Origin of the sequence: Enterobacter sp. 61D5, from assembly GCF_034107965.1 — a bacterium.
GTDB lineage: Bacteria > Pseudomonadota > Gammaproteobacteria > Enterobacterales > Enterobacteriaceae > Enterobacter > Enterobacter cloacae_M.
The window spans coordinates 1-55,221 of the sequence record NZ_JAWNFK010000013.1 but is presented as its reverse complement, the minus strand read 5'-3'; the positions used below and the strand labels follow the sequence as shown (position 1 = coordinate 55,221).

The window sequence follows — 55,221 nt, the reverse complement described above, 5'->3', positions numbered from 1 at the left end:
TCTGCGTCCATCTTTGGCGCTCACCTTCCGACATTCTCCGGTACAGTCCCGGCGCCAGGGCACTCAGCAGGTGCTCGATGTACGCCAGCCGGCTCAGCGTCATGGATGCGTCTTCGGACTCCGGTCGCCTTATCGCCCGTGCCACCTCACGACACTCAAGAATACCTTTCATGAGCCGCGCGCCACCGGCCACGCGCTTTTTCACTCATCGCAGTAACGCGCTGATAAACCATCCAGATAAATAACGGCATTGATATCAACGCACATGTTTTCAGGCTGGCCCCTCCGGCTGAAAGTTATTTATTGCCAGATAAGCAAACAGGTAAATCAGGCAGCAGACAAATGCCAGCCCGGTATATTTATAAATTCGCATAGTTCACCTTTTAAGTTTAGCCTCTGAGTTAACACGTAAAGCCCATATTTAATTCCCGGAAAGCAATAAATACAAAAAAAACGGCATAACATTGTTGCCATTAAACCTGAATTGCTTATCGGAAATCATCATTAACGCAGTCATCCCTCATTAAGGCATGAGTTTTATTCTGCGCCGGGACAGCAGGAGAATGAATTAATGCCGCATTGCGCTAAATAACTTAACCCGCTTTTTGTTGAGTGATGGCATCTGACACTCCGGACTCAGCCTCAAGCGCCGTCAGAAAGTCCCGTATCATCCTCTGCAGCTCCCGGGCATCACGGCTTCGCAGCAGCGGCATGCCCGCCTGGCGCATAACCTCATCCAGCAGGATGTCACGCCGGCAGCGGCTTTTCTTCAGGTGGGACGCATCGTCCAGCTCCACGGCAGCCACAACGCGAAACGTCCTGCGATCAACGATAACCACGTCGCAGTGCCACTGGGCCACCATATGGAAAAGCTTCCACCACGTCCGGCTCCGGCCCCTGACGCGCGGCGTTATCTGCACGATATCAGCCACCCTGACCTGCGGGCACAGATACCACCGCCTCATGTCCACCGACCGGAACAGCCCCTGCATAAAGTGCACCTCACGGTCGGTCATCAGCTGCGCCTGCCGCTCCCAGAACACGCCGCCCGCCATCAGTTGCTCTGTATCGCCCACCCTGACGCCAGCCTCTCTCAGCCGCCTGATAAGCGGTGCCTGCGGCCGTTTCAGCTTCAGCACGCGGGAGAGCAGGAAAATCAGTACCAGCAACGAAATGATAAATAACACCACACTGGCATTCATGAACCCACGCTCCCTTCGCTTCGCACGCCCTCGGATAACTGCCCACCATCACCCGAGAGGAGTCTATCCCGGTCCAGCCCGAACCGTTCAGAGAACAGCCAGCCGCTCAGGATGAGGGTGTTGGCGGGTTCATCAGGTGCGCATATCGTAATACTCTCTTCCGTCACGTCTGTGATATCAAAGTTCGCACCGCAGAGATGCCGGATAATGTCATCCCGCGAATGAATGCGACCGTCCCCAATCAGTTGCTTCACCGTCCCTTTAATTATATCCCTTGCTTCTTCATTCACACCGGAGCATTTAATTTCAACTGACATACTATTTCCTCTACTGGTTTGAATTTTGTTTATTCTAAAAAGATATACCCACCTCTCTGGCGGTAACTTCATAACGAAAAATAAAAAATCAGGCATCACGAACAGGCTTTGTTTTCCGCAGCCGGACATTACCTGCATCATGTCTGATAATATCTATCTCATTTAATACACGGCGTAACTCGTCACGCATGAACTCCATTTCATTCCATGAGCCAGAATACCTAATATATTTAGTCATGTGGTAAAAAATTGTCGGCAGGAAAGAGGGGGCATAGTCAACCCTGTTTCTCCGGTAAAGTTTAATGACGGCAAATAGTAATAATATATTTAATATCACCGAAGCAATGACTACGGTATACATATCTGAGGCTCCGTTATATTGAATACAGAGAAGGACCTTTACCAAACGATGAAGGAACATAACTTCGTAAAATACCGTTCGGATGTGTTAACCAGAAACGCCGGAGACGGGGAAAACCTGCTTTTACCCTTCTCCGGGGTTGGACAACTGAGCACGGCGAAGGCGTCAGTCTCTTTTAGCGGTATCAGGTGGCGAACGCCTGATTATTTTTTGGTATCGCCGGCAGCATGGCTGATGGCCTGCTGCAGGGCCTCCGCGCTGGTGTATCCCGGAATAACCGTCACGTTATCAGCGCTGGCGCCGGCTGACGGGAGGACTACCAGGGCTGGCGTACCGCTGAAGCCCAACTGCTGCGCGAGCGTGTTTATGCCATCCAGGGTTTCCTGAACGTCATGGGCTGTCTTCGCATCGAACTTCACGGCTTTTGCGGCCGCGCTGATATCAGCATCGGTCAGTTTGCCCTCGTTGTGACCGGTGGCGTAAATCGCATTGTGATAGTTAAGGTAGGCGTCGGCCCCCTTCTGCTTCCAGACCTGCAGTCCGGTTTTCGCCGCACTCAGCGATGCCGGCCAGCGCTGGCCAAATATCGGGAATTCCTTGAACACAAAACGCACGTCCGGGCTGGCTTTTATCACCTTCTCCAGCTCCGGCGCGAGGCGGGCACAGTAGATGCACTGGTAATCAAAAAACTCGACGACCGTTACTTTTGCATCGGCCGGCCCATATGACGGCGTGCCTTTATCGTTGAGCAGCGCAGCCTGATTCTGCATCACGGCGGCCGTCATCGCCTGCTGCTGCTTCTCCTGCTGTTGGGCCTGCAGCTTCTGGCTGACCTCAACCAGCACCTCCGGATGGGCCAGCAGGTAGTCTTTCGCGATTTCCCCAATGCGGGCTTCCTGCTCCGGGGTAAAGGACGCGGCAGGTTTCTCTGCCGCCCCCGCCACGCCGGAGACCAGAAGGCCAGCGGCAAGCATGACTGAAAGGGTTTTATTCATGTTCATCCTGTGTTTTTCTCTTCTCTGTTGTTATCAGTTCGTATCGTGTGCGGGCGCGGGTGCTTCCCTGATCGCCCTGCGCTGTTGTTTAGCATGCTCCTGAGCCCTGCGCTCCACGGCATACGCCGCCTCCTCCGCACTCACCGGTGCGACCGGTTCACCGGCAAGGTTTTTACGCCACGCGCCCACCGTCATGGCACCCAGATACGCATCCGAGCGGGTGACGGCAGCAAGGCAGCGCTTCAGCGTCTTCACGGAGACATCCAGCCTGCGCTGGCGAATGTCACTGACCATCGCCTCCCGGATATTGACCGCCAGGAGCTGCGGCTGGCCGTCCGTAACCAGGGCTGGCCAGCAACGTTCCAGGAGCGCGAGCGCGTCCGTAAGCGGCATGACCTTCCGGTAAACCGGCTCCGGGGCAGGTTTACGCCTGGCCGCACGCATGGCCTCCCGCTCCTGCGCCTGTCGTTCGGCCCACAGCCGGGCTTTTTCGGCTTTTCGGGCGGCCTTCTCATCCGCCTGCGCCTTTTTCGCGCTCTCATCCACAGCCTGCTTCCTGACCTTCCAGGCGGGCGGCGTGTTCACCACCACGGTCTTTTTACGCCTCACGGACCCGGCCGGCTCGCCTGGTCCGTCCGTCGACGGCGTATTCTTCTCGTCCACCACCGGCTTTCGCCGCAGCGTCAGCTTAGGGCGTTGTTCCTCTGTCATCTCAGACTCCTGTATTCCCTGTAATTCCCCTGATTACATCGCAATCAGCCCCAGCGCGGCAAGATGCACCGCATAGAACAGGGGAAAGAATTCGCGTGGCCAGAAACGCGGCACGCGGCAACAGGTCCGGCTCAGTACCGTCAGGGTTATGCCGGGTATCACCAGACCCGCGATGGCAAAGGCAGCGCTGTCCGCGGCATTCAGCGCGAGTACGGCCAGCGCCAGACACAGCGCCAGCCCCGTGCGTGTGGTGCGCCGGCCCGTCATACAGACGCCGCAGGCCAGCATCAGCATGACTACCCCCGCCAGACCGTAACTTCCCGCCGAAAACGGCAGCCAGGCCAGAACCAGCATCAGGGAGAGCGGCCACGTGCGCGGCCCGTGCCGCTGCATCAGCGCCAGTGCCTGTCCGCTGACCGCAAAGGCAAACAGAATATTGCCGAGTTCCGGGCGAAGCCCGGCCAGTATCCAGCCGCCCTGCGCCACCCCGGCCCATATCCAGAGCCGGTTCAGGGCGCGCTGCTGAATGCGCGGATGGCGGGCGAGGTTCATGGCCCAGACCAGGCCAAAGAGCGGAAACGCTCCCCGACCGGCAAGACGCAGCCAGTCATTATCCAGTCCGCACAGCATGCTGATGTGGTCGGCAACCATCAGGAGCAGCGCCACGGTTTTGATAAGGTCAGTCTGGCCCGGCGTCCACACAAGCAGACGCTGCAGCCAGCAGTCGGCCACCACCACAAGAGGGAACAGCGGGTGGTTTTCAGCGCGCATATCAGTCGCCTCCCAGGGTCTTTTCACGTTCGAGGTCGCGCACCGTTTCTCGCTCCATCTGCTGCAGGCGGTCCCGCTGCACGTTCTCGCGCACCACCTGAGACACCGCCTCATCACGGCGGCGTTCTTCCGGCGCATCCGGCAGCGTGAGGGGAGATGCCGGCGTTTCTTTTACCCGCTCCATATCCCGCACCACATCCCGGACGGCGACGTCAGCGCCCCCGGACGGTTGGTCGCCGCTGCGGGCCATCTCGCGGACCGCCTCTTCAGCACGCTTATCCAGCTCTTTCTGCTGCTGTGCTTCCTGCGCCTGCTGCGCCAGCACCTCCGGCGGAACCGTTTCTGCGGGCTGCGTACCGGTGCCGTCGGGCAGGCTGTCGGCCCAGACCCGACCGCCGGTAATGGCGCCGGGGTTCCACGGTCGCGCCTCGCCTTCGAGCCGCACCACCACGCCGCTCTGCGGATTCTCCCTCGCCAGCCGCACCCCCTCTTCCATATCCCGCGCCAGCAGCGACTCGCCGTTACGGCTGACCTGCAGGCCCGCAAACGCAGCGTCCCCGCTGCCCATCACGCGACCTTCACCGCCGAGCCCCTTCAGCTGCCCGTCTCCGGAGGTCAGGGCGCTCAGCCAGACGCCCGCCTGCCTGCCGTTGCGGTCAAAAGCCGGGAGCGCCACGTGCGGCTGAGGATATTTACGCCCCGGCGAGATAAATTTCGCCATCGAGCCATCAGGCTGCAGCCCGGCCTGGCGCAGGGCGGCGCGGCCGGCCGGCACCTCACCCAGCGCTTTTGCCGTCGCCGTCAGGCGGGCAGCATTCGCGACGGCACGGTCGCCGCGCGGCTCGAGAATGTCATGCGCCGTACTTTTCGCCTGCGATTTTTCCATCGCGGCCACCCACTTATCCCGGTTGTCGGTATAGACCTGGGCGTGCTGCTTCATGCGGCTCAGCGCCACGTAGGCTGACTCGAAGCTCACCATCCGCTTACGTCCGCCGTCCGTGCCCTGCAGGGAGATGGAGAAGGGTTCGCTCGCCCCCTGTGAGCCTTCAACGGTCACGGCATAGGCCAGGTCGACGTGCTGCTCTGCCTGCTCCGCTGACGGCGTGAGCGTACGGGTCTGCTCTCCATCCGACAGCGTGACGCTGTCACCTTTTATCTCACTGACCGACCAGACGCTGTTGGCCACGAAGCCCCGCTCGTTGTCGCTTTTCGAAAAGCGCATCCGGTCGCCTTCCGACACGGTGATGGTGTCCTGACGGTAGAGCGTGACACCCTCTGTCGCCGCCTGCGCAGGCGACAGGCTGCGGGTGTTGCCCTGCGCATCCTTCAGCGTCACCAGGTGCGCATCCCCGTCCAGCGACTCAATCCTGTAATAGGTGCTGTCCAGCAGGGCCAGGCTGTCGCGGGATGCCTCCCACGTTGCCATGCGCCGCAGCTCCCCGTCGCGGATATTGGCAGGCGTGAGGACCGGCAGCGTGACCTCTTTTTCACCCACCTCGCCGGCACCCTGACGGGCGTCATGAATCATGGCGTTCACCTGGCGGCGGTCGGCGTTCAGGGCGGTGATAACGATGGTCTGCGCCTGCGCCTCCGGTGTGCGCCCCGTGTAGTCCTTCACGATGGCCTCCAGTAGCGTCGCGGGCTGCCCGCCGGGCATCATGTCGCCGGCCGCCACGGCCTTCGCGATGGCCTCCTCCCGCTCGCGGCTGAACTCCATGACGGAGCTGTCCGGCTGCCAGGCATCCGCCCTGCGCGGCACCTGTGCCGGCGCCACGCTCTCAATGGTCGTCAGGGCGCTGCCGATATCGCGGTTAATCAGGCTGTAGACGGCAGGTTTAAGTTCCGGCGTCTGGCGGACAATCTCCTGCATCACCGCCACGTCGATGGCGCTGCGCTTCTGCAGCAGGCGGAAGGGCTGGCCCGGGGCAATGGACTGCAGCTGGTCGGTATCGCCGCTGGAGACCGCGCGACCGCCGCCCCCGGCAATCAGGCTGTACGCCTTCGCCATGTCGGCGTTACCAACCATCGAGCTTTCATCCACGAGAAACAGCACGTTGCTGAAGTCCGGTCGTTCGCCGCCGCGCAGCTGCTGCTGCGTGTCGTGAATAAAGGCGGCCAGCGTCTGCGTTTCCGGCACGCCCGCATCGCGCATCTCGCTCACCGCCCGGTGGGTGGGGGCCACGCCGATAACGCGCGGCTGCTCCCGTTCCGGCAGCGTGCCGATGGCCGACATGACCGCCCGGAACTGGGTGGTTTTACCCACCCCGGCGTAGCCCTGAACCAGGGTAAAGCGGTCGGGGGACTCCAGTATCATGCGGGTGGCGTTCCGCTGCCCGTCGGTCAGGCCCGCCAGCTGCGCGTCCGGAACCTTATCCATCAGCGGGGTGACGGCCTCCTTTCCCTCCAGAACGTGGCGGAGGATACTTTTCTCAGCATTGTACGACTGGCGTGAGACCAGCAGCTGCAGACCGTTTCCCGGCGATACCGGCACCGACAGCAGATCGCCGCTGCGTATCTGCCGGTCCGCCTCCTTTTCGATGGCCTGCAGGCTGAGGCTGTCCTGCTCAAATTCTTTCGCGGCGGCCATCAGCTGCGGCTTCGTGAACGCCAGGCCGTTCCCCTCCAGCACCGGAATGGCCAGATGGATAGCCTGCTGCTCCGGCGAGTGCAGCCCGGCTTTCTGGTGCGCCAGGGCATCATCGAGCCTGTCATGCCCCGCCGCATCCTTAATCTGTTCAGACACCACGCTCCAGGCAGACTGACGCGACAGCTTCTCCGTCGTTTTCTGCGCCGTCTGCGCGGAATAGAGCTGCACCGCCCGGCCGCTGAGCGCCAGTTTGTTCAGCGTGGTGTTATCCAGCTCGCGCTGCGACAGCGAGGCAAAGACCGTGGCGCTGTCGCTCACCGAGCGGCCCGGCGACTCCACCCAGCCCTGACCCACCTTCGCGGCGGTAAACGGACTGTCGCCGGCAGGCAGGACCACGTCAGCCTTACGCCCGGGCAGGCTGACGACGAGCCCAGCCTCCCCGAGGGCCTTAACGGTCACCGTATCGCCCCCCTTCAGCCGAGTCCCCTGCGCCTGACCCAGCACCGCCAGACGGTCGCCTTCGGCCACCTGCAGCGTGCCGGTGCGGTAGAGGGACCAGCTGCTGTTGAGTTCAGACAGGCGGGTCACCCGCGTCTCCCCCTGCGCGTTGCGCAGCGTCAGGCTGTTGTTGCGGCCCGTCACGCGGTCAATGACAAAGCGCTCCCGGCTGCGCTCCTCTGCATTCCAGCGCTCCATGACCATGCCCTCCCGGTAGTGGTCGCGCACCTGCTGATGGCGGCTGTCGAGCCAGACCGGCTCCAGCGTGGTGATGCTGACCTCCCGCTCGCCCAGCACCTTTTCCGCCTTCAGCGCCTCGCGGACAGCACCTGCGAGCACCGCCTGCTCGCGCGGACCGGAGACCTGCGCCACGCTGTGCTCGCCTGCGCGGACGCTTCGGGCAAAGTCAGCGGCCAGGCGGTCATACCGCTGCCGCCGGTCAGGCTCGCTGATAACCGAGACCCGCGTCTTCTCACCGCCCTGCCACGCGAACGTGCTCACCCCCGCCTCCTTCATGACGGTCAGGGCGCTGCCGGTTCCGGTGCGCTGGCCGCTGTCGGCAATCAGCAGCTGGACGTTATGGCGCAGCGCACCGTCGAGCAGCGTGAGCGTTTCTTTCAGGGTCAGCTTCTCCCCCTGATCAACAATCAGCGTGCTGCCGGGCGTAAAGGTCATCCCCTCCGTCAGCCCCCGCCTGTCGGTGATATGCTCGCCGCTGAGTCGTTCATCCTGCATCAGGGCGCTGCGTGAGCGCCTGTCGGCGGCGATAATCTGCACGTCACGCCCCTGTTCGCGCGCCATCATCGTCAGTTCCGCCACCCGCTCACGCTGGCCGGCCGCCCCGCCCTGACCCGAAATGATGGCCACCGGCGGACGGTCCTGAGCCAGAACGCTGACGGCATCGCTGTATGACCGGCTGCGGGGCACGCTTTTATCCGGAAAAATGTCGGCCTGCCCCGTCCGCTGTAAATCGCGGGTCATCGCCGACACCGACAGCTCATCCAGCACGTGGATGTTCGAGGTAAACAGCCCCTTCTCTTTATCCAGCGGGATGAGCTGCTCATTTTTTATCGCCGCATCAATGCCGTCACGCGCCATCTCCACCATGCCCGACCGCGCGGGCAGCTGCCCGAGGGTGGTGGCCAGCAGTTCGGAATACGTGAACCGCGCCCGCCGGTCACTCAGCATCGCAATGGACTGTCCGACGCTGCTGTTAATATCAATGGCTTCAGGCGTCGTGACGGGAATATTACCCTGCATAACCCGCTGGTCCGCCGCCTCGCGGTAGGCCTGGATGTCGAATCCCGTCGCTTTCAGGGTCTGCATCCACTCGGCCATGCGCTGTTCGGGGTCAACCTTCTGCTTCGACTGGCGGGTATCGAGCGCCGCCACGTCGCGGGACTTCAGGGACGCGTCATCCCCGACCGCCTCGCTGATGGTCCTGCTGCGGCTGGAATACGGCTCCGTCGGTACGCCCTTCAGCTCCCACATGCCGTGTTTGCCGACCGTCTCAGTCTCATAGCCCATCGCCGCGACGTCATCCTTCAGCGCGGCACGGTACAGGCGGCCAAAGGCAATCTGGTTCGCGTAGATATTCTCAATAAACCCGGTTTTACCCACTTTGTCGCTGCTGAGCGTGCGCCACTCATCGCCATGCTGAGTGGCATTGGCCACCACGGCGTGGGTGTGCAGCTGCGGCTCCTGGTCGCGGCTGGTATCGTGGTTAAACAGCGCCATCACCAGGTTGCCGGTCAGCTGCGTCTCGCTCCTGCCCTCCGTCATAACCCGCGTGGAGGCCATCGCCTCTATCTGCTTAATGGCGGTCTCCACCGCGCGGTTGTGGGCCTCGATAAGGCGCTTGTCGCCACCGAGCATAGCCATCACGGAGACACTTTTGGGCGCAGAGAAGGTGAAGTCGTAGCCCGGACGGTGTTTGTTCGCCCCGTCCTGGGTCCGGCTGAGGTCGCTGCCGTCCGGCAGGCGCCCCTCGAGAACCTTCGTAAAGACCTTCTGGTCCACCCCGCCGCTCAGTCCCAGCGCTTCAGCCCCTTTTCCGGCCCAGCGCTCGCCCATACTGCCAATAACGTAGTAGTTGTCCTTGTCGGTGTAATAATTGCCCGCGCTGCCGGCGGATTTGACCGATCCGATGCTCATCATCAGATATATCCTCCCGGTTCAAGATCCTTTTCTGGCGCACGGTGAACGTTGATGTTCACCTCTTCACGGCGCTGCCTCTCCTGAGGAGACTGTTCGTCCTGCTCCGCCTGCCACGCCTCCCATGCCGCCATATCCACCACCTCACCGCTTTCACTGATGCCGGGCGGCAGCTGCTCAGCCTCCTCAGCCTTTGTCTTCAGCTCAGGCTCCACGCCGCCTGTGCCTGCGGCACCCGCTGCGGATGCCGAAGCGGATGCGGTGTCTGCAGCGCGGAGCGCTGGCGCCAGCTGCTGTGGCTGCTGTGGCTGCTGTGGCTGCTGTGGCTGCTGTGGCTGCTGTGGCTGCTGTGGCTGCTGTGGCTGCTGTGGCTGTCCAGCATTCTTCGCACTGCCCTCTGGGGCGATAACGTCTGCATCCGGTTCAAAGAGCATGGCGATGCTGCGGGATTCATGTTCACGTGCAGCCAGCGCGGCATTCAGGCGTTCTTCCGCTTTACCGTCGATGGTGCGTGGAATAAATTCCGGCGCCACCTTCGGACGCTGCTGATACTTCAGCGCCATCTTCACGGCAGGATAGGGGCCGGGAAGCGTGACGTAACAGGAGAGATCCGGCAGCGTCTGAACATCGGAGTAGCTCACCAGGGTGACGCGCTCCATGTCCTTCCCGACTGAGGTACCGTCGCGTACCGGGTCCACGCCGTAGGAATACTGCTCGGATGCCTTGAGGATTTCTTTTTCACCGATTTCACCGGCGGCGAACTCGGCGATATTGCGCGACGGCGAGCGGAAAAAGGCACGGGTGTTCAGCACGTCGAACAGCGTTTCCGCCGGTTTCTGCCCGTAAATATCTTCCAGCTGGGCGTAGGACTGGATGCCAATGACGTAGCAGCCACCGAACTTACGCGCCTCCGGCAGGATCTCAACCAGGTCCGGCAGCTTGTGCAGGGTCGGCAGCTCGTCGGCGAAGATCCACACGCGGCGGTTACGGTTTTCCCCCATCGCCAGCAGCCCGCGAATGGCGATGGACAGCCACATGGAGATAACCGGCTTGAGGGAAGCGTGGGTGTCGGCATTGGAAGAGATGAACAGCCAGCCGTTTTTACCATCTTCACGCACGCCGCGCATCCAGTCGCGTATGGTGAACGACTCGCCGTTATTTTCGATGCCCTGCAGGTAGCGGATGGCCTTGACGTAGTTGGTTAGCACGGCGCGGATGGAGATGGCCGTTTTCTCGATTTTCTCTTCCACCAGGTTCGCCGCCGGGGAGTTTTTCAGGTACGAGCGCAGCTTCTCAATCTTGATGGAAAGCAGCGTGTCGACCAGCTTGCTGTAGCTGCGGTCCTTGTCGTTGCGCATCAGATAAGCGGCTTCGGCAAAGATGGTACGTCCCGACCCCTGCCAGAAGGGGTCCTCCTTCGTGCCCATAGGAATCAGCGTGTTGGACACGTTGTCGAAGTCAGGCTGCGTCAGGCACTCCCGCCACAGGTCCCATGCGGCGCAGCGCGCATCCAGCGGGTTAAGGATTTTATCCGTGGCCGGATCATAGTAGCTTTTAACGAACTCACAGGAACGGTCATACACGATGACCATATCGCCACGCTGGCGGGCGTAGTTCATCAGGCGGCGGATAACTTCTGATTTACCGGCCCCGACGGTGCCGTGCAGACAGAAGTTCTGGATCTCCGAGTCCTTAATAAGCGGCAGCTCACCGATTTTTATGTCGGATGCGAGACCGTCGCGCCTGAGCATTTTCGCCACCGCTTTCGGGTCATCAGTCAGCTGGCGCCCTCCCGTTATCTCGTCCTCACTCTGCTGCTTACCCTGATGGCCCAGAATCCAGGTGGTGACAAAGAAGGTAATAACGCACACCAGGGCCGCGATGATGGCGGCAAGAATAAAGGCCGTCCAGACCTGGTCTGCGCACCACTGGATATATTTGTCCTGCAGTATTTGCTGCGCGTTGTACTTCAGCTCATGGCCGTAATAACGGATGGTATAGACAGGCTGGGACCTGAAAATATCGCGCATGGGGGCAAGCGTCTGGCACCAGTACCAGACCATGCCGTTGACGAACGTCTGCCACGAAAGCTTCACGGTCAGCGTCAGGGCGACGATGATCCCAAAGAGAATAACGAGGCAGTACAAAATGATGTTGGCGATCTGGCTGAACATGCGGATGCGCATGCTCGCGATCTGACCGCCCTGGGTCATATCCTTTGCATTAAAACTCATGATGTATGGGTCCGGTATATATGGGGTTTAGACGGTTATGATGAGGCTACATTCAGGAACGGATATTTACTGCCCCGGCAAATAAGAAATCACTTACGAAAAAAGAATATCCACAGCAGTATTAACAGAACTGAAAATGGAACAGCAAATAAAGCATTCGGATAATCACTTTCGATGCTCACTACTAATGCAAATAGCGACATATTAATTCCTTTATTCACCGGGCCTGCCGGCAACCCTTCCCGGCAGCACAAAGGATTTGCGCCACCGCTCAGCGTTTTTCTTATATCAACGTAGAATGAGTAAAACAGATATTATTCGGGCTGAGTGAACCAGAGAATAGGGCGGAAGAAACCGCCCCTCGGTAATAATTAAAGAATGTTCGCGATAGATTTAGCCAGCTGATCTTCAAGAACTGGCTGGGCTTCGGGGAATTTCAGATTAACTTTGTTCGCATTTGATACCACACGGGTCTGATATTTATGCTGGTTCCCCTGCTCGGTGCTGGTCTGAATTTTGGCGCCAGAGGTTCCCTGGCGAAGGGCGGCGATGTTGTCCGTGGTCACGGTCGCTTTGGTACGCTCGGCAATCTGCACATCCGTGATCATGGTGTAGTTGATGTCTTCGACCATCGCATCAGCGGCCATGCCAACAAGGCCGGCAGCAAGTCCTACGCCCAGAGTGGCTCCGGCAGAGCTGGAATTATAGGCGGTAATACCGGCACCCAGCGCGGCCCCTGCCGCTGCACCTTCGTAGCCACGGCTGAGCCAGCTTTGTGACTCACGAAGGTCCATTTTGTCGGCCTTAAGTACGTTCGCCTGAATCCAGTAGTAGGCTTTATCCGGCGAGGTCACGACCTGGTAGCCTTTGGCTTTAACAGCTTCGGTAATTTTAGACTGGAGACCGCTCATGTCTTTATCAGACGTGTTTTTGATCTGCAGGAAAACGGTACGCTCGCTTGATGGTTCAAGCCAGACCGTTTCGCTCATCTGCGTTTTGACCTCGAGGTTACGTTTCTTAATTGCTGTGCTCATCGCACCACACCCTGAAAGGGCCAGCGTGGAACTGACCAGAGCCACCATCATCATCTTTTTCATTAAAGTTATTTCCTTCACTTGTTATTTACTTTCATAAACGGACCATAATTCCTGATGCCCATATTAAAAAAACCACTAACTATCCGTACTATTACGGAGGCTAGATGAATGCCACACCCCATAAACGTTACCCGCAGCCTCGAGAGAACCACACATAGGCAACCCTACTGTAATTTCAGTCTTTGATTCAGACTCGTACGGAAATGGTTCACACTGAAATTGGTGATCAAAAACAAATTTCTCTTTGAAAGGACTATCTCCAACTGTGACGCACCCGATAGTACATACTCTGTAAATCGAGAGACTGCAAAATATCAGCACAGACAGTAGAGGGAAAAAGAGGGCGGGAACTGAAAGAACCATGTACATTACCGGCGTAACATCTTTCCTGCCAAGCTTGTTTTTCTGTTGACGGATAAGATAATTCACCCTTGCAAATATACCCTGCCAAATTATTAGCAACGCAAGAGTAAGGAATGTAACAGATGTTTCCCACCCGGCAAGCCGGCAGGAAATATATTGTATGAGGAAGACCCAAAGTATCCGCGTCAGTTCTTTCATAGACGATAACCTCACTAATTATTTATTTCGATTATTCTCCAGTTTCTTTGCTTTTTCCAGAAGTTCTTCAGAACTGTCAGCTCCCGGAATAGCGTTTTGTGATGCTTTCTCTCTATTGAATACAGTATTTTGACTTTGAGCTTGGGACCTGTGATCGTTTTTCAGTTCTGAATACTGAGTATCTACTGTCTTTGATGCCCCCTCAATTTCGCCTTGTATTCCTGCTATATTACCCCGTGTTTCATTCAACATACCATTAACAGAACCTTTTACATCACCTTTGATACCTGCATCTGTGGTTGCATTCTCAATTGCCCCCTTATGGCTAGCGTAGTCGGACAAAACGTCTTGGCTGCCGCCGCCCGAAGATACAGTAGACATGTTTTGACCAAGCCCATCTTTCGCATCAGAATATGCGTTGTCCAACCCTGGCTGCACCTGACTTTGTACAAATGACCAGGCCAGCTCTCTTCGTTTTGCTGCTATCTCAGGCGAACCTGTATCCGTAAGTAAAGTATCAGCATCATGCGGTGCCTTCTTGCGAACATATTGTGCAAACTGCTGGTTGAGATCTTCGTTAACCTGACCGCTCATCGTTTCGGTGCGGGATGCCATCTCAGCGTATTCATGGCTCCTAGCTTGGCTTGTAGTGTACTGGTCATAGCTTTGTTTGGCTGAATTAAGTGCTACGGATAGTTGGTCAGCGCGAGAGGCCGCATTATTATCAGTGTGGCTGCCTGAATCATTCAGCTTACGGCTGGTAAAGTAATCGCTGGCCTCCTTAAAGTCTTTGGTGGATTTTGCATCAAGATCATGACGAGCATCCTGGCTGGAGCGCGTGCCGCTGCTGGCCTGATGAGAGTCTACATCATCAAAGTCTACGCCGGCTTTAGCGCCTGCCCTGAAACTAACACCACCACCTGTACCGAAAGCCTTAATCCCTATACCACCATGTGCACTGGCATCACCATAAAGACCAGTTGAGGCGCGAATACTGCGTTGACCCAACTCCTGAGTCGCCTGCTCCTTGCTGATGTTATGCCCTTTCGCATAGCTCTCTACAGCGCTACGCATCTTGCTGGCCATCATAGAGTCCTGCGCACTCATCGTGCTGTCTGCCCCCTGGGTCATTGAATCACTACTCCCACGATTAGAACCAAACTGACTCAGTGTATTCCAAGCGCTGGAAATACTGCTATTAAAGCCATGTAGCGCGCTCTGGGACTGCGTCTGGGCCTCGCGCGCCATCTCCTGCTGCGCTGAGGCCAGTTGACGGGCAAAATTAATGCTCACGGGCAGTTTACTCGCTGCCTGAGTAGAGTCAGTCACGGTACTGCCGTCGCGCATCTGTGTGGACGTTGCTCCGTTGGCAAGTTGGTGACTCATCTGGCCAAACATAGTCGAACTGTTGGTATTCCAGCTGTTGCCGCTCACGTTCTCGGTCTGCATGTTGGCGTAGGAGTAGTTCCCGTCGATTGACCCTGCCGCCGCCGTTGCCGCCGGACTGATGGCCGAGGACGCCAGGTGGCTGTAGAGATTCGAGAAGCTGGAGCCCAGACCTTTCAGCATCCCCCACGCCAGTGGCGGGATAAGCATCGACAGATAGCCCGCCGTGGTGGCCAGATCCGAGTATTTAAGTTGCACCTGCGACAGCTCAGAGAGCACCACCGGCGAGCCGTTGGCTTTCGCATAGAAGGTCATGCAGCTGTTGAGGATGGCGTAAAGCAGCGGCCAGCTCTGCACCCACATGATGGCCAGCACGTACCCCTTCAGCACGTTAAGGGTGACGGCGTTAAACATCCCTCCCAGCACCATCAGGGGGAATATCCCGATAATCAGACCGACTATCAGCGTCTGGGACATGGGCAACGAGCGCAGGGCCACCTGCCCGACCGTTGCGTGCGCGAGCCGCTGCTTCTCCATTGAGGACGTGGTGGCGATGTTGAGCAGGCTTGAGGTATCGCCGTTGCGGGCCGCATAGCCCATGATACCGTCGCGCAGGGCATTCATCGTCACGTTCTGGCGGATAATTTGCGAGGCGCTCTGCCCGGAGTTATAAAAATAGTTATAGCTTTCGCCGAGCATCTGGCTCAGGAGCAGGTCGGGATTCGGACGTCCGCCAAACAGCCAGCGTGCGTAGTAGCTCCAGCTTTTTCCTCCGGTCTGGGTATCAAGGCCCAGCTTCTGTTTGAGGATAACTGCGGCTTCTTCGCAGGATAAAAACGCCTTTATCTCCGTTTGTCCGTTATCACCGCTGGTCGTAAACTTCTTATAGTTCTGTACCTGACGCAGCGGACTGGGTTTAGAAAAGATAATGGTGTAGGGATCGGTGCTGTTCATCAGCTCGTCCAGGGTGTACTTCCCGTTGAGGAAGATGTCGCCCATCACGCAGTTCTGCACATAGTCCGCAAAAAGCGTGGTGATTTCAGGATTTTTGGACAAAAAGTCGGTGCTGCGCGCGACCAGATTCGCGCCGAACAGCATCCCGGTCTTGCTGTAGGTCACGCTGTCCGGCTGAGAAAAAACCATCTCATAGCCCTGCACCAGCGCGTGCCCAATAGTGGTCGTCAGCGACGCTGGCAACGCCAGCCCGACGGGCACGTTGTCCACCTGATACACCTTCGTCAGATCGCTGTTGTCGATAATCTGTACCGGCGTGCGCACGCTCACCAGAAGGGACATCAGGACGATGGTACCTATCCAGCCCAGCATATCCATCACGTTGTGACGGCGTATCCAGGTGATGGCCACGACGAGCACAGACAGCGCGGTCACGATCCGGCGGATAATGACCCAGTTGTCCGTGTTCATAAAGGCCACAATGGCGTTCAGCGTCTGGCTCAGCCAGTCGCCGCCCGCGATAACGTAAATCGCCTGCATCAGCGCGCTCCCCCGAAGTGATAGTTGTTCTGATAGCGCTGCAACATCCGCGCCGAAACCTGCTGGCGCATGTAGCTCATCTGGCGGTCAACAACCAGAAGCGCGTCCTGCTGCACCTGCACCTGCGCCTGGAAGGAGGCTATCTGCCGCGTGGCCTCATTGAGGTTGTTATTGATGCTGTCGATAACGGCCTGGTCATAGTTACCCGTTGCCATCAGGGCGCGCGCCTGCTGCACCATCTCCTGGATGTACTGGAGCAGAATGTCGTAGCCGATGTAGTCCGTCAGCTGGTAGACGAGGCTGTCCGACACGCCCAGCATCATCGGGTCCACCAGGTACTTGAACACCGGGATGGTGGTGCCGGAGATAAAGCCCTTCTCCTTCTCGGTCAGCTTTGTGTCGGTTGCAGCCTTGTTCTGGATGCTGGAGAGAATGTCCTTGATCTGATTCTTCAGCGCGTTCTTTTCGGTTATGGTGACGGTCGCGTCGGCCACCACCTTCAGGCACTTCTCGCTGTCGTTGCAGTGGTAAATTTTCGCCGTGCCGCCCTCCATCACGGCCTTAATAATGTCACGATCCGTGGTGCGGGCAGGCAGCGGCGTGATGTTACCCTTCTCGTCAAAAATCAGGGTGCCGGTGAGCGTCATGATGAACTCCCTGAGTTCTTTATTCCCGCTGAACATGCCGTTCTTGCCGAGCGCATTCCAGATGATATTGATGTTTTTAGTGATGCGCTCTTTATCAGCGGTACCGGCCTTGTCGCGCACCTTGTCGAGGCTGCCGCCCACGGTGCAGCCCTGCCGGGATGCCGCCCAGTCTGCAAACATGTTGCTCTCGCCGGCAATGTCCTGGCAGACCTTCTGCTGGGAGACCTGGGTGCGCGGAAACAGACCGCCGACAATCCCCTGCGCCGCCTGGCAGGAACTGAGGTTCATGCTATTAATGTCGCTGGCCATCTTCTGCAGGAAGTCTTTTGCGGTCTTGATTTCCGGTACCGTGGTCTGCAGCGCCAGATCGAAGAAGTATCCGGCCGCATTGGACATAATCTGCTTGGCGAAACGCTGCAGCTGATCGCTGTTAATAAAGCTGAAGGAGCCCAGATAGGCATCGATGCCGCCGCAGCCGGCGTTGATGTCGGGCAGCGTCATGGAGATAAGCTGGACGGTTTTCACCTGCGTACGGGCATATAGTGAGCCGCCCGTGGCGTAGCCCGCAGCCTGCCCCTGCCAGACCTGTGGCTGGCTGGTGTTGGACGCAAAGCCCAGCTTATTAAAGAAGGTGTTCATGTCACTGTTCACGTCGGCACTCACGCTCGCTGAACACGCAAGAAGGAGGCCACACAGTATGGAGAGAGGTTTACGGACGAACATCGGCACCCTCCCGGCTCGCCTGCAGGGCGAGTTTTCCCATTTTTCGTTTTAGTATGAACATTTGCCCTTTCGTATAAAGCGAGTTCAGGATTGCATAAACGCCACCTGCAACGGCAAGCCCGCCGCTCAGCGCGATAAATATCAGTGGAATGGCGTACATCAACACGTTCCACAAATCTTTCAGCTGCAGGTGGCCGTCCCTGAGCCAGTCGCCGACGCAGGCATTGAAAACGTATGTCATAAAGACGCGCGACAGCACGCCGGCAATGAGCAATATGCCCGCCCACTCAGCATAAACGCCGAACCGTGCGTCATCTTTCCGTGCCCTGAGCGCGATTAACTCTGGCGTCGTAGCTCTCTGAAGCATTCCGGAAGTCCTCATGTCGTGTTCCTCTGCATTGTTCTGATCAGCCATTGTTACCCACTCCTCGCATCTGAAGGACCGTATCCATGCGGGCCATAAAGCCCTGTTCGTCGGTCGCGCCCTGCAGCAGGGGCAGGGCTTCAAGGGTGTTTACGTTGACGAGAAAGGTGGTTGGCGTGGCCACGGGCAGGTTGGGGAAAAAGGTTTTCATCACCTCCGGCGGCGCGGGCAGCGCATCGGGAAAGGACGCATCCCCCTGACCGTCGATGGTGTAGGCCATCACCCCAAACCCCACCCGTGCCGACAGCGACTTCAGGACCGGATCAAACTGGTGGCAGTACGGGCAGTGTCCCTGCATAAACAGCACGACCTTCCAGTCGGCCAGATTGACCTGGCGCCCGTTGCTGAGGCGGTACCAGACCGGCGGCTTCGCCGGAAGTGGCTTAGCTTCAGGGTCTTCCGGGGATGTTGGCAGAGATCCCGACGCTCGCGCGCCCTGTGGATGCCATAACGATTTGATCTCGTCCATTGTGGAAGCCTGTGTGGCCAGGCTGAGGGACATGAGCGCCACGGTAAACACGGTATGTCTAAGATTCATGTCGGCATCCTCCGGCATCACGGGCCTTTTCGGCCTCACGGGCAGCATCAATCCAGCGGTTGATAATGCGGTAGCCCCCCCAGAGCGCCATCGACACGCCGATTATCTGCGCCAGAAGAATAGCCATCTCCGGCTCGCGCCGGACCAGGCGGGAAACAATGTGAAACCATATCCCGAGGCTCAGCACCCATAATCCGGGCACGTCGAACTCAGGCAGGCGAAAACGGAATTTGCGCATGCGAACTCTCCCTGTATTAAAAGTTGGGGGCAAAATCTGTGGAAACGTTGAGGAACTGCTTCGCCAGGTCATCCTGGCTGATAAAGCCATACGAGACGGGTTTGACCGTCCCGCTTTTAGGGTCGGCCAGCATCAGCGCCGGGAAGTAACGAATACCCAGCCGGCTGGCCTGACCACCGTCCATTCGGGTATCCGGCAGGAGTGGATTCACGATACCGTCCACGGAGACCGGAATGACGCTGAGGTGATACGTCTCGCGGAAGTTTTTAATGACCTGAACCAGCTGGCCGTCGATCGGGTCCTGTCCGCGGTAGAAGAACATCACGCCATAGCGCTGTGCCAGCGTTTCAATGGCGCGGCGCTGGTCGGCAAAGTCTGCCGCCAGCTGGTTGCGCACGGTACCGTTGTAGTGGCTGTGCTGCAGGTTGTAGTCCAGTTCGGGGTGCTCGAGCATCGCCCTTTTAGCGCTCATCGAGAACAGCCCGGCCTGCTGCGTCCAGTAGTTCTGCAGGCGGAAGTAGCGGGTAAAGTTCTCCACGCCCGGATACAGAATGGCCTCGTACATGGCGCGCTTCGTGGCCTGCTGAAGCGTGGCAAGCTTCTCCATGATGTCCGGCGAGGCCTGCTGAGGCTGTGTTGAAGAGGATTTGTCGTCCTCCGGCGTTCTGTGCGATTCGTTGTACCACTGCCAGCCGGCATCTTTTCCTGTGGCGGAAAAAACGCTGCAAAGAAGCAGCAGCGCTATCGCCGTCTTTCTCATTTTCACTGGAACCTTCCTTATCCCGAAGCAGGTCGGTTATCGTTTGAAAAGCGGGTTTAACAGCCACGCCAGCAGAACTCCCGCCACGAAAAGCGCAACCATCAGCGCCATAAAAAACACATCGATGCGCGATGTTTCATCAACGATATTCCCGCACCAGTAAAGCACCGGTGAGGCGACAATCAGGCTGATGATAAGGCGTCCAGTAAATCCTTTAATTTTCATGATGGAGAGTCCTGAGTGAGTAATGAGTGGCTTACTGTTTGTTCTTCAGCTGCGCGGCGATTTCCTCGCGGACGCGCTTCGTCAGGGTGTCGTTATCCGGGATTTTCTTGTTCTTTTGCAGATCGTCGAAAAAGTTCGAGAAGTCGAGCGCTTCAAAATTAATTTGCTGCAGCTCGGTCTGGGTGATGCCGCGACAGTCCGGGCTGCTGGCCTTGCCAAAGCCGACGTGAAGCTGACCGTTACGTCCCTGCTGCTGCACTATCTGAGCAAGCTTTGAGTCAAACTGGCAGTAGCTGCGCTTTTTCTCGAGACAGACGCCGAGCACTTTTTTTGAACAGAACTCACCGATACTGACCGTGAGCTTATTCTCTTTGGCCTTGCCCAGTGCTTTCTCCTCGCTGCTGCACCTGGCAAGCCCGACGTCCTGGCCCCAGCCGCCGTCCTTACAGCAGTTGCTGAAGCCTGCCGCAAACTTCTTGCAGAACTTCGCGCTGCCGGTAAAGGCGCGCACGTTAACGCTGTTAATGGCGGCCACGTCCTTGCCCGCAGCGGCCAGCGCGGCGAGTGCCGAAACGACAGGTGCAAAATCGTTATTTTTACCGTTCTGCGCCCGCTCACAGTCACCATCAAGACAGAAGGTGTCGCCGCCACATATCATCACCTGACCGGAAGTACGTGTTTCACAGGAGTATGTCGCGTATTCATGCAGGCAGCCGCTGCCGTCTTCTGCCGTGAAGGCGCAGGTGCGTGAGGCAAGCGTACAGGCCGGATTGTTCATGTAGGTTTTGCAGGTGCCATTGTCAGCAGCCTGGGTCATATACGTGTCTTTGTACTTCCAGCAAGCCTGCGTGACCGGGTATGACACGCCGTCAACCACCACCGTTTTCGTGCTCCCCGGCTCAATACATTCGGTCTTTTTGAGCGTACCTTCGCTCTTGCTGAACGGGCAGGATTCGTTCCAGACCACGTCCGGCACCCATTTTTTGTCCGTCACCTGCATGGTCAGGGTGGCGGTCATCCAGGCCTGCGTACCGCCCTGCATCCAGGACAGCGTCTTCTGAGCATATTCCCGACAGCGGGATTGTTTACCGCTCAGGCAGTTTTTGTTGAGCATTGCCCCCTGTGGAGAGTACTGTCCTGCGGTCAGCGCAGCCCCCGCGGCACCGAGCAGCGCCCATCCGTTATCCCTTTTAGCCACAGAATCCGCATTTACGCCCCACCACGAGAAGCCGTAGTACATATTTTTGTCATTAAAATGGACGGCAACCGACGCGCTCAGCACGGTACCGGTTGCAGGCGCACGGAAGCTGAAGTTCACCGTCTTGTTGCCGTCGTATGTATAGGTAAAGTCGCTGTTGGGCACCGTGTAGGTGCGCGTCACCGTGGTGTTTTCGTAGTGGCCGGTAATGCTGGCCGTGCGCGTACAGGCCTGCTCAACCAGCAGGTCGCGCTCACAGGTATAGTTGGTGAACTCGCTGCGGCTGATGTTCTGCGCTTCGCACTGCGTCTGCCCCGTTTTGCCGATGATGGTATCAGCGCGGGACTGGACATCCTGGCTGGCCTTAATAAACGGCGCGTCGGGCGAAATGGGCTCCTTCGGGTTGTTAACAAACGAGTCGGTGACGGCTTTTGTAGCCTCATTAGTAGTCCAGCCCGTGGTACCGTCCGCTTTCAGCGCACCATCACCGGTCGCCGTCACGCCGCCATAGTACTTTTTCTCACCGGGTGAGGCGGTATAGTTGGGGATAGACGCTGAGGGGTTAAAGTTTTTCAGGCTGCTCTCCCCCTGCCCCTGTACCTGACGGGCAAAATCAGCCCCCGCCCTGTACTGCGCGTCAGCATCGGCAAATGCATTCACGCCCGCCATCGTGGTGGCAATGGCCAGCACCGGCATCAGTATTGCTCTTTTCATCGGGCCTCTCCTTTATTAAGCAGCTCTTGCGCCTCATCCCTGCACTCGCCCTTCTCCACCACCTTTTCCAGCGCTTGCTTCAGATGAAGATTGCCGCGAATCACATCGTGGCCCGCCTCGCAGTACACCACCAGGGACGGCACGCTGGTGATCCCGTACTCACGAAAGCGGGTCGGGTCGATGGCGACGCCGCTGGCTGAGCCGTCCTGAACAAGCGCCATCACGGCGGTTGCCGTTGTTTTCATGTCGTTGTTGACCATGCCCCGCAGGGTGGCGGGAATGTCGTAGCGGCGCGCCTCGGTCAGCATGCGCTTAAGCCCCGCCTGCGGGATGGCAAAGGAGACGAAATACAGGGCGCCGTGCGTCGGTTTATCCTGATGGTCCTCGCGCTGGCGCTGTTTCAGCTCCCCGATAAAACGGGCGTCGTCTGCTGAAAGAGGGTTCTGGCGCACCTGCTGCTCCAGCATCTGGCGCAGCGGCGCGTTGTCCTGCCCCCTCAGCTGCTGGCTTAAAGACTCCTGCTGACGAATAAACTCGCGGTTCGCCTCATCAGTTTCTGACGCCAGCGCAGTGCAACAGTATGCTGACAGCAGCAGCGCCGCCGTCAGACCGGACAGAGTTTTCATGGAAGTTTCCTTTTTCTCAGAGGAAGACGCAGTTGCGCTTGCGCCAGAGCAGATAGCCGTAGTTTTTCTTCGTGTTCGGCGGGTTACGCCCCGTTTCCCAGCGCATGACCGTTCGGCCGAAGGGATGGCACTGCGCCGCATCCGGGAACATGTTCACCATCTGATAGCGCCAGCGCTCTTTCGGGATAATGGGAGACGGGTATTCGAAGCAGACCGCGCGGTCCGCCCCCACGCTCTCCAGTATCTGGCCCTGTCGGTGAAGCTTAAACGCCATACGCTCACTGACCAGAACGGAAGACTGCAGGGGGCTGGACTCATTGCTCACCCAGCCGTTGAAAGGGTACATCGAGCCCTGCGAGCCAGCGCACCAGAACAGTGGGTCGAGAGGCTTATTTACCGCACTGGCTATCGCGTCGGCCGCACATGCGCCCTGCGCGATGGGGTTGGCAAAAATGACCGCCTCCGGATTCAGAATGGAGGTCAGGGCGCTGTCCCCCCATGTCGGGTCGATTTCAGACAGGTATCCGATATCCAGGTCCCCACCCTGCAGGCATCCAAGGGACGTAATGATATTAAGCCAGTACGTCAGCGGATATTTGTACCAGTGGACATGGTAGAACGCGCCATTGACCTGTTTGTCATCTTTTTTGGCGGTGCCCATCCCCATTTTCCCGAGATTAACGGTGAATCCGCCGAGGTTCACCATACAGCCCGGTGAACGCGCCACATCGGTCATGGCCATGGGCTCCCAGTACCCTATTGCCAGGCCGAAGCGCTGAAATACCGGGGGTGGCATGGGACAAAACTGTATCGGGCTTCCGGGATTGGACGTGTCCGGTAAATCCCCGCCCGTGACTTTTGTGCTGCCGAGCGACAAGGGGAACATGCAGCGCCAGCAGATATCGGTGATCGGATTGACGAAGCGCCCTTCGCAGGCGGCATCCGCCGCCGCCATGTGGCTGTTACCCCACAGAAGCAGTCCGAGCAGAGAGACGGTCAGCATTTTCACCGGACACCTCCTGCATCATGCTGCGCCATATCGGGCGGAATAATTTCCACCTGCAGGCGCTTTCCGCTGGGTGCCGCCGTTACCCGCGCTGGCACCTGGCTTATGCCGAACCGGGTGGTCAGCACCCCGTTCTGGTCGAAGAAAATACGGCTGTCGAGCTTCTCCGACGTTTGCGGAATATTGCCCTGAACCAGAATGATGCGGGTGATCAGGGTGTCAGGTTTCTGTCGCTGTACCCACGCGAGCTGATCCGCATCGTCACCGTTGATAAACAGCAGCGTTTCGTTAAACGGCACTACATCAAGCGGATTAAAGACCTGCCCCGCCTGAGCAAACACGTTGCCCCTGTCGTCGGCAAGCGCCTTGTCCACCCGCACGCTCGGATCAAACCAGCGCCGCTCGTAGCGCACCGCGCGGGTTATTCCCTCAACGGCAGGCGGGCGCTGGCTGTTGCGCACCACGCGCGCCTTAAACTCCGCCATCTTTTTGTCCATCTCGCCGGACTGCGCCAGCGTCTGCAGCCGGCTTTCTATAACGGTCAGCATATCCGGCTCCGCCACCGGCCAGAGGTCGCCCCACGTCCCGAGGTCAGCGGCCGTCACGCTGCCGGTCAGCAGCGTCAGGCCCAGGGCAAGGGCGCGCATCACGCCCCCTCCTTCATCCGGCGGGCCACGTCAGTCTGGATTTCACGCGTGATATCCGGCGCCCCCTGCACCACGGCAGGCGCGACAAGGATGAGGGCACGATGGCGGACCTGCCAGTCCCGGAGGCTGGCCTCCAGTGACGCGTTAAAGCGGTCTGAGAGCACCTTCGTCTGCGCCTCGTCCAGCGACCGGCGACCGGCGCTGTCAAAGAAGGCATCCACCGTGGATTTCATGTTGAAGGCCACAACCACAGGACGGTTAAGCTGGCAGACCAGCCAGCTGACGCCGGCACTCGCAGCCAGCGTGCCGGCAATCAGCACAGCGTTAATGAGTACGTGTTTTTTCATGAGATGGTCTTCCCTTCGTGCTCGTGAAGCCAGCGCTCCAGCGCGGCCATTTCCGGCCCGGATTTTTTCCACGCCAGCTCCCAGACGGCTTCGTGAATACTCAGCCCCTCCCGGCGCCGCTGCTGCAGAAACTCAAAGTCCGGACCGTCCGAGGAGTACATTGCCCGGCTGAGCGGATCGACGAACAGGCGGTGCCAGGACGTCAGGTGCTCAACCGACAGCATAAAGCTGCTGAACCAGTTGTCCTTCGCGCTGCCAAACCCCTTAATCATGTCGCGCTGCAGCTGCGAATACTGGTCCGGGTACAGCTGGTTGTACTTGGCGAACTCTTTGGCGGACTGCTTGAGGATAATTTTGTAGGACGAGTTACCCCATGCCGCGCGGGCAGCGCTGGAGGCCGTTTCCGAGTCAAAATCGACGATGTTCTGCGTAATGGTGATGTACGAACCGGTATGGCGGCGGGCGGTTCGGTAGCCCTTCTCGATAAACGCCCCGACCTTGTTATTTTTGAAGTCCAGCAGGCGCCAGCCTTCGTCTATCACGTTGAGCTTCTTCAGGCTGCGCGGCGTGCGGTACATGCGGTTCTCAATGTAGAGAATGAGCGAGAACATCACCGCCACCAGAAGGGACGGCCTGTCCTCCAGTCCGCCGAGCTCAAGCACCACCATCCGGGCTTCGTCCTTCAGGGACGGTTCGTCGGAGTTGAAGTAGCTGCCGTACACCCCGTCGCGGGTGTACTGAGTCAGCAGCACCACCATCTCATCGAGGCGGCTGCGGATGGTCGGCGATCCGCTGTATTCTTCGCTGTCGCGGGCCATCATCAGGTAGTCCACCACGTCGTCAATGCGCGCCTGGTTTTTCTTCGTAAGCCAGGTGGCCTTCACCGCCTTGAGCAGCAGACCTTCGTGCACCTCGTCCAGGTTGCCGTTGGGGCTGGCCATCACGGACAGCTGGTCCCGCAGGCGTTCTGCCATCTCATCGATGGTATCGTCGGTGACGTTAGCGAACGGGTTAAACTTCAGCGTCTCGCCGTCGAGGTAGACACCGCCCATGTTCTCGCAAAGTGACTTGTAGCCGTCGCCCATGTCGAACACCACGGCGAAGCCGCCGGAGTCGATGACGCTGCGTATCAGGGGCTGGATAAGCCCGGTTTTCCCCGCGCCGGAGGTGCCACAGACCGCCATATTGAAGTTGGTGTTACCCATGCCGCGGCTGAACAGGTCGATAAACGCCAGCTGGTTGCGGTAGGTCGGTGCCAGCAGGCCGGAAGTGGCCAGCGGGCTGTCCGCCACCACCGGCATCAGATTGGCGACATTAAAGCTTTCGGCGCGCTGCAGCACGCCGGACTCGCGCAACTGCTTAAAGAGGCCGCCGCCCGCCATAAACGGCAGATTCACGAGAAAATTGCGCATATGGTTAAAGCGCGGGGAAATCAGCTCGAAGCCATTTTTACGGAAGCTGTTCAGTACGTCCTGCTCGACCTTTAGCGCAGTTTCCTGGTCATCGCGGCAGAAGAGGGTCACGTTCAGAAAATAGCTCACCAGCGAGGACTGCCCGGACGACAGGCGCTGGCGCAGATCGCCCCACTCTTTTGCCTCCTGCGCCACGCCCGGGAAGAACTTGGCGTAGCTGGTCTTGGACTTCTTCTCAAGATCCATGAACTTCAGGTTGGCCTCGTTCTGCGCCTTTACCTGGTCTTCCACGCTGAGGACCAGCGTCAGGATAAACGGGCACGAAACGGACAGTTCCGGGTTGAGAAGGTTGCTGTAGTTGTCGGCCATATTCCAGAGGAAGGCCAGCTCCGGATTTTTGGTCAGCTGAAAGTTCATGATGCGCGCGGTGCTGTTGCGACCGTTACCGCGCAGCCCCAGCGTCATGTAGTCGGCCTTCACCTTCAGGTCAAAGGTATCGTCCACGCACTGGTAGTTCAGATCCTTGAGCGGGTCCAGTTCCCGTTCGGTGGGATACAACGCATCCGGGTTGTGGTTAATCATTTCGCCCGCAATGCGGATAAAGGCATCCGCGTCCACGCTGCGGGTGGCTATCTGCGCCCCCTGCAGCGAAGCGCGGATGATTTTCACCTGGTTCTCCATCTCCATTACGCTGGCCTTGCTCCCGCGCTTGCGGGGGACGCAGCAGGAGATGTACACCCGGTAGTTACGCAGGGTCAGCGGCAGGTTGAGGTGATCGGGCAGCGGGAACCCTTCTTCTGCGGCCCTGAGATAGTAGGCGCGGGTGATGGCGTTGAACGTATCGGCCTTTTCCCCCGTCCAGGAGAGCTCGCGCAGGCCATACTCGATATCCTGACCCACCAGATGGCTGGACACCAGGTGAACGGCCACCGGCACCTCACGGGGCAGCTTGGTGCGCATCAGGTTTTCCAGCGACGACACGATAGTTTCGTTGGCGCCGTTGATGGGCTGCGCCTCCAGCATAAAGCCCATCGTCTTCTCGTTCATGAAGAGGCCGGTTTCCGCATCGTAGTCGCGGTACGGCAGCACACGGCTGAACTGCGGGAAGCGCATCTGCCCGAGGACATCGTTCGCCTCAGAGGACGCATCGGGCATCTTCAGCGCCGTCAGCAGCGAGTTGACCGTGCGGGTGACGGTATCCAGTGGATTACTCACGGTTATCCTCCTTTTTATTGTCGGCCGTTTTTACCGTTTCCGTCGCAGGGGCCGGGCGGCTGGCAGGGATACCGTAGCGAAAACGCGCTGAGCGCATCTGACCGTACAGGCAGAAATACGGACGGCATCCCATAAGCAGCGCCGCCCCTGAAAACACAATGGCCATCACAATCCACAGCAACTTAAACGCACTCAGCGATCCGTCAACATGACCGGCATATCCTTTAGCATCGGTGACGACGCTGCCCCGGTTATGGCAGACAGCTGAGGGAGCATCATGCAGCGTGAGGCCGGAGGACTTGCCCTGCGGGGCTGGCGGTATAAAGGGGTCTAAAGGTTCATCGCGGCAGGCCGCAATACGAAACTCGCCACTGCTGACGTTATGCGTGACGGCTATAATTTCCTGCGCCATCGCCTCTCCGGGCGTGGTGTTCTCCATCCACAAAAGCATGGCAACCAGCAGCATCAGCGTGGCGGCAGGCCAGATAATCAGATAGTGAAAAGCCCAGGCAAGCCATCTAAGGCAATACAGCAGGACGGACAGAAGCTTAAGCATCATTCCCGTTACCTCCGGGATTCAGCGGAAACCAGACGCTGCAGTTGTGTCTGATAGCCTTCGCCAGCCTCTCCCCGTCCTCACCGCTGTACAGCGCTTTAATCTGGCTGACGTCAGACTTCGCCAGGAAAACCCGGGCCATATGCTGTTTTGTTACGCCCATATCGGAACCTGAGTCGCACTCTGCGGCATTAACACAGATGACACGCATCCCCTGCGCCTCGCAGCAGGCCGCAATATCGTTAAGGTGACGGGTTTTCCCCGGACCACCGTTATCCCTGGTTGTCATGGCGCTCTCCTGAATCGTTGTCTTTTTTCTCAATGAGTTTGCACCCGCTGTCAGAACGCTTTCCTGACAGAAGCGCCTGTACTATCTGAGCGCAGAAAACCGTCTTACCGCTTCCCGTGCTGCCCGGGACCATAAAATTGCCCTGCCCGGAGATTGCTTTACTCATCGGTCACCTCAGATACTGTTTTTGTCGTATTTCAAAAGCCCGCTGGCATTCCGTACAGGTACACACGCCCGGGATGGCCTGCTGCCGCCTGAGGGGGATGCGATTGCCACAGCATTCGCACCGTTTACGGCTTTTGCCCTGCAGGCAGGATCGCTGCCTCGCGGCCTGTATATGAAGCTGGTTCAGCAATTCGTCCTGCTCCTGCAGGAGATCGAGTTCGTCTGCCATCAACGCTCCCTGCTCACACTGTCCGGACACGCTACCGCCCATCCCTTTTCACGTTTCAGGGCACGCGTGATAACGACAGATTGTTAAAATGGGTGCCACACGCGGTGGCGGTTCAGGTTTCAGTTAACGCGCGGGGTTCCCCACGCTGAGGGTTTCACAACAAAAAACACCCGCGTCGGCTGGTGATAAACGTCCTGCGTATCGATATAGGGCGCGATCCACAGCCCGGCCGTCTTTTCACCGACGCGAAGCGGCCTCGGGTCTACGATGGACTCGCGCCCTGGCGGCGGCACAGTAACCGGCGTGACCGTGGAGAGCGGCGCCCGTGAGGCTGAGTGCGGCTGCGGGCGGGGGAGAGTTGGCGCGCCCGTCAGCGGTGTATTTCTGGATGCGATGGCATGCACCGGTTCAGCCGCCAGCGTGAGGGGCTGCACGGACCGGGTCCGGAAATTACCCTCAGCCAGGCGTGGCAGCGATGTCGCACCCGGCTTTACCGTGCTGGCCTCCTCCAGTCGCTTGGCTTTCTCATTGGCCTGCTCGATGGTCATGCAGGTGTCGGATGTCGTCGCGTTACACTCAAAATCGCTCGTTGTACCGGCACATCCCGACAGCGTCAGGAGACTGGCCAGCGTGAGCGCAACAGGCACTGTCTTGTTCATTTGCGGTTCCTTTACGTGGGGTTATTGTGAGTCGGCCTTCGGCATAAACTGGCTCTGGTTAAGCCTGCCCAGCTGGTTGAGCATCTGGTCGGTACTGAACCCGTTCATGCCGCCCTGCGGGACTGACGGCGGCGGAACCGGACTGCGGTCGCTGCCCTCCGCTTTGCTTCTGTCATTCTCGTGCGCCAGCTCTTCAATGGTTTTCAGCTGAAAACCGTCCTGAAAGACAACGGTCACTTCGTTACCCGCCCCAATAGGAATGACGGGGTGGTACTGCTCTGCGCGTTTGATGTAGTAGTCGCTGAGGGTCTGGGCGGCTTTGGAGGCGCCTCCGCCAATCCCCATCTTCATCACGTCACCCGCGCCGAGGGATGCAGTGGCGCCGAGTCCGACCGAAGGCTGGGACGCGGTCTGCACCCCCTGACCGATGCCGTCAACAAAACCCGCACCCCATGCCCAGCCGAGGATTTTGCCGTTTCGCATCACCACTTCGCCCTTGATGCCGTTTTTACCCCGGAAGCTCACGTGTCCGGCAATGGGCTGGTCGATGGTGACGCCGTGCTTCAGGCAGCTGATGTTGCGGGTGCGTACGATGGCGCGTTCGCTGGACACGTCGCCCCAGGCCTCAAGCCCAATGAAGCAGCCGGTCAGGTCGTAGCTTTTGCTGTTGGGCATTTCCACCCTGCCCGTAATGCGCAGCTGCATCGGCACCGTGGACTCGTTACCGGTTACGGAGGCGTTGGCATCAGCCCCCTCAATCAGCATCGATTTGGCGAAGCTGCCCGACGGGATGTACGGCAGGGACGGACCTTTGCTCTCGTCGCTGCGGGCAAAAGACTGCCGGCGCAGCTGGTTGGGTACGGGAATGGGCTGGTACTGTACCTGCGCCGGCGGCGTGACGCCGTTACCCGGATAGAACGCGGTCGGCGGCGGGACGGCCCCCGTCTGCGGCGGGAAACCGGTCGGCTGCGGCTCACCTTCAGGCCCCGGCGCAGGCACTGGCGGCTGCGGGGCCGGCTCACCCGATGCGGTGACGGGTTTCGCCCCCAGCGCGCTGACCTGAGCGGAAAGCGCCGCATTATCCTGACTGAGTTTGTCAATCTGGTGCTGATAGCCTGCCTGCCCCTTGCTGAGCAGCTCAAGCTCGCGGCGCATTTCGGCATACTGCTTCTGCATCTCGGAGGCGGTAGCCTGCATCTCGGTCGTGGCATGCTGCTGCACCTTCTGGTCAAAGGTGCTGTCCACCACGCCGGTCATATCGGGTGCAGGCTCGCCGGCGGCTGCCGCATCGCTGCTGCCCTCGTAGCGTGCATCCGCCAGATACCAGCCGCCGCCGCCCACCACGCCCACGGTCGCCAGCACGATACCCAGCCAGATAAACTGCTTGCGCTTCACCACTGAATTAATGCTGGCCATCAGCCGCACCTCCGCTGCTGATAATGAAGACCTGCAGGGCGCCGCCCGCCATCAGCTGACGCGAGGCTTCACCAAACAGCACGCCGCGAATGCCGCTCTGCCAGAAGTCGCTTTCCGCGATGTTGCGGGCCATCCCGGTATTGTTGGTGACGCGAAAGCGCACCACCTTAAGGTGATTGCCCACCCAGACACGCTCCGGGACTGCAGACAGTCCGGCGGGGGCGGTGAGGGCTTCATGCGTGACGGGAATAGCCTGCCAGCCGGACGGCAGCTGCCCGCCCAGCAGATGCTGGCTCAGGGAAACCAGCGTGGCCTCGTAGGGGGAAGACTCTTCCCAGATGCGCGCCGCTTCGCCCGTGCCGGACAGCTCGCTGACCAGCCGGATGGTTCGCCCCGCGCCCGCACGCGGCACGGCCTGTACCGAGAAGTTGAGGCCGCGTTCGGTTTCCAGAATGAACGTGAAGGGCTTTTTGTTGAGAGTGCTGACAATCACACCGCCGCTTGCCGTCTGCTCCTGCCGCGTCAGCTCACCGTCGAGGCTGGTCAGGGCCGTCACGCGGTCACCTGCGACCGTAAAAAGGTTCGGGTCGGTGTTGCTGACCGCGATGCTGGCCTGTCCGCCGTTCGTCAGCGGAACAATCGTGGCAGAAAGCGCAGCGGGTGCGGCGACCGTCTGACCGGACGCGAGCATCAGCAACGCCAGCAGCGCACGGCGACTATTTTTGTTCATCGGTGATTTCTCCGAAGTGACTGAGCCAGCTGATGCCGTCCTCACGCTCGAACTTGAGAACGTACTGTTTCAGCTCGGGATACGGTTTCGAGTCGCCTATCCAGGTCTTCAGCTGGCCCCGCACGTCCACGCGGCTGCTTGCCGGGTAAACCTTCACGCTGGTTATATAAAAAGACGAGTTAACGTTGTTGTCCTTAATGCGCTTCGCATCTTCAGCAAGCCGGATTTTCAGCTCGTTCTGCGCCGCAGGTTTGACATAGGCCAGCAGCTGTTCATGAGAGGCATCAACGGTCTCCGGGGTGACATTCAGGCGAAGGGCGATAAGCGACAGGGCCATCTGCTGCAGGTAGGAGGCATCCGCCTGGTTCTGCGACACGGCAAACGGCGCGTTGAAAAGCATTGGCGTGACGATAGACTTCTGCTCATTCTGAAGGCGGTAGTTGTTGACGGCCTGAATAACATTGGTGGTGATGCTTCCCAGAATAACCACCCCCATAGCAATAAAGCCGATGGCAATAACCCGTTGTGTACTTAATCGTGCTCCGTGTTCCATCTGATTATTCCTGTCTATTTAATCCACTGGCGGTAGCATGAGTCGGGTACATCATGAAAAATCCCCCTCAGCAGTGAGGTCGGCATATACCAGTAGACCAGGTCCCGCAGCCATGAACTGCCCCGCCCTTTCTTGAGCTTTTTAATTCCGAGATAGGCTAGTACGGCAGCGATAATTCCGGGAATATAATGCTGGGTCCAGAATCCCCACCCCAGGCAGATAATGGCCGGAATAAGTTCATCCACAGGAAGGCCAAACCAGCGGCTCTGATTCGTCAGGGTTTCGGGAAAGCGATATTTTTTGAGAGATTCATCTGCCATATATGTTCCGTCTCCGGTACAGCTGGCAGTATGGAAATACCTGCCAGCCGGATTACAGGCAAAGCCCTCCCGTGAATGCTCGTGAAGGGCATTCAGAATTAAACCGGAATTTAATAGTCGGAAGTGGCTCTGAACGGCTGTCGCTGGATATCAGTATCCTGCGACAGACATACCTACCGTGACGAATACGGACAGGATCGCAAAGCCCGCCAGGAACTTGAGGTTCTTGGTCGTCATATACATCACGGCCCCTACCAGGACTTCGGCAAGAATAACCCACTTAACCACGCTGGAATCTTTACCAAATGTACCTTTAACGGTTGCATCGCCGCTGGACATCAGATCTTTACCCGCAGTCGAGGCCAGAACCGTTTCAGGGAAAAACGCAGCAAGGGCTGCGACAGGCAGGGCAAACTTCAGCGCTTTGAGTAACGCGACTTTGCTGAATTTTTTCTTTGCAGGGGTCGCGGGTACAGCGTTAATAACAGACACATCAGTCATATTTATTAATCCTTTAAATGTTAATGAACAGCCATGAAAAAGGCCAATAATTCGTTAATGCCATTTAGTCGAAATTATTAGGTATCACCTCCACCATTTCAGCATTGTAAAAATCGGGGAACTTGATCAGATGGTCATGAAGCCTTTCCCGTACTTCATAAGTCTTACACCATCCACTTCGGTTTTTTGCATTGATCAGTTTTAAGTTAGTTTCCTCATCAAACCTGACGGTCACAAAAAAACTCTTAGAAAAGTCTGGATTATCCATAACCCTGAACATAGGGAATCTATTGAGGTGATCTCTGACCCTAAAAAAAACCTCGAATCCGCGGCTTCTGCCACTTCTCGACGTAGCAGAACGCAATAAACTCTCTGTCACAGAATCGAGTTTGAGTCTGACGGTATTTCCCAATGCTGGAGAGCTGCTATATCTCCTCATCACAACCTCCTTATTAAAATCACGATAAAGACATAATAACTCAAAGCCACCGTCCGAACGATATACTAAAAGTAACGCATTTATTAACAAACCCATAACATAACAACCTACCATTTTAATAAATGGCTGCATTTAGCACTTATCAACTCAAACGCATATCTGTGCACACTTGGCAAAAATGAGTTAGCTTTTAGGTATAAGATCATATCGTCCTTGTTATCCACGCCCATGATCGAATAGGATTTAGAAATCCTATTCTTAGATGTGCCAGACGTGACGCATAATAATTTTGAAATAAATTCGTGGCTAAAGCCGCTAAAGAAAAGACAGAAACTCTGATATACACCAGGCTCAAGAACTAATGCAGGGTTCTTTAAATAACTCACATCTCCCGCAACATAGGAAATGCATTTGCTATTTAAACTACTAAAGACAACATCCTTTAAAAAACTCCATGCAATGAATATCTCAGAATTGATATAGATTACTTGAAACAATACACACCAGTAAAAAGACCCCTCTATAATAAAACTCTTAATCATGGCTACATCTGCATTTGCAAGAGCCTCTACTTCACTCTCAAGTAGCAAACATTTAATTTCAAGAGGGAGTTTTTCAAACCAGAAGGCAGAGTCATATTCACAGCCTTTTATAACATTCGAAAAATTGTGATTTGAATATACAAAGACACCAGAAGAATTTCTGATACAGATAGGAATTTCAGAATTATCAAAAATTTTGAATCCTGTTGCTTCTTGTTGTGATTGACTGGAATCAGAAGAACGCATAAGATCGCGCGCACTCATATAACCTCCTTGCTAGGCTGTGTGGGTAGCTGGTACTTAGGGGCTCAATCCCTGGGTACCAGCGATTCGACAAAACTCGCCGACAATCAAATTTTAGTTAGGACACTGATAAAATATACCTTTACGTTCAGTACTTGTCATTAAAAAAAACACAGTTAAATGTGATTTTTAAGACATCTATATAGTTAATCATTATCGGTTTCTTCACCTGACTCTGGAAAGAAGGTTTCCACGATCTCTTTAACATCATCTCGAATATTCTGAACCATTCCCCTGAACTCAAACTTATCGTTTCCTGCAATATGTGGACTCATGGACTCCATTGCGAGAAGCTTACTGGAAATAAACTGTGTTTTAAGTACGGCTTCAAGAATAGTTTTATTGAAAAGCATCTGGTTGAACGGCGACTCCTTGCGCTCCATTTGCGCCTCATAGACACGCAGACCTAGTTCGACGAGCATTGATATAACGCTTGAACTACTGACATCTTCTTTCCTGGCCCCCTCTGCACGACGCTGTTCGACGATAGCATTTATTTTATTTACCACGTCGTCGCTTACATATGCTTGTATCTTTGCCAAAGCTCATCTCCTTTTTTGTGCTGTGGAAGGATATTATTTTGACTGTCGAATAGCGCCTTCCCACCGTCAATACATCCGGCGGATTGCAGGCGATTCATCCAGTGGTTTTATGACGAATCGTAGGCGATTCACATGGCGGATTGCCGACGACTCACCATCACACAATGTTATGAAATATATATCGTGAATCGTACATGAATCATTAATGAATATCCAATGATTCATACAGTAGTCGCAAATGAATCTTATAAACTTCCACTCTGGAACTGAGTGGAATTTAAAAAAGATAAGTGCATGACTTGTAAAGTTAATCAGCAAAATTTCAATTTTGCGTGGGGTGTGGTGCTTTTGGTGGTGAGGAGTGCATATTAGTTGAGTCTGGGCATGGGATGGTTTAACGTATTTCCGGCATGGTGCCCGGAGGGAAGAAATGAAACGGATTGCTCTTACGTTTTTAATGTTGGCTTTTTCTGGAATGTTGAACGCTGCTGATTGTTTTGATCTGGCAGGAAGGGATTATCATATAGATCCGGATCTGCTTCGGGCAATCTCCTGGAATGAATCGAACTTCCGCACAGACGTTAAAGGCTACAATCCTGTTTCGGGCTTTGGCTCCGGACTTATGCAGGTGGACTCCCAGCACTTTAACGAACTGGCTCGTTATGGAATAAAGCCAGAGCACCTTATTTCCGATCCGTGTATGAATATCTACACCGGGGCTTACTATCTTGCAATTGCATTCAAAAAGTGGGGAGTCAGCTGGCAGGCCGTGGGGGCATATAATGCAGGTTTCCGGAAAACAGAAGAACAGGCGCAGAGAAGATATGTCTATGCCAGAAAAATTGAGGCAACATATCGGGCGATAAAGAATAATAAAAATGCAGCGCAGACTCTTGCAAAACAGTAAAAAGACCTCAACAGGAGGTCTTTTTATTCATCCAGTATTTATGTCGTCAATCAATAGCCCGATAAATTAAATCTGCTTCAGGGTGTTTTATGATACTGATGTAGTCTTTCAGTGCATCCTGACGAGCGACGAGGTGTTTACAGACTTTCGAATATTCAGGCCCCATATCTGCAACCTGCCAGGACAACCAGTTCATGATCATCAGGGTCGCAATAATTCCGGCAGCATCGGCACTGACCTCTGCTTCAAAGTAATTACCAGGAATAACCATGTTATAGCGCTGTTCACCTTCCGGTGCGATATATCCGGTTTGCGTCGTGGTGAATCTGACACAGTTCGGAGCCACGTTTCCTCCGGTGCCCTGCGGAATAATCCAGTAATTCCAGAAACCACCATCATAATCTGAATGCTGACGTAACCAGCTGGCAATCATATTATCAGCAGAAGGCGTAAAAAATAGCGCAGGAATAAAATCAAGACGTTCATCGCCATTTGTAACACAATAGCGCTGTCGTTCATCGACTTTAAATTGTTCGGCTGATTCACGAGTGGCGGTTTTGAAGTTTAATGTGTGCATTCTGGTTTTCTCCTCATTGGGTTATTACATCGTTCGACTTCATCACTGAGCGGCGAAGGGCAATGAGCAGCTGACAGAAAGGAAATAAAGGGGCGCGCAGCGTTTATATACCCCTTTATTTCCTTTCTGTCTGATGCTAAAAGCAGCCCTCCGCGAACTGATGAAATCGGGCGATAGTCACACAAGGAGAATGCACACATCCCATAACGGAAAATCGGCGTAAGACGAATTACCGTTACGGGCTTCAGAGTGGCGGTAATTTATTACCGCCACGGTGAAAGCGGCGCATCCATTCGGGATGCAGCAAGCGTGAATTTGAATTTGCGTCAGGATGGACGCCCGAAGGGCGGAGACGGTTTACCGGCTTCGTTCACGACAGCCGTGTCCCTTCAGGGACGACGCCCGGAAAAGAAAGGATAATATCCATATCAGCGGCAGAATAATAAAGACCATCGCCAGCAGGAGAATGAGGAATATTAACCACCTGACCAAAAGACAGGAACTTCAGACTACCACGCGCCGGAATAATGCAGGCAGCGCGTCAGCGCAGCCTGCTTATTCTGCGCCGCAGGCGCGCGGCCTTTGATGCCACGAAAGGCAGGGTATTCCCCTGCCCTTCAGGCTGGCTATGCGGCTTTATTCAGTCCGCGCAAAAATTCGCGCATGGCACTCACCCGGCGCTGGTCTTCCAGGCGTTTTTCAAAGTTGTTGATATAGTACACGGGCGTGTAGCGAACCCTGTTAAGCTGCATTGTGAGCGTGTTGCCCGTCACCACCTCGGCAGGAATACCCAGAAGGGAAAGCTGAATAAACGCCATATCGGCCGCAACAGGATCGATATCGATGCAGCTACCGAACATATGCTCAGACGGGTTATAGCCCGCCTCCAGCAGATATTCTGCATACGCCACAATCATTCCCGCCGCACCGCTTGCCGGATCGCTGACGGTCACGAATCCCTCACGGCGTATCGTTTCGTCGACGTCCGGCATCAGCAGCCTCGCCAGCAGTGACTGGACGTGATACGGCGTGAAATACTGCCCGTTCCGGTCATCGCCCAGCTCAAGCTCCATGAAGATCGCGCCGAGAAAGTCGTGAAATTTCGCCTCCAGCGCGCAGACCATCAGGCAGAAAAGCGTATGCAGGTTGCTGATATCGCTCTCGCTGTACTTCGCGCAGATTTTGCGGCTCTGCTCAATATTCTCTGGCGTTCTTATCCGCGCCATATCCAGCTCGCTGGCGGCCAGCGTGATAAAGTCGCTGAACACCTCCCAGCGGCGCAGGCTGCGGGCGGTATCCCTGAACACGCTGATAAACTGGCGGCGGGCCTGATCGATTGTCATCATCCGGTGCGGTATCGGCTGCGCATTCACGGTGGGCAATACGGGTTTAGCGGGTGTTAAGGGTGCGGCTTCTCTCGCCTGATCAAAGAAGCTGGCAAAACTGAGTTGAGACATATTTCCTCCTTAAATGCCGCCCCGTAAGGAGCGGCTCAGTTATCAGTTAAATGCCCGCTTCAGTTCAAGCGTGCGTAACACCTGCCCCCACTCACTCCCGCGCATGGCAGGAATACGAACGGCGCGCCCCTTCTTCCGGCAGTGCGCTATGTGACGGCCCAGCGCCCGCATTTCGGCGCTGATGTCGTCACGGTCGATATCACTGCGTTTAATACGCACCTGTTTTTTTACGGGTGCGTTTTCCGCCTCAAGCATCTGGACATACAGGGCGGTCGGTGTAACAATCGAAACTTCACTGAATTGCATTGGTTTGTTCCTTTTGGTGAAGGCCGGATTAATCGTTCCTAGGCGTCTAATCCGGCGGGTTAAGGCAGGCGAAAGCCTGCTTTTCTCATTTCTGGCGCTGCATTTTCCCCTTAACGCGTGCCAGAATCTCCGCGTGGTCAAGGTTGCTGTAGTCACGCATGCGGTAATAACGGATACCGATCCGCGCGTAGATTTCGGTCACATTGCCGCAGACCATTTCCGCCAGCATGAAGGTTTCACACTCGCCGTCTTCACTGCTGCGCCAGTTCATCGGGTACATCAGCCCCAGCGCATCATGGAAGGCGTGTACGTCGATTTCGACGGGCGCGGTCAGATATGACTTTTCGCGGCTCAGCCAGTACGCGCGTTCGGCCTCACTGGTCGCGTAAATACCTGCTTCGGCACTGGATTCGGTCAGATTTAAGTGCATGGTTTATCTCCTTCTGGTTAATGGCGTTGATATTTCGCCGTGGTGGTTATTCGTCGAACGTGATGCCGGAAAAATGCGCCATCAGGTGCAGCATGTCGGCAATCTCGTCGACTTTCTGCTGAATGGCTGGCGTGGCTTTCTGGATGCGCGTGACAGCGGTTCTGAGTTCGCCCATATAGCGGTTTGCAGACTCGCCCAGCGCGGTTTTGTCCGTATTGCTCTGGTACTTCATCAGGGCTTTACTGACGTGGTTTTGCAGGGTATTAAGCTCGCTGAGCGCGCTTTTCTCCCATGCGTCGAAGCTGAACGTACTGTTAGTGTTGCTGTTGCTCATCATGTTTCTCCGTTGTGACTGGCGGCATCCCCTGCTGCCAGCCGATTAAGTAATCAGTAATCCGCCGCCAGCTCGCTCATCAGGTCAGCACATTCACCATCGGCACGTTCTTCTTCCGCAGTCGTCAGCATGTAACCCCGTTTCGCTGCCGCCCCCATAAACACAGGACGGTCTTTCAGTGGCAGTTCTGCCAGGTAGTGCATAGCCATACCCAGCAGACGGGACTCATAAATCTCGTAGTGCAGGCCACACCCCCGGTTAGCCTGTATTTCCATACGGGCCAGCACCACGTCCGCGCGAATAAGATCGAACGGGTTACGGGAATGGATATTGCGCACAAAGCCATCAGTACGCAGGGACGAGGTTTTCACCCATCTTTCGGAAGATTCTTTGGTGGCGGTTTTGACGTTGACGTTCTGTGTGTTCATCCTGCTTTTCCTCCTGTCTGGTGGTTAATCCATCTCTCGGTGAGTTCCCTGGCGGCAAAGGGCAAAGGAGCAACGGCGGGGCGTCAGGAGAAGGGCGGAGACAAAAGTTTTTGCGGTCCTTCGCAAAAAGTTTTGGCGGAGTGCATTTCACCCTTCGGATGACGACGCGACGGTGCTACGACCAGCCCTCCGCCCGGGGACAGACGGGAGATGGCTCACCAGAGGTATGAGAAGAGGATGAACACACCCGACACGGCGGAACGACGTGGCGTCACCTGAGTGCCGGCGGCTTTATCGCCGGCATGGTGAAAGCGGCGTGACCGGAACGGTCACTGCGAGCCGGTGTTGACGTTGCGACAGTGGGATGGAAGCCCGTCAGGGCGGAGACGGTTTACCGGCTCCGTTTACGACAGCCCCGGTTCCCGTCAGGGAAGTCGCCCGCAGTCATGGCCAGTGACCCCGTCCGACAACAGGCAAATTTGAAAAGATGATACAAGCAACTGCCACCATAATTCGCAGCGTCCGTTCTTCAGAGGAGATTCACTGCACGGTATTACAAAGCGTAAGGCGCATAAAAAAGAGCAGCTATACCGCAGGCATAACCGCTCTTGTTACTTTCCAGCCCTCACGCTGGCGTATTCTTTGTTACCTTCGCCTCCAGAACACCCAGCCACTGACCAGAATCAAAGCACCGCTCAGCACTGCCAGATTCGGCAAGATAGTGTCGAATACACTGCTGAAAACTTCATTGGGGTTATGTTCCCCCCAGAATTCCAGCCTGTATCCGATGCCCCAGACAGAAAACGCCAGTCCAGAAGCCACTATTCCCCACTTAAAGAGAAACAAGAGCACGTTGTCCAGCATACCGGGCGGATCGCGCCAGGTGATAACCAGCGCAATCAGGGAACAGATTGCCACCCCGGCATAGTACGCCGTACTTCCGAACATCTCCGGCGCCGCGTAATGTATGACCAGCGTAAACAGGCCATTTAACAGCGCGACCAGTATCCAGTATCTCATCTCTAAATTATCCCTTTTAAGCACCCTGCCGACCGTATTCTGGCAGGATATGATATCAGACTCAGTGAGGCGACTTTCCCCGAAAATATTCAGGCCGTGCCGTCAGTTCCCGCTCAATCAGCTCATCAGCAAACAGGGGCGCGATCCTGTTAACACGAAGCGCCAGATTCCGTCGGCGGGTGGCCGCCTTACGCTCGTCGGTCCAGCGCCTGATCTGTCTGTCACACAGAAAATCCACGCAGACGGCATATCCGGCTCCTGCCACCCACAGTGACATCACGGACTCAGGGGCGGGTTTCCCCGCCTCCACCACTTCTGACGCCAGTTCAGGTTCACCGGGACGCTTCCAGCGCAGCGAGTAACGCCACTTCATACCCGGCTCCGCATTGTCAGCTTGTTGGGTACCATCCAGCGCTCCAGCTGCCGGACAGATCCCGGACTTTCCCTTGCCAGCGCATCCGTTTCGGCCATCACCGTCCAGAAAGGCTGACTCTCCATCGTCCAGCGCTCCATTGGCGCCAGTGACGGGAAACGCTCGCTCCAGCGCCAGAACATCTCTTCCAGGTCGTACTGGCGCAGTTCAGTTCCCGACCAGCGTGCGCTCCAGCTGCTGACCGTTTCCGGCGTATGGAATGCCAGCTCAATCTCCGCCTGCCCCGCCAGCGCCTGGTACGCCTGCTCACGCTGGCACCGTTCTTTGTGACGCTGTCGGGTGTATTTTTCATCCCGCAGGGCGTCCTGACAGCGAACCCGCTCGGTCTGCTGAAAGGCCACCTCCGGAAAGAGGCGCTGTCCGGCACCGACGGGAAGCGGCAGCCAGCAACGCGTCCCGCGACTTTCAATCAGGGCATCGATGGCACTGAGCCAGCTGTCCCTGCAGCCCCGCAGCTCCCGCGCCGTCAGCACCGGCGCAAAATGATGGATTTCCCTGACAGTGATGCGCGTGCTGCCCGTGAGCCGCCGGAAAAAGGCGCTGGCATACGGGTACATCGTGGACACCGCGCCGCGCGACCGCCTGCGCTCAACCTCGGCGATGGCCTCCATCGCGGCGCGTCGCTCAGGGCTGAAGGGAACCAGTGACAGGTTTGCAGGTATCATGCCGCGCCCTCCGCTGCCAGAATACTGATGATGCTGGCCTGACTGTATCCGTCCGTATCGAGACGCGCCGTCAGGCTGACGGTGTGGCTGACAAGCTCCGGCTGGTAGCCGCTCAGGGTACGAATGACGGAGAACGGGCGACCGCTGGCGGGAACGAACACCACCATCCACGCCGGACTGATGGCACCCGGACTGCACACGGCAATATGGTAGTTGCCGTGCGGGGGCGTAAAGCGCACCTGCACGGGGAAGAAGCCGCCGAACTCGCTGCGGTACTCGCCGTTCATGTCCCAGTTATCAGGGCAGGACAGGTCACGCATGACGGCGTGGGTCAGTTCGCGGCGAAAGTCTTCGCCGCTGTCCCGCCAGTCCTCAAACTCATCAAGGGACATCGTTTTCAGCACATCGGGGGTCAGAATAATGCGCATGGGTATCTCCTTATTGCCGCCCCGCAGGGCGGCTCTCCGTTATCAGGCGGCATGTGCCGTGTTGGTGGTGTCGTTGTCAGTGCTGTCGGTATCGGAAACCGCGTCGTCAGCACCGGATTCAGCCGCTGGCTCTGGTCCTTTCAGCCATGCCGGAACCCAGCGGGTGTGCTGCATAAAGTGCTCCGCATGCGCTGCTGCATCGCCCTTCTTCATCTTCTCCGCGTCACCCGCCGCGCCCGTCAGCCCCGCCTCTTTCAGGGAGGCGACAATCTGCGGATGTTTCAGGCTGCCGAAGTAGTTGTCCTTCGTCGGCTGCCACCAGTCGCGCAGGTGGAAGCCGATTGCCGCCTCGACAGTATCGAGGGTACTGCGGGAGGTGTGCCCCATATCGCGGGTCTGTACCCCGTCAACGGAACAGGCCGTGCAGAAGGCCATCAGCGACATCAACACCCCGCCGTCAAGGGAAAAGAAGGTGGTGAAGTCCTTCTCCCACCCTTCCGGCAGCAGGGCTTTCAGCCTTGCCTGTTCGGTCATCAGGATGTTAAACGCTGCGCCATCCTTACCGGACGGGGCGTTCTCCGTCAGGCTGCCGTGGGACACGGTCAGGCTGATACGGAACGGATGCGTCGTGGTCAGACAGCCTGAGAAGACGCAGGTACACATGCGCCAGACCATCAGCGCCACCGCTTTTTCAGGCTGCTGCATCAGCGCCGCCTGGACTGCCAGCGTACGCTCGGAGGTCATTTTCGTGAGCAGCGGAACGCTGATCCCCTCTGCGGCGTCGGGCTGGCGTGAGGTGAACGGCACCGTTACGCTGCTGGTTTCGGTTTCTTCCGGCATATCCGCTTTCAGGCGTACTCCGCGCTGCACATACACCTGCCCTTCGTACAGGCTGACCATCACCCCCGCGCCTGACTTCATGTCGTCAGTCCACGCGCAGGCTTCTGCCGCCGCCTGAATGGCGAGGATGTCCGCTTCGATCGCATCTGACTCGTCGCAAACGCTGTCATATGTGTCGTACTGCTCCCGCAGCGCATCAAGACGCTGCTGTTGTTCAGGGGTGTACACCGGATCGGGTTCAACAGGCTGAACGAACTCTTTACCGTCTTCGCCGTGGTACCAGATGCGGGCTGCGCGTCCGCGACTCCATGCCCAGCCCTCACGCTGCTGAATGTCCAGAGCGATACGCTCCAGCTTCTCCTGCACCAGACGCTCAACCAGCACGCTGTCTGCCGTGCCGTCGCCCTCGTCCTGGCTGAACAGGTCTTCACGAACGTAACCCCCTGCCGCCTCATACGCTTCGCGCCCGATAAACCGGAATTTGGTGTTGTCGGTGCGCATCTCGGTTTCGGTAATGGCGCGTTTAATCAGGTGTGCGGGCGCGTTCGACCAGCTGGCCTTCACGCTTTCAAATACCTCAACCTGACGGGCAGGATCGTCCTCGAGACAGAGCGCCTGACACTGCTCAACGGTCAGTTCGTCCTGTGCGAGCTTATCCATCAGGGAGGGGGCGAGGTTTGCCAGCTTCAGCATGCGCTGCACGTGGCGGGAGCCGAAGCCGAGGGCGTCGCCAATCTGTGCGGGAGTTTTGCCCTGCTCTGCCAGCGTACGGAAACCTGCGATTTGCTCGGCGGGATGCATGGCGGCGCGCTGCTCGTTCTCGGCAACCGAGGCGAGAGCCGCAATGTCGTCTGAGACGCGCTTCACGGCTACGGTGTAACCGGACGGGAGACGGTTTTCTTCTTCCAGAAGCTGCATGGCGGTGAGTCGGCGGCCACCTGCGGCCACGCCGGATTGTTCGTCCGCGAGAGTGTGAACAATCAGGTTCTGCAGCAGTCCGAGCGCCTCGATGGAGTCAGCCAGACCGCGAACGCTGTCCACGGAATACGGGATAGTGCGCACGTTCAGCGGGGATTTAACGAGAGCAGACAGCGGAACATACTCGATGACGGCGGCCTCAAGGGCGGCTTTCAGGGCATCTTCCTGCGCCTGAGTGATTTTTTTAGTGCTGGTTTTTTTGGGTGCTTTTGCTTTAACATCGGTTACTGACATAGTTGATACCTCACTGATTGATGATTGTCCGGCCCTGCGGAGTTACCGCTCCCGCAGGGCACCTTCTTATTTACTGCTGTTTACGAATACCGTAACGTTCGATGTAACGGTTGAGCCATTTCCCGGCATCCGCTTCAAAATTCCACGCGCGCCAGACCATTACGCCGTTCTGACGAACGACCAGACGAAAATGTGTACCCTGATCGTCCTCAATTGCCACGTTGGTGTACTGCGCCGCAACGACCTCAGCCTGTTCGCGGGTAAAGGTGTCGTCGGGTAAAACCGCCAGCGCCTCGCTCATGTTGCTCCTCCTTCTGAACCTGTTTTGCTTTTAAAAAACCATCACCCGTTGAGTTGCCGGGGCCGCGGTTTTGACGTTTTGCGGGGACTGCTGAACGCCCCCGCTGGTTGTTACCTTCACCCGTTTGAGAGCCGTTCGCCGCAGGGGCGTAAACCAGCGCGGGCGATGGCGGATGTCCGGGGCGCGGTTTACCGCGTGCCATTTACCCTGGACAGCTGACAGCGGCTGTGCTTGTCTCAGCCCCGGCGAAAGGACTCAAAAGGGTGAAAATACCAGGCAAGGAATGAGCAGGAACCCGCCGCAACGACGGAACGCGCGGGCGCGAAACGGCGTTGCCCCGAAGAGGCCCGGCAGCATTACCGCCGGGCTGGTGAGAGCGGCGCATCCGTAGACGGATGCCGCAAGCGTGATGTTAAACCTGCGACAGTGCGATGGAAGCCCGACAGGGCGGAGACGGTTTACCGGCTCCGTTTACGACAGCGCCGGTTCCCGTCAGGGAAGTCGCCCACAGGCAGACACAACAGGAAGAAAAACCGACAGGACAGCGATATCAGCCAGTACGCCATCGGTATGGCCACTATTGACAACGACAACGCAGAGATTATCAACAGAACAGGAATATCGCCGACCGGCTACAACACATCGATACTCATACTCTGATACCACCGGGACATCAGGCACTGGCGGAGATACGCGGCGCCGCAGGCGCGGCGTACTTCGCCGGCAGGCAGAGCCTGCCAGGGTTTTGCGCGCGGGCTGACAGGCGGCTAAACCGCCTGCCGGGGAAAATCAGTTACTGAAGACATAACCGTCATGGAACACATAGCCGCTGCTGAACAAATCCCGGGCATACGCCTCAAAATCGAAGTAGCTGCGCAGCGGCTCCGGCACCTCATTCAGCAGGCCGTTATCGTCAACCATCTCCTGCGCATAGTCTTCCTCACTTTCCGCCTCGCCGCGGTATGCATCATCAAACGCGTCATAGTCACACTCGCCGGTATACTCCGCCCAGGCGATAAACGCGGCCTCCCTGCCCTCGTCTTTGGCGCGTTTGTACGCGGCGATAAAATCCCAGTCGATGGAGCATTCAGAGACGAACTGCGACGGGATACCTTCCTGGTCCTGGAACATAAACTCTGCATCCCATTCATCGGCATGCAGCGCCTGACAGGCCTCGTAAAAATCCTCCCTGCCGTCAAATTCCGTCAGATCAAACCATTTGCCGAAAATGCTGCCGCAGTTGTATTTGTGATACGTACCCACATAAACAGCCGGTGTGGTGGTCGTAGTGCGCATAAAAAATCCTCCGTGGTCGATGTCGTCTGAGTTCCGGCTTACGCCGTGCCGACACGACAGCCCGACAGGGAGCGAAAAATGCAGGGGCGATGCATGAAGCCGCAGCGCCGGTAAACAGCGGAGAGGGTCTGGACGGTTAGCGAGCGAATATTGAGCGAGATAACGACGGGAAGAACCGCGACAGGCATTTAAACATACGGCGACCGGGTGAATGCATCGACGTCAGTGAACCCTTGCATTTGCAGCGTTCGGGCTAGAGTAGAGGCACGGCGTTTGCCGCAGGCCGCACGGGACGTTACTCACCGCGAAGCCGGAACAGCGTGGAGGATGAGCCAGAAAAGCGGAGCGGCCGCGCGACATCCGAAGAAGAAAAAGCCGGAGGCTATCCCTCCGGCATCGCCTCACGCTGCCAGCAGCGCTTTCAGCACCTCCACGTCAGCCATTCCCTGACGGATGCGCGCGGGTGTCGGCCCGCCCGCATCCCATGCCAGCCCCTCCTGGTGAACCAGCTCGCGTTCTGCGTCATGCACCAGGCGCGAAAGCACCTGCGCCGGGACCATCACCTGCCGGTTAACCGCTTCACGATGGCGGGTCAGCAGATCGCACACCGACGCATCCGTGACGCCTTCCCGGCGATACACCTTCATGTCGCTGTTGCCGACCGTTTCCAGCAGGGCCGTAATCTCGTCGTCTGTTGGTCGCAGTTCCCGGCACGCGGAGTGAATCCCCTCCTCCGTCCAGACCAGCAGAGCCAGGGGTTCATCGTGGGTAAACATCCGCGCCAGTTCCTCACAAAGCGCTTCCCGGGTTCCATACATGGGTAATCTCCTCAAAATCGGGTAAGAAGGCCGGGCGGAACACCGCCCGGTCGCAGTCAGTCGTGAAAACAGTCGCTGAACGCCAGCACGCGCAGGTAAACGGTCAGATACTCCGCGTTGAGATTGCGCAGGAAATCAGCGGCCAGCGCATCAACCAGCGCGGGGCATCCGTCGTGATACTTTACTTCCAGCGCCCGGATATGCAGGCGCAGGTCGCTCATGGTGCTGGATAGCGCGGCCAGGTCGTCACGCAGTTGTTCATGTCCCTGATAATTCATTACGCGGCCTCCGGCAGGTCGTCGTTAGCGGCCGGGTACTGCATGGCGCGCCGGACGGCGGCCAGACGCTGCTGCCCGGCCCGGTGGTACTGCTCCAGCAGTTCGATACCGATGTAGCGACGGCCAGACCGGAGGGCAGCCACGCAGGTGGAGCCACTGCCGGCAAACGGATCGAGCACAATAGCGCCGGGATGTGTGAAGGACTCAATCAGCGGTTGCAGGCTGGTTACGGGTTTTTCGGTCGGGTGATGCCGGTTGCCGCTGCATTTCCAGCCCAGTACGTCCGGAAGCGGGTTTTGCGGCAGACGTGGGCGGCCTTTTGCCAGGATATAGGCACATTCATGGCGGTAGCCGACATAAGCCGATCTGGACGAGTACGTTTTGGTAAACACCAGGTGGCCGACAACGCTGAATCCCGCATTTTTCCAGGCAGCCATAAAACGATCGACACGGTTCCAGCCGTAGAAACTCACCATCAGCGCGTCTTTTTCCAGCACGCGGTACATTTCATTACAGGCAGGTTGCAGCCATTCATCCGTTTTATCACCGGCAATGGTGCGGCCCTGACGGTCACGAAAACCAACGAGGTATGGCGGGTCAGTCAGTATGAAATCGACAGCCTTCTCAGGAATGCCAGTCATTACCTGCACACAGTCACCCAAAATCAGACGGGACATAATCATTCTCCTTATTCAAATGCGGCGCCAGTTACGCCGTGCCGATACGACAGCCGGGCGAAAAGCGGAGCAGACAAGGGCACCACCGCAAGCCGCAGCGCAGATAAAAGCAGACGCTGACTGGACGGTTTGACGGCGGAAATTGAGCCGGAGAACGACGGGAAGACAGCGGAAAATGCATTTTGAAATCACTGCGACCGGGTGAGGATGGTGGCGAAGCCTCCCTTTTCTGCACAGCGGCCCGGCTACAGTAGCGGCACGGCGTTCACAGCAGAGCGGTATGAATGAGGAGCGCAGCGACATCGTATTCTCATCGTTGCTGTCCACAATTTCGGTGGGCAATCCTGTGTATAAAGTGAGGGTATTCTGCGCAGGTCGCTACCAGCACGGATGACAGCACGCCTGACAAAACGGTTATCTTTTAACCACACTACGCAGACTTCACTTTTCCTGGTGTGGTATGTTGATGCTGACTGTAAAAAACCGGGGCGGAGAAAGATGGACAGAGAAATGCTGGCAGAGTGGCTGCGGGATATTGCCCAACATATAGAAGAGGAAAGTCCACTGATTCGTGATGTCAGTGTGGATGATGCCCTTTCCGATGAGGGGCTGGCCAGAAAGATCATCACCATCACGTTCAATGCGCCTGGTCGCGCCCCACAGCCTGAAGAAGACGTCAGCAGCATCCCCCGGCATTAAATAACCTTAAGGTGTTAGCCCCGGGAATTTGCCGGGGTTTGAACATATCTACGACAGAGATCAGTCACGATGTAGTCAGAAAGAACAAAACTATCAGGCAGGAAAGCGCATCATTATTTATCAAAAAAAATTAATAATATTTTGATAAATTGATAAATTATCAACTATTGCTATTCCGCCGTTCCAGATATTGCTCTAGAGCCTCTCGTATGACAGCACTGGTGTTTTTCGGACCAGAGCCGCTGAGTTTGTTTTCTGCTGACACTCGGGTAATTGCCTGATCAAGCGAGAGAGGAAGAGCAAGACTCCGCTGTACTGTTTTTTCAGTTTTAACGATGACCGCAGGCTCCCCATATTGCTTATCAGCCAGTTTGTCAGCGAGAGCTGCAACCTGAGCATCGGATGGTTTTTTAGCAGACCGTGGTTTTAAAGCCATTTGGAATACACCTCTTCGATAAGTTGCTCCACCTCCTCTATTGCAGTTCTGTTAGTTGCCTCCAAAACAGATTTCCCAAGAGGAACAACATCTCGATAGATTTTTCGTTCACAGTTAATGGCATTAAGAGGAGGTAAGGTTGGGAAATCCTTCAGGTATTCAAGAAATTCTGCGCGTTCTTTACCACGCAATACAGGATTAGTAGTCGCCCGTGTCTGGTACATATAGAGGTTTAAATCAGGATTTAGATCCTGCCAAGCCTCCAGTTGGCTTTCAAGCTCTTCCAAAGTGTCCAGATCGAACTGTGAGCATAAATGTGGAGCAATTATTATATCAGCCACAGCTCCCGCATTAGCCAGTTCACGACTATTGCGGCCAGCCACATCGACAATTACGTGATCAAACTTTGCATCGAGCTGACGCAAAGTTTGGCTGATGTTTCCATATTTCTGAATAAGGGTTATGCGAGGTAACAGGTCTGATTCCTCACGAGAAGCATGCCACTTTGCCGCTGATGACTGAAGATCAGCATCCAAAAGGCAAACATCCTTCCCGCGTAATGCCAAGGCAATCGCAATGTTAGTCGCGGTCGTGCTCTTTGACGCACCGCCTTTGTTTGAACCTATAACTGTAATCATAGGGACCTCAAGTGCTAATGGAAGTTATGAGGTCACTCTATCATAAAAAAATAAATTGATAATATATCATTTTATCATTTTATCATTTTATCATTTTATCATTTTATCATTTTATCATTTTATCATTTTATCATTTTATCAAAAATAATAATCCATAAACACATACCCACTCAGGTCCTGACTCATAGAGTGAGATGGCTGCATTTATGTATACCTCAGCGGGATGTACAAAACCGACCGGTTTCGTACACTACTTACAACATCTGTCCAAAACTTAGTGAAATTAGTTTTGGACATGCTCTATAATTCGTACATCCATTTCGTACATAAAATTATGCCATGTCACGAGTTTTTGCTTACTGTCGGGTTTCCACGCTTGAACAGACAACGGAAAATCAGCGCAGAGAAATTGAAGCAGCCGGTTTTACCGTTAAACCACAGCGCCTGATTGAGGAACAAATTAGTGGTTCGGTAGCGGCCAGCGAACGGCCCGGTTTTGCCAGGTTACTTGACCGCATGGAAAATGGCGATGTGCTGATAGTGACCAAACTTGATCGCCTGGGTCGTGACGCAATGGACGTGCGAAAGACCGTAGAGCAGCTGGCAGCGTCTGGTATTCGTGTACACTGCCTCGCGCTGGGTGGTGTGGACCTTACCAGCGCGGCCGGCAAGATGACCATGCAGGTCATTTCGGCGGTGGCAGAGTTTGAGAAAGACCTGCTGATTGAGCGCACACATTCTGGCCTTGCAAGGGCCAGAGCAGCAGGCAAACGGTTTGGTCGGCCGCCGGCGCTGAACCAGGAACAACGGCAGGCAGCGCTTGAACACCTGAAAGCAGGTGCCAGTATCAGCGCCATTGCCCGAGAGTTTGGTACCTCACGACAAACCATCATGCGCCTGCGTGACGATGCAGTCAGCCCGGAGTTACCAGAATAAAGGAGAGGGGACCGAACCACCCCGGCACATTCTCCTGAAGGAATGGCAATTCCGTTCACCCCCAATGTTAGCTTTTTCCGGGCTGTGATAACATCTCAGGGTCATTTTTCAGAGCCAGGGCTGATGAAGAAGAAAAGCAGCACACACACACCCCACGATGCCACGTTCAGGCAGTTCCTGACGCAACCGGATATTGCACGGGATTTCATGGAAATCCACCTGCCCGCAGAGCTGCGAGCAGTCTGCGATCTCAGCACGCTAAAACTGGAATCAGGCTCGTTCGTTGAGGATGATCTTCGCCAGTATTTCAGCGACGTCCTCTACAGCCTGAAAACTACAGCCGGCGACGGATATATTCATGTGCTGGTCGAACACCAGTCAACGCCGGACAAACATATGGCTTTCCGCCTCATACGATATGCGGTAGCAGCCATGCAGCGCCACCTGGAGGCAGGGCATAAAAAACTGCCACTGGTGATACCGGTGCTGTTCTATACGGGTAAGCGCAGCCCGTATCCGTACTCCACCCGGTGGCTGGATGAGTTTGACGATCCGGCGCTGGCAGGAAAACTCTACAGCAGCGCTTTCCAGCTGGTAGACGTAACGGTCATTCCGGATGATGAAATCGCTGGCCATCGAAGCATGGCCGCCCTGACTTTACTGCAGAAACATATTCATCAGCGGGACCTCGCTGAACTGGTTGACCGGCTGGCGCCCATTTTGCTGGCCGGATATCTGTCTTCATCGCAGGTCATATCGCTGGTACACTATATAGTGCAGGCAGGCGAAACATCCGACGCCGAGGCCTTTGTACGCGAACTGGCACAGCGTGTGCCGCAACACGGAGACGCACTTATGACCATCGCACAACAGCTCGAACAGAAGGGCATCGAGAAAGGGATTCAGCTCGGTGAGCAACGTGGTATTGAAAAAGGCCGCAATGAAGGCAAGCTGGAAGTTGCCCGTACCATGCTGGAAAACGGCATCGATCGCAATACCGTCATGAAAATGACAGGTCTGTCTGAAGACGACCTGGCGCAGATCCGCCACTAATCCTTTCCTGAGACTCCCTGTCTGGCCATCAGTAAATACTGGTGGGGCAGGGAAGCATCACTCTCAGGTTCGGCCTGCCAGCCACAGCGGTTAAACAGCTTCACCACGCCTTCCACACTCCCCGTCAGTTGAGCTATCAATGGGTTAACCTGATGGCCATTATCGTCAAAAGCGGCATCAAGGTTAGAGCGCGAAAGATAAACTCCGTTTACTCCACCGTTCAGTGCTACGGCATATCGGCCGGACCATTCTCTGTCATTCAGCAGACGGTAATTCCAGTGCATATCCTTCGCTGTCTCCAGGGCATACGTCAGCCGGAACAGGTCGTTCTGCTCAGACAGTTCGCCGGTGCAGGATCGCCAGAGGTAGTTCAGTTTGCTGGCCAGCTTCGCGCTGACGCCCAGCTGGCGCCCCTGTTTAAGTAGCCACTCGAGGTCAGGTGTGACATCGCGAGAAAAACGTCGTTGCTTCAGCGCAGTCGCCAGCCATCGGGTGAGAAAGAGATTTTCCTGTGCCGGCGAGAGAACGCCACCATCCTGCCTAGCCAACGCAAGCGCCACCAGGGCACACCATGCCAGATGTCCCGATTGTTCTGTCAGCGTCACTGAACGTCGTCCCCCTTTAGTTTCTCAAGCCATGATTAGATTTTGCCTTCAAAATATTCAGGGATATTTTAACCAAAACCAATTTCAGTAAACATTCAAAATACCGATGTTTACATTTTGTAACACACTTAATGGTGAAAGGATATCTTAACGATGTCATTTTGACATCAAGTTAAATACATACTTATGGAGGACTCATGAAAAAATTACTCATCCGACTTATTCCTGAAAATATATACCAGTCACTGGAAAAAGCAGCTAACTATGCAGAACGCTCCCTGGAAGGCCACGCCAGATATATCCTTACGCAATCAGTGGAAAGTCAGAAAAACATCTCAGGAGGAGAGCGTTATCAGCAGGAAATCACTGAGCGATTAAACAAGGTTTTGCCAATTGTGAACAAAGTTCGCAGGGAACCTCCTCTGACTCCGGCAAAATTGGCGGAACTATTGGGACACCAGGATGCATTGGCCGCTGAAAACTGGTTTACAGGTAATGAAGTTCCCGGATTTAGAGATCTCAATAACCTGAGCGGACTGCTAGGTTGTTGTGCAGAGTGGCTTAAATTTGGAGAAAGAGTCCCCTTTCCGATGAGTTCCCAGAGTCGAATCAACTGGAAAGGGGGGAGCAGTGAAGATGTTGATGCCTTGCTCGCTCCAGATGCTAAAGGTAATCCCGTCACGTTTATCCGCATAATTCGTTTAACAAACAGTGCTGGTAATGTACTGATTTTACGTGAATTTAAAGATACTTTAAGCACTGATTTTTTTTACACCAACCTTCATTTGAGTGAAGAGATTGGTAACGGCGGGTTTCATGATCTTGCTGATTTTCTAGTTATCCTTCAGGAACTATATTCCCGCTATATAAAAGGGGATTTCTTCGTGAAAAGTTATGATCTTAGTGAAAACGATTTATCCCATTACTACCGCGAAGGGCATTGTCATCCACACTATCTAATTGAGCATGGTTGTCAAGAATCGGTATGGTGGGAGGATATCTGGCACGCTGAAATGTTAGAGAGAAGAGGCCAGAATGGATATTACTTCTGGAAAGGAGATAAAGCCTTGATTGAGCGTCTTCATGATTATCTCGTGGAGAAAAAACGCCTCAAATCAGCCGACGAGTTGGAAATGGATCGACTGGGACTCCCCGGATAATTCCATTTATGCTACTACAGACGTTATTTCAGGATTAAAGCCCCTTGTCTAATATCCCGGAGCATCCTAAATGTGCTTCGGGATCATATATAAATCAGCGCATGGCCCAGGCGTAATGTTTTTCCGCATAATCGTACAGCCGGTAAGAGTTCTGCTCGTCGCCACCGATAAAAATACCGTTATCCATTATCCCCTCTGCCAGCCGCTGCGTGTACCGGTGCGCCGCCTCATCCAGCTCTGCCCGGCTTCCCCACGCCCCCTGTTGCTTACGCCAGTTCAGCCTCACTGCTTTCAGCAGGCGGCACATCTGCTGGCAGATGAAGTAGCAGGCAACGACGTTGCGCGCATCCCCCACAAAGACCACGTCGCTGTCCGGCCGCATCATTTCGTTCCACAGGTAGATATCGTAGCAGCCCAGCATCATGGCCACTCGCTTTGCGACAAAACCGCCGTACCAGTAATACGCGGTGCGGGGAATGTTCAGCCGGCGGCTCTCGGCAACATTACCGGTGTGGAATGACAGCAGGCCAGATTCCGTCAGTTCCCGGACCAGCACCTCCAGCACCCTGTGCCAGGCACCGGTTTCACTGTGCTCAGACAGTGCCGAAAAGTACCGGCTGACAATGCCGGCAATCTGCGACTACTGGCACGTCTACATGTCAAAAAAGACGGCCGGCGGCAAAAACACCGTGAAATACCTGGGCCGTTATCTGGAAAAGCCGCCGATAGCGGGCTCCCGGCTGGCACACTATGCCGGCGGTGCCACGCTGAGCTTCCGCTACCACGACCACAATACGGGTGAGCAGGCCACAGAGACGCTGACGCAACGGGAAATCGTGGCGCGGCTGAAACAGCACATCCCGGAGAAGTTCTTCCGGATGGTGCGGTATTTTGGTTTTCTGGCTAACCGGGTGTGTGGGGAAAAACTCCCGCAGGTGTTCGAGGCGCTGGGGATGGATAAACCGGAGCCGGTACCGAAGGTCTGCTATGCGCAGATGAGTAAGCAGTTCCTGCGACGTGACCCGTTTGAATGCGTGCTGTGTGGAGGGAAGATGGCGTACTGAACCGCCCCGGGAATCCTGGAGACTAAACTCCTTGAGAGAGGTAAACAGGATGACTAAAAATACTCGCTTTTCCCCTGAGATTCGTCAGCGGGCCGTTCGTATGGTTATTGAAAGCCAGAATGACTATGACTCGCAGTGGGCGGCCATCAGTTCCATCGCCCCTAAAATCGGCTGTACGCCCGAGACCCTGCGTATCTGGCTGCGTCAGTATGAACGTGATGCCGGTGGCGGTGATGGTGGCCTCACCACCACTGAGCGTCAGCGTCTGAAAGAGCTGGAGCGGGAGAACCGCGAGCTACGGCGCAGCAATGATATCCTGCGACAGGCCTCAGCTTATTTTGCGAAGGCGGAGTTCGACCGCCCCTGGAAAAAATAGCCCTCCTGGTGGATACCCTGAGCGATGAATACGGGGTCGGACCGGTATGCCATGAGCTGGATATCGCCCCGTCTTCATACTACCGCCACCGTGAATATCAGCTGCATCCTGACAGACGCAGCCATCGCGACCAGCGTGATGAACAACTGAAGCAGGAGATACAGCGCGTGTACGACGAAAACCACAGCGTCTATGGTGTTCGCAAGGTCTGGCGCCAGCTGCTGCGGGAGGGCTTCAGCGTGGCCCGATGCACCATCGCGCGACTGATGAAAAACATGGGGCTTGCCGGGGTGCGCCGGGGCAAAAAGGTCCGGACCACCGTCAGCCGGAAAGAAGCTGCGGCAGGCGCTGTGGGCCCGCCGGCCATCAGGCACCATCCATCACAGCGACAAAGGTTCACAGTACGTGTCGCTGGCATACACACAGCGGTTGCAGGAGGCGGAGCTTCTGGCTTCAACGGGAAGTACGGGTGGCTCTTATGATAACGCGATGGCCGAAAGCATCAACGGCCTGTACAAAGCGGAGGTGATACACAGACAAAGCTGGAAAAGCCGTGCAGAGGTTGAGCTGGCGACGCTGGCGTGGGTGGACTGGTACAACAATCGCCGGTTGCTGGAAAGGCTGGGGCATATCCCACCGGCAGAAGCCGAACAGGCATATTATGCTTCCATCGGGAATAAGGATCTGGCAGCCTGAGTTCCCAACCAAAATACTCTCCCGGAAAACCGGGGCGGTTCACCTTACGCTTCTTGATGGCATGGCGGATCACGCTGTTCAGCGACTCGATGGCGTTGGTGGTGTAGATCACTTTGCGGATATCCTTCGGGTAAGCGAAGAACGTGGCAAGGTTGGTCCAGTTGGACTCCCAGCTCCGGCTTATCTGTGGATACCGGTTGTCCCACGGATAGATTCCATTTAACAATTAAGTGGAATCTATCATCGCCGGATTAAAGGTTCGTCGACAGACTTCGCTGAATGGGCGCTTACGGATGCGGGCAGAGTACTTGGCGCCAGTGGCAAAACTAGTTGACGTCTCTAATAGTTAATATAAAGGATATAAGATGATCAGACATATTCTGTTGATTCGCTTTACATCAGAAGTAAAACCAGCGCAGATTGCTTCTGTCAGAGAGGCTTTTCTATCACTGCCTTTACGAATGCAGGGAGTGGTTTCTGTGGAGTGGGGGGAAAACAACAGTAGGGAAGGAAAGAATGCCGGTTACACACATTGTGTGATGATGACATTTTTTGATGAGCAAGCAAGACAACTATACCTTCCTCACCCACAGCATGAAGCGATAAAGGCGATTTTCAGGCCGATACTGAATGATATTATTGTGTTTGATTATGATCTTGACCCGCCATCTCCAGACAGCTTTGGCTGATTCAACTCCGAAGTGCAACGCTAAGTCGGGTAGAGTCTTAGTGCGTGGTGTAAATTCGGAAGGATGGTGAGAGCCATCGGCTTATCCGGTAAGGTAATGGTTAATCAGACAATTATCTTAGAAGGAATCA

61 protein-coding genes, 3 pseudogenes and 1 other annotated feature are annotated in these 55,221 nt (G+C 56.2%); of the genes and pseudogenes, 8 read left to right on the top strand and 56 right to left on the bottom strand.

Features of this window, described 5'->3' with window-relative positions; translation table 11 throughout:
* Nucleotides 1–593: 593 nt before the first annotated feature.
* From UTM25_RS14995 to traM, 35 genes are all read right to left on the bottom strand, one after another.
* Nucleotides 594–1,202 carry a DUF2726 domain-containing protein gene (locus UTM25_RS14995; RefSeq protein WP_320714968.1) on the bottom strand — a complete coding sequence of 203 codons (609 nt, stop codon included), beginning with the start codon at nt 1,200–1,202 and terminating at the stop codon, nt 594–596.
* Nucleotides 1,199–1,519 (bottom strand): hypothetical protein, encoded by a 321-nt coding sequence (locus tag UTM25_RS14990; RefSeq protein WP_320714966.1) that lies wholly within the window; start codon nt 1,517–1,519, stop codon nt 1,199–1,201. The genes UTM25_RS14995 and UTM25_RS14990 overlap by 4 nt, the downstream gene beginning before the upstream one ends.
* Nucleotides 1,520–1,607: 88 nt before the next feature.
* The gene (locus UTM25_RS14985) at nt 1,608–1,880 is read right to left on the bottom strand and encodes a hypothetical protein (protein ID WP_320714964.1); all 273 of its coding nucleotides are present in this window, start codon (nt 1,878–1,880) and stop codon (nt 1,608–1,610) included.
* Nucleotides 1,881–2,083: 203 nt separating this feature from the next.
* Complete coding sequence (locus UTM25_RS14980; protein ID WP_320714963.1) at nt 2,084–2,875, bottom strand: DsbA family protein; 792 nt, start codon at nt 2,873–2,875, stop codon at nt 2,084–2,086.
* 33 nt (nt 2,876–2,908) lie between these two features.
* Complete coding sequence (locus tag UTM25_RS14975) at nt 2,909–3,586, bottom strand: fertility inhibition protein FinO (RefSeq protein WP_320714961.1); 678 nt, start codon at nt 3,584–3,586, stop codon at nt 2,909–2,911.
* A 33-nt stretch (nt 3,587–3,619) separates the two neighbouring features.
* Complete coding sequence (gene traX / locus UTM25_RS14970) at nt 3,620–4,357, bottom strand: type-F conjugative transfer system pilin acetylase TraX (RefSeq protein ID WP_320714960.1); 738 nt, start codon at nt 4,355–4,357, stop codon at nt 3,620–3,622.
* A 1-nt stretch (nt 4,358) separates the two neighbouring features.
* On the bottom strand, nt 4,359–9,599 hold the full coding sequence (traI, locus tag UTM25_RS14965; protein WP_320714958.1) for a conjugative transfer relaxase/helicase TraI: 5,241 nt from the start codon (nt 9,597–9,599) through the stop codon (nt 4,359–4,361).
* A complete protein-coding gene (gene traD / locus UTM25_RS14960; protein ID WP_320714957.1) occupies nt 9,599–11,830 on the bottom strand; it encodes a type IV conjugative transfer system coupling protein TraD in 2,232 nt (743 codons plus the stop codon). Before traD ends, traI begins: the two co-directional genes overlap by 1 nt.
* A gap of 371 nt (nt 11,831–12,201) precedes the next feature.
* Nucleotides 12,202–12,927: a conjugal transfer complement resistance protein TraT gene (gene traT, locus UTM25_RS14955; protein WP_060446836.1), complete on the bottom strand. Its 726-nt coding sequence runs from the start codon at nt 12,925–12,927 to the stop codon at nt 12,202–12,204.
* Nucleotides 12,928–13,002: 75 nt separating this feature from the next.
* On the bottom strand, nt 13,003–13,488 hold the full coding sequence (locus UTM25_RS22640; protein ID WP_125885538.1) for a hypothetical protein: 486 nt from the start codon (nt 13,486–13,488) through the stop codon (nt 13,003–13,005).
* An 18-nt stretch (nt 13,489–13,506) separates the two neighbouring features.
* Nucleotides 13,507–16,368: a conjugal transfer mating-pair stabilization protein TraG gene (traG, locus tag UTM25_RS14950; protein WP_261893166.1), complete on the bottom strand. Its 2,862-nt coding sequence runs from the start codon at nt 16,366–16,368 to the stop codon at nt 13,507–13,509.
* A complete protein-coding gene (gene traH, locus UTM25_RS14945; protein ID WP_032672666.1) occupies nt 16,368–17,738 on the bottom strand; it encodes a conjugal transfer pilus assembly protein TraH in 1,371 nt (456 codons plus the stop codon). Before traH ends, traG begins: the two co-directional genes overlap by 1 nt.
* Nucleotides 17,725–18,153, bottom strand: a complete 429-nt coding sequence (locus tag UTM25_RS14940; protein ID WP_261893164.1) for a conjugal transfer protein TrbF — start codon at nt 18,151–18,153, stop codon at nt 17,725–17,727. The genes traH and UTM25_RS14940 overlap by 14 nt, the downstream gene beginning before the upstream one ends.
* Nucleotides 18,146–18,700 carry a type-F conjugative transfer system pilin assembly thiol-disulfide isomerase TrbB gene (gene trbB, locus UTM25_RS14935; RefSeq protein ID WP_261893264.1) on the bottom strand — a complete coding sequence of 185 codons (555 nt, stop codon included), beginning with the start codon at nt 18,698–18,700 and terminating at the stop codon, nt 18,146–18,148. The genes UTM25_RS14940 and trbB overlap by 8 nt, the downstream gene beginning before the upstream one ends.
* Nucleotides 18,690–18,938, bottom strand: coding sequence for a type-F conjugative transfer system pilin chaperone TraQ (gene traQ, locus UTM25_RS14930; RefSeq protein ID WP_261893162.1), 249 nt, complete (start codon nt 18,936–18,938; stop codon nt 18,690–18,692). The genes trbB and traQ overlap by 11 nt, the downstream gene beginning before the upstream one ends.
* 16 nt (nt 18,939–18,954) lie before the next feature.
* Nucleotides 18,955–19,698, bottom strand: coding sequence for a type-F conjugative transfer system pilin assembly protein TraF (gene traF / locus UTM25_RS14925; protein ID WP_261893160.1), 744 nt, complete (start codon nt 19,696–19,698; stop codon nt 18,955–18,957).
* Between the two features lie 36 nt (nt 19,699–19,734).
* Nucleotides 19,735–19,923 carry a conjugal transfer protein TrbE gene (gene trbE, locus UTM25_RS14920; RefSeq protein WP_025759809.1) on the bottom strand — a complete coding sequence of 63 codons (189 nt, stop codon included), beginning with the start codon at nt 19,921–19,923 and terminating at the stop codon, nt 19,735–19,737.
* Between the two features lie 31 nt (nt 19,924–19,954).
* Nucleotides 19,955–21,835 (bottom strand): type-F conjugative transfer system mating-pair stabilization protein TraN, encoded by a 1,881-nt coding sequence (gene traN, locus UTM25_RS14915; protein ID WP_261893158.1) that lies wholly within the window; start codon nt 21,833–21,835, stop codon nt 19,955–19,957.
* Complete coding sequence (gene trbC / locus UTM25_RS14910) at nt 21,832–22,461, bottom strand: type-F conjugative transfer system pilin assembly protein TrbC (RefSeq protein WP_261893157.1); 630 nt, start codon at nt 22,459–22,461, stop codon at nt 21,832–21,834. Before trbC ends, traN begins: the two co-directional genes overlap by 4 nt.
* Before the next feature lie 16 nt (nt 22,462–22,477).
* Complete coding sequence (gene traU, locus UTM25_RS14905) at nt 22,478–23,464, bottom strand: conjugal transfer pilus assembly protein TraU (protein WP_320714986.1); 987 nt, start codon at nt 23,462–23,464, stop codon at nt 22,478–22,480.
* Nucleotides 23,465–23,466: 2 nt separating this feature from the next.
* Nucleotides 23,467–24,114 carry a type-F conjugative transfer system protein TraW gene (gene traW / locus UTM25_RS14900; RefSeq protein WP_025759814.1) on the bottom strand — a complete coding sequence of 216 codons (648 nt, stop codon included), beginning with the start codon at nt 24,112–24,114 and terminating at the stop codon, nt 23,467–23,469.
* On the bottom strand, nt 24,114–24,461 hold the full coding sequence (gene trbI / locus UTM25_RS14895; RefSeq protein WP_109129281.1) for a type-F conjugative transfer system protein TrbI: 348 nt from the start codon (nt 24,459–24,461) through the stop codon (nt 24,114–24,116). The genes traW and trbI overlap by 1 nt, the downstream gene beginning before the upstream one ends.
* Nucleotides 24,458–27,088 (bottom strand): type IV secretion system protein TraC, encoded by a 2,631-nt coding sequence (gene traC, locus UTM25_RS14890; RefSeq protein WP_058654351.1) that lies wholly within the window; start codon nt 27,086–27,088, stop codon nt 24,458–24,460. The genes trbI and traC overlap by 4 nt, the downstream gene beginning before the upstream one ends.
* Nucleotides 27,081–27,647: a conjugal transfer pilus-stabilizing protein TraP gene (gene traP, locus UTM25_RS14885; protein WP_045379430.1), complete on the bottom strand. Its 567-nt coding sequence runs from the start codon at nt 27,645–27,647 to the stop codon at nt 27,081–27,083. The genes traC and traP overlap by 8 nt, the downstream gene beginning before the upstream one ends.
* Nucleotides 27,637–27,933, bottom strand: coding sequence for a hypothetical protein (locus UTM25_RS14880; RefSeq protein ID WP_151413343.1), 297 nt, complete (start codon nt 27,931–27,933; stop codon nt 27,637–27,639). Before UTM25_RS14880 ends, traP begins: the two co-directional genes overlap by 11 nt.
* A 169-nt stretch (nt 27,934–28,102) precedes the next feature.
* Entirely contained in the window at nt 28,103–28,327 is a 225-nt protein-coding gene (locus UTM25_RS14875; protein ID WP_045379436.1) for a TraR/DksA C4-type zinc finger protein, read from the bottom strand.
* A gap of 119 nt (nt 28,328–28,446) precedes the next feature.
* Nucleotides 28,447–28,986, bottom strand: a complete 540-nt coding sequence (gene traV, locus UTM25_RS14870) for a type IV conjugative transfer system lipoprotein TraV (protein ID WP_151413344.1) — start codon at nt 28,984–28,986, stop codon at nt 28,447–28,449.
* 21 nt (nt 28,987–29,007) lie between these two features.
* On the bottom strand, nt 29,008–30,402 hold the full coding sequence (traB, locus tag UTM25_RS14865; RefSeq protein ID WP_058670648.1) for an F-type conjugal transfer pilus assembly protein TraB: 1,395 nt from the start codon (nt 30,400–30,402) through the stop codon (nt 29,008–29,010).
* Complete coding sequence (gene traK, locus UTM25_RS14860) at nt 30,389–31,132, bottom strand: type-F conjugative transfer system secretin TraK (protein ID WP_151413346.1); 744 nt, start codon at nt 31,130–31,132, stop codon at nt 30,389–30,391. The genes traB and traK overlap by 14 nt, the downstream gene beginning before the upstream one ends.
* Complete coding sequence (gene traE, locus UTM25_RS14855; RefSeq protein WP_172688915.1) at nt 31,119–31,685, bottom strand: type IV conjugative transfer system protein TraE; 567 nt, start codon at nt 31,683–31,685, stop codon at nt 31,119–31,121. Before traE ends, traK begins: the two co-directional genes overlap by 14 nt.
* Before the next feature lie 14 nt (nt 31,686–31,699).
* A complete protein-coding gene (gene traL, locus UTM25_RS14850; RefSeq protein WP_045911931.1) occupies nt 31,700–32,005 on the bottom strand; it encodes a type IV conjugative transfer system protein TraL in 306 nt (101 codons plus the stop codon).
* Nucleotides 32,006–32,155: 150 nt separating this feature from the next.
* Nucleotides 32,156–32,506, bottom strand: coding sequence for a type IV conjugative transfer system pilin TraA (gene traA / locus UTM25_RS14845; RefSeq protein WP_058610053.1), 351 nt, complete (start codon nt 32,504–32,506; stop codon nt 32,156–32,158).
* A 64-nt stretch (nt 32,507–32,570) separates the two neighbouring features.
* Nucleotides 32,571–32,945 (bottom strand): TraY domain-containing protein, encoded by a 375-nt coding sequence (locus UTM25_RS14840; RefSeq protein WP_040218544.1) that lies wholly within the window; start codon nt 32,943–32,945, stop codon nt 32,571–32,573.
* Nucleotides 32,946–33,052: 107 nt separating this feature from the next.
* Entirely contained in the window at nt 33,053–33,751 is a 699-nt protein-coding gene (locus UTM25_RS14835; RefSeq protein ID WP_172688914.1) for a hypothetical protein, read from the bottom strand.
* A gap of 185 nt (nt 33,752–33,936) precedes the next feature.
* A complete protein-coding gene (traM, locus tag UTM25_RS14830; protein WP_040218546.1) occupies nt 33,937–34,332 on the bottom strand; it encodes a conjugal transfer relaxosome DNA-binding protein TraM in 396 nt (131 codons plus the stop codon).
* Nucleotides 34,333–34,762: 430 nt separating this feature from the next.
* Here traM and UTM25_RS14825 point away from each other — a divergent pair, with 430 nt between their 5' ends.
* Nucleotides 34,763–35,239, top strand: coding sequence for a transglycosylase SLT domain-containing protein (locus UTM25_RS14825; RefSeq protein ID WP_058673456.1), 477 nt, complete (start codon nt 34,763–34,765; stop codon nt 35,237–35,239).
* Nucleotides 35,240–35,285: 46 nt separating this feature from the next.
* Here the strand turns inward: UTM25_RS14825 and UTM25_RS14820 are convergent, their stop codons facing one another.
* The 16 genes from UTM25_RS14820 to UTM25_RS14745 all read right to left on the bottom strand — a co-directional run bounded on the left by UTM25_RS14820 (nt 35,286) and on the right by UTM25_RS14745 (nt 46,739).
* Entirely contained in the window at nt 35,286–35,816 is a 531-nt protein-coding gene (locus tag UTM25_RS14820) for an antirestriction protein (RefSeq protein ID WP_172688913.1), read from the bottom strand.
* A gap of 626 nt (nt 35,817–36,442) precedes the next feature.
* Nucleotides 36,443–37,159, bottom strand: coding sequence for an N-6 DNA methylase (locus tag UTM25_RS14815; protein ID WP_369702115.1), 717 nt, complete (start codon nt 37,157–37,159; stop codon nt 36,443–36,445).
* Nucleotides 37,160–37,315: 156 nt separating this feature from the next.
* Nucleotides 37,316–37,579: a hypothetical protein gene (locus UTM25_RS14810; protein WP_008324174.1), complete on the bottom strand. Its 264-nt coding sequence runs from the start codon at nt 37,577–37,579 to the stop codon at nt 37,316–37,318.
* An 85-nt stretch (nt 37,580–37,664) separates the two neighbouring features.
* A complete protein-coding gene (locus UTM25_RS14805) occupies nt 37,665–38,009 on the bottom strand; it encodes a hypothetical protein (protein WP_319858493.1) in 345 nt (114 codons plus the stop codon).
* Between the two features lie 46 nt (nt 38,010–38,055).
* Nucleotides 38,056–38,346, bottom strand: coding sequence for a hypothetical protein (locus UTM25_RS14800; protein ID WP_240474975.1), 291 nt, complete (start codon nt 38,344–38,346; stop codon nt 38,056–38,058).
* Nucleotides 38,347–38,396: 50 nt separating this feature from the next.
* The gene (locus tag UTM25_RS14795) at nt 38,397–38,771 is read right to left on the bottom strand and encodes a hypothetical protein (protein ID WP_194401960.1); all 375 of its coding nucleotides are present in this window, start codon (nt 38,769–38,771) and stop codon (nt 38,397–38,399) included.
* Between the two features lie 645 nt (nt 38,772–39,416).
* A complete protein-coding gene (locus UTM25_RS14790) occupies nt 39,417–39,791 on the bottom strand; it encodes a hypothetical protein (protein ID WP_194401959.1) in 375 nt (124 codons plus the stop codon).
* Between the two features lie 61 nt (nt 39,792–39,852).
* Nucleotides 39,853–40,164: a theronine dehydrogenase gene (locus UTM25_RS14785; protein WP_194401958.1), complete on the bottom strand. Its 312-nt coding sequence runs from the start codon at nt 40,162–40,164 to the stop codon at nt 39,853–39,855.
* Complete coding sequence (locus UTM25_RS14780; protein ID WP_320714943.1) at nt 40,161–40,889, bottom strand: plasmid SOS inhibition protein A; 729 nt, start codon at nt 40,887–40,889, stop codon at nt 40,161–40,163. The genes UTM25_RS14785 and UTM25_RS14780 overlap by 4 nt, the downstream gene beginning before the upstream one ends.
* Nucleotides 40,886–41,317, bottom strand: a complete 432-nt coding sequence (gene psiB, locus UTM25_RS14775; protein ID WP_194401956.1) for a conjugation system SOS inhibitor PsiB — start codon at nt 41,315–41,317, stop codon at nt 40,886–40,888. The genes UTM25_RS14780 and psiB overlap by 4 nt, the downstream gene beginning before the upstream one ends.
* A gap of 42 nt (nt 41,318–41,359) precedes the next feature.
* Entirely contained in the window at nt 41,360–43,369 is a 2,010-nt protein-coding gene (locus tag UTM25_RS14770) for a ParB/RepB/Spo0J family partition protein (protein WP_261893084.1), read from the bottom strand.
* Between the two features lie 70 nt (nt 43,370–43,439).
* Nucleotides 43,440–43,670 carry a DUF905 domain-containing protein gene (locus UTM25_RS14765; protein ID WP_008324190.1) on the bottom strand — a complete coding sequence of 77 codons (231 nt, stop codon included), beginning with the start codon at nt 43,668–43,670 and terminating at the stop codon, nt 43,440–43,442.
* 789 nt (nt 43,671–44,459) lie between these two features.
* On the bottom strand, nt 44,460–44,966 hold the full coding sequence (locus UTM25_RS14760) for an antirestriction protein ArdA (protein ID WP_194401955.1): 507 nt from the start codon (nt 44,964–44,966) through the stop codon (nt 44,460–44,462).
* A 401-nt stretch (nt 44,967–45,367) separates the two neighbouring features.
* Complete coding sequence (locus UTM25_RS14755) at nt 45,368–45,784, bottom strand: DUF1380 family protein (RefSeq protein WP_172688903.1); 417 nt, start codon at nt 45,782–45,784, stop codon at nt 45,368–45,370.
* A gap of 56 nt (nt 45,785–45,840) precedes the next feature.
* Nucleotides 45,841–46,062, bottom strand: coding sequence for a hypothetical protein (locus UTM25_RS14750; protein WP_061278937.1), 222 nt, complete (start codon nt 46,060–46,062; stop codon nt 45,841–45,843).
* On the bottom strand, nt 46,062–46,739 hold the full coding sequence (locus UTM25_RS14745; protein ID WP_320714941.1) for a DNA methylase: 678 nt from the start codon (nt 46,737–46,739) through the stop codon (nt 46,062–46,064). The genes UTM25_RS14750 and UTM25_RS14745 overlap by 1 nt, the downstream gene beginning before the upstream one ends.
* A 498-nt stretch (nt 46,740–47,237) precedes the next feature.
* Between UTM25_RS14745 and UTM25_RS14740 the strand changes: the two genes are divergently transcribed.
* Nucleotides 47,238–47,438, top strand: a complete 201-nt coding sequence (locus UTM25_RS14740) for a hypothetical protein (RefSeq protein WP_071531410.1) — start codon at nt 47,238–47,240, stop codon at nt 47,436–47,438.
* Nucleotides 47,439–47,598: 160 nt separating this feature from the next.
* Here the strand turns inward: UTM25_RS14740 and UTM25_RS14735 are convergent, their stop codons facing one another.
* Nucleotides 47,599–47,874 (bottom strand): hypothetical protein, encoded by a 276-nt coding sequence (locus tag UTM25_RS14735; RefSeq protein ID WP_139569857.1) that lies wholly within the window; start codon nt 47,872–47,874, stop codon nt 47,599–47,601.
* The gene (locus tag UTM25_RS14730; protein ID WP_139569858.1) at nt 47,865–48,512 is read right to left on the bottom strand and encodes a division plane positioning ATPase MipZ; all 648 of its coding nucleotides are present in this window, start codon (nt 48,510–48,512) and stop codon (nt 47,865–47,867) included. Before UTM25_RS14730 ends, UTM25_RS14735 begins: the two co-directional genes overlap by 10 nt.
* A gap of 339 nt (nt 48,513–48,851) precedes the next feature.
* Here UTM25_RS14730 and UTM25_RS14725 point away from each other — a divergent pair, with 339 nt between their 5' ends.
* On the top strand, nt 48,852–49,448 hold the full coding sequence (locus UTM25_RS14725; protein ID WP_261893243.1) for a recombinase family protein: 597 nt from the start codon (nt 48,852–48,854) through the stop codon (nt 49,446–49,448).
* 123 nt (nt 49,449–49,571) lie between these two features.
* On the top strand, nt 49,572–50,501 hold the full coding sequence (locus UTM25_RS14720; protein ID WP_172688919.1) for an Rpn family recombination-promoting nuclease/putative transposase: 930 nt from the start codon (nt 49,572–49,574) through the stop codon (nt 50,499–50,501).
* On the opposite strand, the gene UTM25_RS14715 is transcribed toward UTM25_RS14720, so the two are convergent.
* Nucleotides 50,498–51,106 (bottom strand): DUF2913 family protein, encoded by a 609-nt coding sequence (locus tag UTM25_RS14715; protein WP_172688901.1) that lies wholly within the window; start codon nt 51,104–51,106, stop codon nt 50,498–50,500. The two genes, UTM25_RS14720 and UTM25_RS14715, sit on opposite strands and share 4 nt — an antisense overlap.
* 197 nt (nt 51,107–51,303) lie before the next feature.
* Here UTM25_RS14715 and UTM25_RS14710 point away from each other — a divergent pair, with 197 nt between their 5' ends.
* Complete coding sequence (locus UTM25_RS14710) at nt 51,304–52,266, top strand: hypothetical protein (protein WP_172688900.1); 963 nt, start codon at nt 51,304–51,306, stop codon at nt 52,264–52,266.
* 94 nt (nt 52,267–52,360) lie between these two features.
* Here the strand turns inward: UTM25_RS14710 and UTM25_RS14705 are convergent, their stop codons facing one another.
* Nucleotides 52,361–52,831: a hypothetical protein gene (locus UTM25_RS14705; protein WP_228719140.1), complete on the bottom strand. Its 471-nt coding sequence runs from the start codon at nt 52,829–52,831 to the stop codon at nt 52,361–52,363.
* Nucleotides 52,832–52,901: 70 nt separating this feature from the next.
* On the opposite strand from UTM25_RS14705, the pseudogene UTM25_RS14700 reads away from it, so the two are divergent.
* A pseudogene (locus UTM25_RS14700) lies at nt 52,902–53,327 on the top strand (transposase); the annotation flags it as partial.
* Nucleotides 53,328–53,379: 52 nt separating this feature from the next.
* Nucleotides 53,380–54,402: pseudogene (locus tag UTM25_RS14695) on the top strand (transposase).
* Nucleotides 53,661–53,777 (top strand) — a sequence feature (AL1L pseudoknot). It overlaps the preceding pseudogene by 117 nt.
* 40 nt (nt 54,403–54,442) lie before the next feature.
* On the opposite strand, the pseudogene UTM25_RS14690 reads toward UTM25_RS14695, so the two are convergent.
* Nucleotides 54,443–54,607: pseudogene (locus UTM25_RS14690) on the bottom strand (transposase); the annotation flags it as partial.
* Between the two features lie 160 nt (nt 54,608–54,767).
* On the opposite strand from UTM25_RS14690, the gene UTM25_RS14685 reads away from it, so the two are divergent.
* Nucleotides 54,768–55,091, top strand: coding sequence for a Dabb family protein (locus tag UTM25_RS14685; protein ID WP_172688899.1), 324 nt, complete (start codon nt 54,768–54,770; stop codon nt 55,089–55,091).
* Nucleotides 55,092–55,221 lie beyond the last annotated feature (130 nt).

Excerpts from the sequence above, each read along its gene's own strand:
- UTM25_RS14730 (WP_139569858.1), bottom strand. The coding sequence starts at position 48,512 with ATGATTACAGTTATAGGTTCAAACAAAGGCGGTGCGTCAAAGAGCACG.
- traP (WP_045379430.1), bottom strand. The coding sequence starts at position 27,647 with ATGATGCTTAAGCTTCTGTCCGTCCTGCTGTATTGCCTTAGATGGCTT.
- UTM25_RS14785 (WP_194401958.1), bottom strand. The coding sequence starts at position 40,164 with ATGAAGTGGCGTTACTCGCTGCGCTGGAAGCGTCCCGGTGAACCTGAA.
- UTM25_RS14840 (WP_040218544.1), bottom strand. The coding sequence starts at position 32,945 with ATGAGGAGATATAGCAGCTCTCCAGCATTGGGAAATACCGTCAGACTC.
- psiB (WP_194401956.1), bottom strand. The coding sequence starts at position 41,317 with ATGCGCATTATTCTGACCCCCGATGTGCTGAAAACGATGTCCCTTGAT.
- traB (WP_058670648.1), bottom strand. The coding sequence starts at position 30,402 with ATGGCCAGCATTAATTCAGTGGTGAAGCGCAAGCAGTTTATCTGGCTG.
- UTM25_RS14980 (WP_320714963.1), bottom strand. The coding sequence starts at position 2,875 with ATGAATAAAACCCTTTCAGTCATGCTTGCCGCTGGCCTTCTGGTCTCC.
- UTM25_RS14760 (WP_194401955.1), bottom strand. The coding sequence starts at position 44,966 with ATGCGCACTACGACCACCACACCGGCTGTTTATGTGGGTACGTATCAC.
- UTM25_RS14940 (WP_261893164.1), bottom strand. The coding sequence starts at position 18,153 with ATGGCTGATCAGAACAATGCAGAGGAACACGACATGAGGACTTCCGGA.
- trbE (WP_025759809.1), bottom strand. The coding sequence starts at position 19,923 with ATGAAAATTAAAGGATTTACTGGACGCCTTATCATCAGCCTGATTGTC.
- trbC (WP_261893157.1), bottom strand. The coding sequence starts at position 22,461 with ATGAAAACTCTGTCCGGTCTGACGGCGGCGCTGCTGCTGTCAGCATAC.
- UTM25_RS14815 (WP_369702115.1), bottom strand. The coding sequence starts at position 37,159 with ATGACAATCGATCAGGCCCGCCGCCAGTTTATCAGCGTGTTCAGGGAT.
- traT (WP_060446836.1), bottom strand. The coding sequence starts at position 12,927 with ATGAAAAAGATGATGATGGTGGCTCTGGTCAGTTCCACGCTGGCCCTT.
- traL (WP_045911931.1), bottom strand. The coding sequence starts at position 32,005 with ATGGCAGATGAATCTCTCAAAAAATATCGCTTTCCCGAAACCCTGACG.
- UTM25_RS14780 (WP_320714943.1), bottom strand. The coding sequence starts at position 40,889 with ATGATACCTGCAAACCTGTCACTGGTTCCCTTCAGCCCTGAGCGACGC.
- UTM25_RS14875 (WP_045379436.1), bottom strand. The coding sequence starts at position 28,327 with ATGGCAGACGAACTCGATCTCCTGCAGGAGCAGGACGAATTGCTGAAC.
- UTM25_RS14710 (WP_172688900.1), top strand. The coding sequence starts at position 51,304 with ATGAAAAAATTACTCATCCGACTTATTCCTGAAAATATATACCAGTCA.
- UTM25_RS14790 (WP_194401959.1), bottom strand. The coding sequence starts at position 39,791 with ATGAGATACTGGATACTGGTCGCGCTGTTAAATGGCCTGTTTACGCTG.
- UTM25_RS14685 (WP_172688899.1), top strand. The coding sequence starts at position 54,768 with ATGATCAGACATATTCTGTTGATTCGCTTTACATCAGAAGTAAAACCA.
- traE (WP_172688915.1), bottom strand. The coding sequence starts at position 31,685 with ATGGAACACGGAGCACGATTAAGTACACAACGGGTTATTGCCATCGGC.
- UTM25_RS14805 (WP_319858493.1), bottom strand. The coding sequence starts at position 38,009 with ATGCACTTAAATCTGACCGAATCCAGTGCCGAAGCAGGTATTTACGCG.
- UTM25_RS14770 (WP_261893084.1), bottom strand. The coding sequence starts at position 43,369 with ATGTCAGTAACCGATGTTAAAGCAAAAGCACCCAAAAAAACCAGCACT.
- traF (WP_261893160.1), bottom strand. The coding sequence starts at position 19,698 with ATGAGAAAGACGGCGATAGCGCTGCTGCTTCTTTGCAGCGTTTTTTCC.
- UTM25_RS14975 (WP_320714961.1), bottom strand. The coding sequence starts at position 3,586 with ATGACAGAGGAACAACGCCCTAAGCTGACGCTGCGGCGAAAGCCGGTG.
- UTM25_RS14795 (WP_194401960.1), bottom strand. The coding sequence starts at position 38,771 with ATGAACACACAGAACGTCAACGTCAAAACCGCCACCAAAGAATCTTCC.
- traI (WP_320714958.1), bottom strand. The coding sequence starts at position 9,599 with ATGATGAGCATCGGATCGGTCAAATCCGCCGGCAGCGCGGGCAATTAT.
- UTM25_RS14740 (WP_071531410.1), top strand. The coding sequence starts at position 47,238 with ATGGACAGAGAAATGCTGGCAGAGTGGCTGCGGGATATTGCCCAACAT.
- UTM25_RS14990 (WP_320714966.1), bottom strand. The coding sequence starts at position 1,519 with ATGTCAGTTGAAATTAAATGCTCCGGTGTGAATGAAGAAGCAAGGGAT.
- UTM25_RS14735 (WP_139569857.1), bottom strand. The coding sequence starts at position 47,874 with ATGGCTTTAAAACCACGGTCTGCTAAAAAACCATCCGATGCTCAGGTT.
- trbB (WP_261893264.1), bottom strand. The coding sequence starts at position 18,700 with ATGAATCTTAGACATACCGTGTTTACCGTGGCGCTCATGTCCCTCAGC.
- traX (WP_320714960.1), bottom strand. The coding sequence starts at position 4,357 with ATGCGCGCTGAAAACCACCCGCTGTTCCCTCTTGTGGTGGTGGCCGAC.
- UTM25_RS14720 (WP_172688919.1), top strand. The coding sequence starts at position 49,572 with ATGAAGAAGAAAAGCAGCACACACACACCCCACGATGCCACGTTCAGG.
- traU (WP_320714986.1), bottom strand. The coding sequence starts at position 23,464 with ATGCTGACCGTCTCTCTGCTCGGACTGCTTCTGTGGGGTAACAGCCAC.
- UTM25_RS14835 (WP_172688914.1), bottom strand. The coding sequence starts at position 33,751 with ATGAGTGCGCGCGATCTTATGCGTTCTTCTGATTCCAGTCAATCACAA.
- traK (WP_151413346.1), bottom strand. The coding sequence starts at position 31,132 with ATGAACAAAAATAGTCGCCGTGCGCTGCTGGCGTTGCTGATGCTCGCG.
- traD (WP_320714957.1), bottom strand. The coding sequence starts at position 11,830 with ATGAGTTTTAATGCAAAGGATATGACCCAGGGCGGTCAGATCGCGAGC.
- UTM25_RS14725 (WP_261893243.1), top strand. The coding sequence starts at position 48,852 with ATGTCACGAGTTTTTGCTTACTGTCGGGTTTCCACGCTTGAACAGACA.
- UTM25_RS14985 (WP_320714964.1), bottom strand. The coding sequence starts at position 1,880 with ATGTATACCGTAGTCATTGCTTCGGTGATATTAAATATATTATTACTA.
- UTM25_RS14765 (WP_008324190.1), bottom strand. The coding sequence starts at position 43,670 with ATGAGCGAGGCGCTGGCGGTTTTACCCGACGACACCTTTACCCGCGAA.
- traA (WP_058610053.1), bottom strand. The coding sequence starts at position 32,506 with ATGACTGATGTGTCTGTTATTAACGCTGTACCCGCGACCCCTGCAAAG.
- traN (WP_261893158.1), bottom strand. The coding sequence starts at position 21,835 with ATGAAAAGAGCAATACTGATGCCGGTGCTGGCCATTGCCACCACGATG.
- UTM25_RS14820 (WP_172688913.1), bottom strand. The coding sequence starts at position 35,816 with ATGCACACATTAAACTTCAAAACCGCCACTCGTGAATCAGCCGAACAA.
- traV (WP_151413344.1), bottom strand. The coding sequence starts at position 28,986 with ATGAACAAGACAGTGCCTGTTGCGCTCACGCTGGCCAGTCTCCTGACG.
- traG (WP_261893166.1), bottom strand. The coding sequence starts at position 16,368 with ATGCAGGCGATTTACGTTATCGCGGGCGGCGACTGGCTGAGCCAGACG.
- UTM25_RS22640 (WP_125885538.1), bottom strand. The coding sequence starts at position 13,488 with ATGAAAGAACTGACGCGGATACTTTGGGTCTTCCTCATACAATATATT.
- UTM25_RS14880 (WP_151413343.1), bottom strand. The coding sequence starts at position 27,933 with ATGACAACCAGGGATAACGGTGGTCCGGGGAAAACCCGTCACCTTAAC.
- UTM25_RS14755 (WP_172688903.1), bottom strand. The coding sequence starts at position 45,784 with ATGTATGGAACCCGGGAAGCGCTTTGTGAGGAACTGGCGCGGATGTTT.
- UTM25_RS14750 (WP_061278937.1), bottom strand. The coding sequence starts at position 46,062 with ATGAATTATCAGGGACATGAACAACTGCGTGACGACCTGGCCGCGCTA.
- UTM25_RS14995 (WP_320714968.1), bottom strand. The coding sequence starts at position 1,202 with ATGAATGCCAGTGTGGTGTTATTTATCATTTCGTTGCTGGTACTGATT.
- UTM25_RS14810 (WP_008324174.1), bottom strand. The coding sequence starts at position 37,579 with ATGCAATTCAGTGAAGTTTCGATTGTTACACCGACCGCCCTGTATGTC.
- UTM25_RS14745 (WP_320714941.1), bottom strand. The coding sequence starts at position 46,739 with ATGTCCCGTCTGATTTTGGGTGACTGTGTGCAGGTAATGACTGGCATT.
- trbI (WP_109129281.1), bottom strand. The coding sequence starts at position 24,461 with ATGAAAAAACACGTACTCATTAACGCTGTGCTGATTGCCGGCACGCTG.
- UTM25_RS14825 (WP_058673456.1), top strand. The coding sequence starts at position 34,763 with ATGAAACGGATTGCTCTTACGTTTTTAATGTTGGCTTTTTCTGGAATG.
- traQ (WP_261893162.1), bottom strand. The coding sequence starts at position 18,938 with ATGCGCAAATTCCGTTTTCGCCTGCCTGAGTTCGACGTGCCCGGATTA.
- traW (WP_025759814.1), bottom strand. The coding sequence starts at position 24,114 with ATGCGCGCCCTTGCCCTGGGCCTGACGCTGCTGACCGGCAGCGTGACG.
- traH (WP_032672666.1), bottom strand. The coding sequence starts at position 17,738 with ATGTTCGTCCGTAAACCTCTCTCCATACTGTGTGGCCTCCTTCTTGCG.
- UTM25_RS14800 (WP_240474975.1), bottom strand. The coding sequence starts at position 38,346 with ATGATGAGCAACAGCAACACTAACAGTACGTTCAGCTTCGACGCATGG.